This is a genomic window from Salegentibacter chungangensis (assembly GCF_042678405.1).
Classification (GTDB): domain Bacteria; phylum Bacteroidota; class Bacteroidia; order Flavobacteriales; family Flavobacteriaceae; genus Salegentibacter_A; species Salegentibacter_A chungangensis.
Genome location: NZ_JBHTLI010000002.1, coordinates 115,343 through 173,013 on the forward strand (window position 1 = coordinate 115,343; position 57,671 = coordinate 173,013).

At 35.3% G+C, this 57,671-nt stretch carries 51 protein-coding genes (2 of these 51 running past the window's edge); 8 read left to right on the forward strand and 43 right to left on the reverse strand.

Annotation, left to right across the window (positions count from 1 at the left end):
• From ACFQ3Q_RS11195 to ACFQ3Q_RS11235, 9 genes are all read right to left on the reverse strand, one after another.
• Window positions 1–309, reverse strand: partial view of an exopolysaccharide transport family protein gene (locus ACFQ3Q_RS11195; RefSeq protein WP_380745848.1) — the 5' portion only. Its footprint begins 2,100 nt before the window's first position; 309 of the gene's 2,409 nt are visible here — the first part of the coding sequence; its start codon is at window positions 307–309; the stop codon falls past the left edge of the window.
• Window positions 310–312: 3 nt separating this feature from the next.
• Entirely contained in the window at window positions 313–1,110 is a 798-nt protein-coding gene (locus ACFQ3Q_RS11200) for a polysaccharide biosynthesis/export family protein (protein ID WP_380745850.1), read from the reverse strand.
• On the reverse strand, window positions 1,107–3,074 hold the full coding sequence (locus tag ACFQ3Q_RS11205; RefSeq protein ID WP_380745852.1) for a polysaccharide biosynthesis protein: 1,968 nt from the start codon (window positions 3,072–3,074) through the stop codon (window positions 1,107–1,109). The genes ACFQ3Q_RS11200 and ACFQ3Q_RS11205 overlap by 4 nt, the downstream gene beginning before the upstream one ends.
• 17 nt (window positions 3,075–3,091) lie before the next feature.
• Window positions 3,092–4,246, reverse strand: a complete 1,155-nt coding sequence (locus ACFQ3Q_RS11210; protein ID WP_380745854.1) for a DegT/DnrJ/EryC1/StrS family aminotransferase — start codon at window positions 4,244–4,246, stop codon at window positions 3,092–3,094.
• Window positions 4,239–4,871 carry an acetyltransferase gene (locus tag ACFQ3Q_RS11215; protein ID WP_380745856.1) on the reverse strand — a complete coding sequence of 211 codons (633 nt, stop codon included), beginning with the start codon at window positions 4,869–4,871 and terminating at the stop codon, window positions 4,239–4,241. The genes ACFQ3Q_RS11210 and ACFQ3Q_RS11215 overlap by 8 nt, the downstream gene beginning before the upstream one ends.
• Window positions 4,858–5,463 (reverse strand): sugar transferase, encoded by a 606-nt coding sequence (locus ACFQ3Q_RS11220; protein ID WP_380745858.1) that lies wholly within the window; start codon window positions 5,461–5,463, stop codon window positions 4,858–4,860. The genes ACFQ3Q_RS11215 and ACFQ3Q_RS11220 overlap by 14 nt, the downstream gene beginning before the upstream one ends.
• Before the next feature lie 58 nt (window positions 5,464–5,521).
• Window positions 5,522–6,685, reverse strand: coding sequence for a glycosyltransferase family 4 protein (locus tag ACFQ3Q_RS11225; RefSeq protein ID WP_380745860.1), 1,164 nt, complete (start codon window positions 6,683–6,685; stop codon window positions 5,522–5,524).
• A gap of 118 nt (window positions 6,686–6,803) precedes the next feature.
• Entirely contained in the window at window positions 6,804–7,775 is a 972-nt protein-coding gene (locus ACFQ3Q_RS11230; RefSeq protein WP_380745862.1) for a hypothetical protein, read from the reverse strand.
• A 162-nt stretch (window positions 7,776–7,937) separates the two neighbouring features.
• Window positions 7,938–8,711 carry a hypothetical protein gene (locus tag ACFQ3Q_RS11235; RefSeq protein ID WP_380745864.1) on the reverse strand — a complete coding sequence of 258 codons (774 nt, stop codon included), beginning with the start codon at window positions 8,709–8,711 and terminating at the stop codon, window positions 7,938–7,940.
• Window positions 8,712–8,923: 212 nt separating this feature from the next.
• On the opposite strand from ACFQ3Q_RS11235, the gene ACFQ3Q_RS11240 reads away from it, so the two are divergent.
• Window positions 8,924–9,583 carry an acetyltransferase gene (locus ACFQ3Q_RS11240; RefSeq protein ID WP_380745866.1) on the forward strand — a complete coding sequence of 220 codons (660 nt, stop codon included), beginning with the start codon at window positions 8,924–8,926 and terminating at the stop codon, window positions 9,581–9,583.
• Window positions 9,583–10,524, forward strand: a complete 942-nt coding sequence (locus tag ACFQ3Q_RS11245) for a glycosyltransferase family 2 protein (protein ID WP_380745868.1) — start codon at window positions 9,583–9,585, stop codon at window positions 10,522–10,524. The genes ACFQ3Q_RS11240 and ACFQ3Q_RS11245 overlap by 1 nt, the downstream gene beginning before the upstream one ends.
• Here ACFQ3Q_RS11245 and ACFQ3Q_RS11250 read toward each other — a convergent pair whose 3' ends face one another.
• The 29 genes from ACFQ3Q_RS11250 to ACFQ3Q_RS11390 all read right to left on the reverse strand — a co-directional run bounded on the left by ACFQ3Q_RS11250 (window position 10,525) and on the right by ACFQ3Q_RS11390 (window position 42,742).
• Window positions 10,525–11,382: a glycosyltransferase family 2 protein gene (locus tag ACFQ3Q_RS11250; protein ID WP_380745870.1), complete on the reverse strand. Its 858-nt coding sequence runs from the start codon at window positions 11,380–11,382 to the stop codon at window positions 10,525–10,527.
• A gap of 9 nt (window positions 11,383–11,391) precedes the next feature.
• Window positions 11,392–12,354 carry a polysaccharide deacetylase family protein gene (locus ACFQ3Q_RS11255; RefSeq protein WP_380745872.1) on the reverse strand — a complete coding sequence of 321 codons (963 nt, stop codon included), beginning with the start codon at window positions 12,352–12,354 and terminating at the stop codon, window positions 11,392–11,394.
• A 56-nt stretch (window positions 12,355–12,410) separates the two neighbouring features.
• Entirely contained in the window at window positions 12,411–13,622 is a 1,212-nt protein-coding gene (locus tag ACFQ3Q_RS11260) for a hypothetical protein (RefSeq protein WP_380745874.1), read from the reverse strand.
• Entirely contained in the window at window positions 13,623–14,564 is a 942-nt protein-coding gene (locus ACFQ3Q_RS11265) for a GNAT family N-acetyltransferase (protein ID WP_380745876.1), read from the reverse strand. It lies immediately after the preceding gene.
• A gap of 99 nt (window positions 14,565–14,663) precedes the next feature.
• Window positions 14,664–15,782, reverse strand: a complete 1,119-nt coding sequence (locus ACFQ3Q_RS11270) for a glycosyltransferase (protein WP_380745878.1) — start codon at window positions 15,780–15,782, stop codon at window positions 14,664–14,666.
• A gap of 80 nt (window positions 15,783–15,862) precedes the next feature.
• Window positions 15,863–18,091 carry a glycosyltransferase gene (locus ACFQ3Q_RS11275; protein ID WP_380745880.1) on the reverse strand — a complete coding sequence of 743 codons (2,229 nt, stop codon included), beginning with the start codon at window positions 18,089–18,091 and terminating at the stop codon, window positions 15,863–15,865.
• 120 nt (window positions 18,092–18,211) lie between these two features.
• Window positions 18,212–19,105 (reverse strand): GNAT family N-acetyltransferase, encoded by an 894-nt coding sequence (locus ACFQ3Q_RS11280; protein ID WP_380745882.1) that lies wholly within the window; start codon window positions 19,103–19,105, stop codon window positions 18,212–18,214.
• A complete protein-coding gene (locus ACFQ3Q_RS11285; protein WP_380745884.1) occupies window positions 19,099–20,214 on the reverse strand; it encodes a glycosyltransferase family 4 protein in 1,116 nt (371 codons plus the stop codon). Before ACFQ3Q_RS11285 ends, ACFQ3Q_RS11280 begins: the two co-directional genes overlap by 7 nt.
• A 4-nt stretch (window positions 20,215–20,218) precedes the next feature.
• The gene (locus tag ACFQ3Q_RS11290) at window positions 20,219–21,052 is read right to left on the reverse strand and encodes a polysaccharide deacetylase family protein (protein ID WP_380745886.1); all 834 of its coding nucleotides are present in this window, start codon (window positions 21,050–21,052) and stop codon (window positions 20,219–20,221) included.
• 43 nt (window positions 21,053–21,095) lie between these two features.
• Window positions 21,096–21,680, reverse strand: a complete 585-nt coding sequence (locus ACFQ3Q_RS11295) for a serine O-acetyltransferase (RefSeq protein ID WP_380745888.1) — start codon at window positions 21,678–21,680, stop codon at window positions 21,096–21,098.
• Between the two features lie 126 nt (window positions 21,681–21,806).
• Entirely contained in the window at window positions 21,807–22,799 is a 993-nt protein-coding gene (locus tag ACFQ3Q_RS11300; protein ID WP_380745890.1) for a hypothetical protein, read from the reverse strand.
• Between the two features lie 14 nt (window positions 22,800–22,813).
• On the reverse strand, window positions 22,814–23,965 hold the full coding sequence (locus tag ACFQ3Q_RS11305) for a hypothetical protein (RefSeq protein ID WP_380745892.1): 1,152 nt from the start codon (window positions 23,963–23,965) through the stop codon (window positions 22,814–22,816).
• A 27-nt stretch (window positions 23,966–23,992) separates the two neighbouring features.
• Window positions 23,993–25,069, reverse strand: a complete 1,077-nt coding sequence (locus tag ACFQ3Q_RS11310; protein WP_380745894.1) for an acyltransferase family protein — start codon at window positions 25,067–25,069, stop codon at window positions 23,993–23,995.
• Window positions 25,070–25,080: 11 nt separating this feature from the next.
• Window positions 25,081–25,827, reverse strand: coding sequence for an SDR family oxidoreductase (locus tag ACFQ3Q_RS11315; RefSeq protein ID WP_380745896.1), 747 nt, complete (start codon window positions 25,825–25,827; stop codon window positions 25,081–25,083).
• Window positions 25,812–26,720: a Gfo/Idh/MocA family protein gene (locus ACFQ3Q_RS11320; protein ID WP_380745898.1), complete on the reverse strand. Its 909-nt coding sequence runs from the start codon at window positions 26,718–26,720 to the stop codon at window positions 25,812–25,814. Before ACFQ3Q_RS11320 ends, ACFQ3Q_RS11315 begins: the two co-directional genes overlap by 16 nt.
• Window positions 26,717–27,448, reverse strand: a complete 732-nt coding sequence (locus tag ACFQ3Q_RS11325; RefSeq protein WP_380745900.1) for an acylneuraminate cytidylyltransferase family protein — start codon at window positions 27,446–27,448, stop codon at window positions 26,717–26,719. The genes ACFQ3Q_RS11320 and ACFQ3Q_RS11325 overlap by 4 nt, the downstream gene beginning before the upstream one ends.
• A gap of 6 nt (window positions 27,449–27,454) precedes the next feature.
• The gene (locus tag ACFQ3Q_RS11330; RefSeq protein ID WP_380745902.1) at window positions 27,455–28,495 is read right to left on the reverse strand and encodes a nucleotidyltransferase family protein; all 1,041 of its coding nucleotides are present in this window, start codon (window positions 28,493–28,495) and stop codon (window positions 27,455–27,457) included.
• A gap of 3 nt (window positions 28,496–28,498) precedes the next feature.
• Window positions 28,499–29,656 (reverse strand): UDP-N-acetylglucosamine 2-epimerase, encoded by a 1,158-nt coding sequence (neuC, locus tag ACFQ3Q_RS11335; protein WP_380745904.1) that lies wholly within the window; start codon window positions 29,654–29,656, stop codon window positions 28,499–28,501.
• Window position 29,657: 1 nt separating this feature from the next.
• Complete coding sequence (gene neuB / locus ACFQ3Q_RS11340) at window positions 29,658–30,671, reverse strand: N-acetylneuraminate synthase (protein WP_380745906.1); 1,014 nt, start codon at window positions 30,669–30,671, stop codon at window positions 29,658–29,660.
• The gene (locus ACFQ3Q_RS11345; protein WP_380745907.1) at window positions 30,668–31,291 is read right to left on the reverse strand and encodes an acetyltransferase; all 624 of its coding nucleotides are present in this window, start codon (window positions 31,289–31,291) and stop codon (window positions 30,668–30,670) included. The genes neuB and ACFQ3Q_RS11345 overlap by 4 nt, the downstream gene beginning before the upstream one ends.
• Window positions 31,281–32,423: a LegC family aminotransferase gene (locus ACFQ3Q_RS11350; RefSeq protein WP_380745909.1), complete on the reverse strand. Its 1,143-nt coding sequence runs from the start codon at window positions 32,421–32,423 to the stop codon at window positions 31,281–31,283. Before ACFQ3Q_RS11350 ends, ACFQ3Q_RS11345 begins: the two co-directional genes overlap by 11 nt.
• Window positions 32,423–33,607, reverse strand: a complete 1,185-nt coding sequence (locus tag ACFQ3Q_RS11355) for a UDP-N-acetylglucosamine 4,6-dehydratase (RefSeq protein WP_380745910.1) — start codon at window positions 33,605–33,607, stop codon at window positions 32,423–32,425. The genes ACFQ3Q_RS11350 and ACFQ3Q_RS11355 overlap by 1 nt, the downstream gene beginning before the upstream one ends.
• A gap of 9 nt (window positions 33,608–33,616) precedes the next feature.
• Window positions 33,617–35,410: an ABC transporter ATP-binding protein gene (locus ACFQ3Q_RS11360; RefSeq protein WP_380745912.1), complete on the reverse strand. Its 1,794-nt coding sequence runs from the start codon at window positions 35,408–35,410 to the stop codon at window positions 33,617–33,619.
• A 25-nt stretch (window positions 35,411–35,435) separates the two neighbouring features.
• Complete coding sequence (locus tag ACFQ3Q_RS11365; protein WP_380745914.1) at window positions 35,436–36,830, reverse strand: nucleotide sugar dehydrogenase; 1,395 nt, start codon at window positions 36,828–36,830, stop codon at window positions 35,436–35,438.
• 31 nt (window positions 36,831–36,861) lie between these two features.
• Window positions 36,862–38,145: a nucleotide sugar dehydrogenase gene (locus ACFQ3Q_RS11370; RefSeq protein ID WP_380745916.1), complete on the reverse strand. Its 1,284-nt coding sequence runs from the start codon at window positions 38,143–38,145 to the stop codon at window positions 36,862–36,864.
• A gap of 33 nt (window positions 38,146–38,178) precedes the next feature.
• On the reverse strand, window positions 38,179–39,177 hold the full coding sequence (locus tag ACFQ3Q_RS11375) for an SDR family oxidoreductase (protein WP_380745918.1): 999 nt from the start codon (window positions 39,175–39,177) through the stop codon (window positions 38,179–38,181).
• Between the two features lie 143 nt (window positions 39,178–39,320).
• On the reverse strand, window positions 39,321–40,190 hold the full coding sequence (gene rfbA, locus ACFQ3Q_RS11380; protein ID WP_380745920.1) for a glucose-1-phosphate thymidylyltransferase RfbA: 870 nt from the start codon (window positions 40,188–40,190) through the stop codon (window positions 39,321–39,323).
• Window positions 40,191–40,230: 40 nt separating this feature from the next.
• Window positions 40,231–41,310 carry a DegT/DnrJ/EryC1/StrS family aminotransferase gene (locus ACFQ3Q_RS11385; RefSeq protein ID WP_380745922.1) on the reverse strand — a complete coding sequence of 360 codons (1,080 nt, stop codon included), beginning with the start codon at window positions 41,308–41,310 and terminating at the stop codon, window positions 40,231–40,233.
• Window positions 41,294–42,742, reverse strand: a complete 1,449-nt coding sequence (locus tag ACFQ3Q_RS11390) for a lipopolysaccharide biosynthesis protein (RefSeq protein WP_380745924.1) — start codon at window positions 42,740–42,742, stop codon at window positions 41,294–41,296. The genes ACFQ3Q_RS11385 and ACFQ3Q_RS11390 overlap by 17 nt, the downstream gene beginning before the upstream one ends.
• 261 nt (window positions 42,743–43,003) lie before the next feature.
• Between ACFQ3Q_RS11390 and ACFQ3Q_RS11395 the strand changes: the two genes are divergently transcribed.
• The gene (locus ACFQ3Q_RS11395; protein ID WP_380745926.1) at window positions 43,004–43,993 is read left to right on the forward strand and encodes a glycosyltransferase family 10 domain-containing protein; all 990 of its coding nucleotides are present in this window, start codon (window positions 43,004–43,006) and stop codon (window positions 43,991–43,993) included.
• Window positions 43,994–44,001: 8 nt separating this feature from the next.
• On the opposite strand, the gene rfbB is transcribed toward ACFQ3Q_RS11395, so the two are convergent.
• Window positions 44,002–45,060, reverse strand: a complete 1,059-nt coding sequence (gene rfbB / locus ACFQ3Q_RS11400) for a dTDP-glucose 4,6-dehydratase (RefSeq protein ID WP_380745928.1) — start codon at window positions 45,058–45,060, stop codon at window positions 44,002–44,004.
• Between the two features lie 26 nt (window positions 45,061–45,086).
• The gene (locus ACFQ3Q_RS11405; RefSeq protein ID WP_380745930.1) at window positions 45,087–46,091 is read right to left on the reverse strand and encodes a LacI family DNA-binding transcriptional regulator; all 1,005 of its coding nucleotides are present in this window, start codon (window positions 46,089–46,091) and stop codon (window positions 45,087–45,089) included.
• A 451-nt stretch (window positions 46,092–46,542) separates the two neighbouring features.
• On the opposite strand from ACFQ3Q_RS11405, the gene ACFQ3Q_RS11410 reads away from it, so the two are divergent.
• From ACFQ3Q_RS11410 to ACFQ3Q_RS11420, 3 genes are all read left to right on the forward strand, one after another.
• Entirely contained in the window at window positions 46,543–46,866 is a 324-nt protein-coding gene (locus ACFQ3Q_RS11410; protein WP_380745932.1) for a phosphoribosylpyrophosphate synthetase, read from the forward strand.
• 97 nt (window positions 46,867–46,963) lie between these two features.
• On the forward strand, window positions 46,964–47,455 hold the full coding sequence (locus tag ACFQ3Q_RS11415; RefSeq protein WP_380745934.1) for a Dps family protein: 492 nt from the start codon (window positions 46,964–46,966) through the stop codon (window positions 47,453–47,455).
• 17 nt (window positions 47,456–47,472) lie between these two features.
• Complete coding sequence (locus ACFQ3Q_RS11420) at window positions 47,473–48,369, forward strand: mechanosensitive ion channel family protein (RefSeq protein WP_380745936.1); 897 nt, start codon at window positions 47,473–47,475, stop codon at window positions 48,367–48,369.
• Between the two features lie 153 nt (window positions 48,370–48,522).
• On the opposite strand, the gene ACFQ3Q_RS11425 is transcribed toward ACFQ3Q_RS11420, so the two are convergent.
• Window positions 48,523–52,242, reverse strand: coding sequence for a metallophosphoesterase (locus ACFQ3Q_RS11425; RefSeq protein WP_380745938.1), 3,720 nt, complete (start codon window positions 52,240–52,242; stop codon window positions 48,523–48,525).
• Between the two features lie 55 nt (window positions 52,243–52,297).
• Here ACFQ3Q_RS11425 and ACFQ3Q_RS11430 point away from each other — a divergent pair, with 55 nt between their 5' ends.
• Window positions 52,298–53,482: a Pycsar system effector family protein gene (locus ACFQ3Q_RS11430; protein WP_380745940.1), complete on the forward strand. Its 1,185-nt coding sequence runs from the start codon at window positions 52,298–52,300 to the stop codon at window positions 53,480–53,482.
• Here the strand turns inward: ACFQ3Q_RS11430 and ACFQ3Q_RS11435 are convergent.
• Window positions 53,474–55,843 carry a GAF domain-containing protein gene (locus ACFQ3Q_RS11435; RefSeq protein WP_380745942.1) on the reverse strand — a complete coding sequence of 790 codons (2,370 nt, stop codon included), beginning with the start codon at window positions 55,841–55,843 and terminating at the stop codon, window positions 53,474–53,476. The genes ACFQ3Q_RS11430 and ACFQ3Q_RS11435 overlap by 9 nt on opposite strands.
• A gap of 136 nt (window positions 55,844–55,979) precedes the next feature.
• On the opposite strand from ACFQ3Q_RS11435, the gene ACFQ3Q_RS11440 reads away from it, so the two are divergent.
• Entirely contained in the window at window positions 55,980–57,098 is a 1,119-nt protein-coding gene (locus ACFQ3Q_RS11440; RefSeq protein ID WP_380745944.1) for a redoxin domain-containing protein, read from the forward strand.
• A 68-nt stretch (window positions 57,099–57,166) separates the two neighbouring features.
• Here ACFQ3Q_RS11440 and ACFQ3Q_RS11445 read toward each other — a convergent pair whose 3' ends face one another.
• Window positions 57,167–57,671, reverse strand: partial view of an SIMPL domain-containing protein gene (locus ACFQ3Q_RS11445; RefSeq protein ID WP_380745946.1) — the 3' portion only. Its footprint extends 182 nt past the window's final position; only the last 505 of its 687 coding nucleotides appear in the window; the start codon falls outside the window, past its right edge; the stop codon is at window positions 57,167–57,169.

Genomic DNA, 57,671 nt, shown 5'->3' on the forward strand with positions numbered 1-57,671 from the left:
CTCTACAAGCTGTTTAGACTTCAGTTTTTCTATATCACTCTGAAGCCCTTCTTCTGATAAAGAAAATATTGCTCCCCCCCCGGAAGGCAAAGCGCTCATAGCATTATTCTTCTGGTCATCCACTATCAGCATCGTAGCCTGGGTATTGAACTTTGGAATTGTATAGCGGTTATATAAATAGGCGATAAGCCCACCTAATAAAAGTCCAAGAACTAACCATTTCCAATGAGCTAAATATTTATAAATTTCAGCTTTAAGATCAAATGTAGATTCTTCCTTTTCCTCATTAAAGTCATTAAGTTCTTCCATACATTAGAGGCTATTTATAAGTAGATACAGACTTATAATTGTTGTTCCTATCGAAATTATCCCTTGATAACTAGTGAAAAATCCAGCTGATTTTACAGCCCTGTAACTTGGTTCCACATATACCAAATCATTTTGTTTCAGGTAAAAGTAAGGACTATCGAATAAATCGGTTTCAGTCATATCTATGGAACCTACACTTTTCACTCCATTTACTTCCCTAATAACAGTTATATTTTGTCTTCGCCCATCATAAGTTACATCACCGACCATTGCTAATAGTTCGGGCATTGTTACTCTCCCATCTGTAATTTGCACCCTGCCAGGGCTGCCAACCTCTCCCAGTACCGTAACACTGAAATTTACAATTCTCACGTCCACCACAGGATCCTTAACATATTCCGAAATTTGTTTTTGAAATTTGTTTTGGATTTCACCACGAGTCATCCCGCCTACCTGAACAGTACCTAAAACTGGAAATTGAATAGCTCCCTCAGGACTCACCAGATATCCGGTAAGTGACAAATTTTGTCCTCCGCCTCCACCTGAGCCTTGTTGGCCAGTTTTCATTTGGAAAGGAGCTACAATCTCTTCATTAACGGAAGATGAAGAAACGTTTATTCGAAGCACATCATTCGGCTGAATAACCGGTTCATAATCTAGTAAGTTTTCTTTCCCTTCGAGGGATTTTGAATTCTCAAAATAAACTATTTCTTCTTTAGTAGCACAACTAAAAACACTGAATACAAAAATTACAAGTAGGCTTAGTTTTATTGTCTTTCTTAACATATTGATTCCTATCAAACCACCTCTTCTTTATTATCGAGGCTTTCAAATAATGAGTTATTACTCTTAAATTCAGGGATTAAAACTTTTAATTTGGCAACGACCCTATCCGCCTTTAATTTATTAGCAGATTTAATAATATTTTCTATCTGATCACTTACGTGCGCATAATCTCTTACAACATCTTGCCCTATCATTATCTTTTTATGATGTGTCGGAAGGGTTTTACATTCATCATTGAGAAGCTCCTCATATAGCTTCTCTCCGGGTCTCAATCCGGTAATCCTTACTTTTATATGTTTATCTGGCTCATATCCGGCAAGTTTAATCATTTTTATGGCTAAATCCATAATTTTTACTGGCTCGCCCATATCAAAAACGAATATTTCACCACCTTTCCCCATAGCTCCAGCTTCCAATACAAGTTGACAAGCTTCAGGGATAGTCATAAAATACCGAATAATATCCGGGTGGGTTATTGTGACCGGGCCTCCTTTTTCAATTTGTTTTTTAAATAAAGGCACTACAGAACCATTAGAACCAAGTACATTCCCAAACCTGGTGGTGATAAACCTTGTCACTTCATTGCCTGATTTGGCTTGATTGTGATATAAGGATTGCACATACATTTCGGCAGCCCTCTTAGATGCTCCCATCACATTGGTAGGATTGACGGCTTTATCTGTGGAAACCATTACAAAATGAGCTGCATTATATTTAAGTGCTAAATCTGCAAGATTCTTTGTTCCCTGAATATTCACAAAAATTGCCTCGTGAGGGTTCTCTTCCATCATAGGAACGTGTTTATAGGCAGCTGCATGATAAATTACGTCTATGTTATGGTTTTGGAACATCAATTCAAGACGCTTCTGATTGCCTACATCACATATAATACATTTATAAGGTAGGTCAGGGAACTTGGTCTCTATTTCCAGTCTCAAATTATGTAAAGGTGTTTCCGCCTGATCGAGAATTATAAGTTTTTTGGGATTATAATCGGCTACCTGTCTTACGATTTCACTCCCGATAGACCCTGCCGCACCGGTAACCAAAATAGTCTTTCCGGTAAGCTGATCAATTTTATTCTGCACATCCAGCTTAATCGGTTCTCTCTCTAACAGATCCTCTATCTGTAAAGTCTTAATTTTTGGAGCAATATCTTCCTTTTCTCCATAGGTAGAGACGATCGGGGCATTATAAACCTTAATATTATTTTCAAGACAATCTTCTACGATACCGAACTTTTCTTCTGCAGTAAAGTTATTTTCAGATAGTATCAAGGCATCCGCACCTAATGATTTTAACTGTTTATGAACTTTATTCCTATAACTTCTTACAGGCTTGTCTAACAAACGTATACTTTTATTATGCTGCTGTTGTGTAAGAAAACCAACAATCTTAAAACGTTTAGGATGTTCAATATCCAAAGCTCCGGCAATAGAAATAGCATTTTCGTCTGCTCCCAAAATAGCAGCACTTATAAGACCTTCGTTTCTTTGAACCAATTTAAAGTATTCATATACCTGCTTAACTCCAAGTCTGAATAAAAACAGTAAAGAGAAAGATATCCACAAATTTATAAGAAGTCCACCTGCCAAAAATATCTTCTGCCCTATAACAAAATAGGTGATATAATTGATAAGCATCAGGGTGAAAAATGAACTTGAAGTAGCCAATAAAAGTTTTAAGGCATCAATATTTGATGAATACCTAATAATTCCAGCATAAGTTTTAAAAATATAGAAGTAAAAAACATTTACTGCAAGAATTATAAAAGCTTTATCATAAAACGTAAGAAGTGTATAATATTCAGGAGTAAGATCAGTAATTATCAGGATGGTCAGTAATGTTGATATTGCAACCAAGCTAATATCAATCAAAAACACAGCCCACCTTGGCAAATACTTTATATTCCTTAAATCCAAAGCATTTTCGGGGCCGGTCAATATATTCCTAAGAATATTTTGTAATTTACTCCTCATAACTAAGGCATTAAATTCTATTTGTTAAAGCAGGCCTTAATAGCGTTTTCAATTCTCCTCTTGTCTTCCTCTGATAAATTAGAACCAGAAGGCATACACAATCCGTTTTCGAATGCTCTCTCTGCCACTCCGGTCCCGTAGTAGGGAGCGTCTTTAAACACCGGTTGCATATGCATTGGCTTCCACAAAGGTCGGCATTCAATATTCTCTTTCTCTAATTCCTCCCTCAAGTATTCACGGGAAATTCCTTCTGTTTCCTTTTCATCTACCTGAATAACACTTAACCAATGGTTACTAAAATACCTTTCATCAGGTTCTGTTTGCACATTAACTCCCGTAATATCGGCAAATAAATTTAAATAAAATTGATTCATTTCCCTTCTGGCCGATACTCTATCATCTAAAACTTCCATTTGGCCTCTTCCAATCCCTGCACAAATATTACTCAATCTGTAATTGTAACCTATATGGCTATGCTGGTAATGTGGTGCCGCATCACGTGCCTGGGTAGCTAGAAAAACTGCTTTTTCCTTATGTCTAAGGTCTTTGGCAACCAATGCTCCACCTCCCGAAGTTGTAATGATCTTATTCCCGTTAAATGATAGAACAGCCAGTTCTCCAAATGTACCACAATTTAATCCATTGTAGGTACTTCCTAAAGATTCAGCACTATCTTCAACCACCGGAATTCCATATTTTTTGGCTACCTGGTGAACCTCTTCAACTTTATAGGGCATTCCGTACAAATGGACTGCAATAATCGCTTTAGGTTTATTCCCTTTTTCAATCCTGTCCTTGATCGCTATCTCTAACTGAACAGGACAAATATTTAATGTATCCTCCTCACTGTCCACAAAGACTGGTGTGGCCCCAACATATTTAATTGGATTTGCAGATGCAGCAAAGGTCATAGATTGACAAATAACCTCATCTCCACTTTTCACCCCTAATATAACCAGTGCAAGATGTAATGCTGCGGTACCTGAGCTTAAAGCTGCAACTTCAGACTCTTCATTGGCCTTTGAATTAAGAAATCTTTTAATATCCTCTTCAAAACCGGTAACATTAGGACCTAATGGTGCGATCCAGTTTTCCTTAAAGGCATCCCTGATATATTTCTGTTCATTCCCGCCCATGTGAGGAGAGGAAAGCCAAATTTTGTTTTTATGCATTCTCAAACTCTTTAAACTTTATTATTCTTCCCGGATTACCAACTACTACAGCTCCATCAGGAATATTTTCAATAATTACCGCTCCGGCTCCAATAGTAACCCATTTACCAATTTCTATACCCGGAATTATTGTGGCTCCGGCTCCGACCTGAGTTCCTTCACCTACCCTTACATTTCCGGTGATTACTGCACCCGGGGAAACATGTACAAAATCATCCAGAACCACATCGTGCTCTATAACACTTGCTGTATTCACAATACTGTGTTTACCAATACTTGCCGCCGCATTTACAGTAGCATTAGGCATTATAACGCTTCCTTCTGAAATAATAGCTGAAGAGGAAACAACCGCAGAATTGTGGCCCAAAAAAGACGCATAGGTTCCTTTAAAATTATTTGCTACTTTTTTCCTGATAGTGTTATTCCCAATAGCAAGAACTGTATCATAATTCAACACATCCCTGCTTAGGTTGTGGATTACCTGATGCCCTTCGAACTCTTTAAGGTTCTCGTTATCATCTAAAATGTACCCAAGTGTTGTATTATCAATAGAATTAATAATATCTGCAACCACTTTTCCGTGACCGCTGGCACCATAAATATTTATTCTCTTAATTCTTTCCATTAAATGGTTCTGTTGTTGCCATATTAGCAGTATTTATTCCTTCAGATAAAATTACTTTTTTTATGGTTAGAAAAAGTATTTTCAGATCCAGCATAAAAGATAAATTCTCCACGTACCAAACGTCAAATTCAAATTTTTGAGTCCAGCTTATAGCGTTTCTTCCATTTACCTGGGCCCATCCCGTAATACCGGGTTTTACTAGATGTCGCTTATATTGGCGTTCAGTATAAATCGGCAAATATTCGGGTAGTAGAGGTCTTGGGCCTATAAGACTCATCTCCCCCTTCAGAACATTGAATAATTGAGGGATTTCATCAATGGAGGTTTTTCTTACAAATTTGCCTATTGTGGTCAACCGTTCTGCATCCGGTAAGAGATTTCCTTTCGAATCCTTTTCATCAGTCATAGTTTTAAACTTCACTATTCTGAATATTTTGCCGTTTTTCCCGGGTCGTTGCTGAAAGAAAAACGGGTTCCCTTTATTCGCCAAAGCTAATAATATAACGATGATGAGTAATAACGGACTTAAAACTAAAAGTGCCGTAAATGCAATGAAAAAGTCGATTAATGGCTTAAATATTCTCTTATACATAAATACTGTTCCTGCTGCTATCTTAAGCAGCTTGAGCTGAAAAATTCAGCGCGCGAAGTTAGGATTTCATAATTTCAGATTCTAATTTTTTGTATTCTCTTAACAAAACTTCCCAGAATTCATTTCTATCATAGAACTTACAGATTTGTTCCCGGGAATTTTCTGATAATCGTTCCAGGTAATTCTTATTCTTTACAAATAATTCCATCGCTTCATAAAGTGCCTGCTCATTTTTAACAGGTACTATCACCCCATTCATTCCTTCTACAATAATTTCATTGCAGCCGTTGATATCGCTCACAATACTTGGCAAATTCATAGCTCCTGCCTGCATAACCACATTTGGAAAGCCTTCCCTGTAACTTGGAAAAGCTAATGCATCTGAAACAGAGAAATATGGCCTTACATCCTGTTGATATCCTGTTGTTACTATTTTCGGGTGACTTTTAATAGTTTCCATAGTATCCGGCATTAATGGATCCAGATTTTCCTCAAAAGGACCTACTAACAGTAAAGTTATATTTTTCTTTTCTCGCTGAAGTTTCGAAAATGATGCAACTAGCTCATTTATACCCTTTTCAGATACCAATCTCCCTATAAATATAAAAACAAAATCCTTCTCCGGAATATTCAACTCTTGTTTCAAAAGTGCTTTTTCCTGGTCACTATACTTATACGGATTAAAATACTCCGTATCAATACCATTAGAACTACCCTTCCCCAGCACTTTCAATTTTTCTTCAGAAGCAAACCCTTCATCCAATATCACTTCTTTTAGCCCTCTTGAATTAGGATAAACCTTTGTAGCCAGAGAATAGGTTATTCTCTCAACTTCATCGAGAACCTTCCTCTTTAAGCCTGTGGTTTCCATTAGAGGCAAACCGGCAACGGTATGTAGTCTGATAGGAACCCCTGCCATTTTTGAAGCAAGCATACCGATAATTCCGGCCTTTGGAGTATGGGTATGTACTATTAAAGGTTTTTCCCTTTTAAAAAAGGAATAAAGTCTAAACAGGGCCTTCAAATCTGTAACGGGGGTTATTTCACGGGTAAGATTAACCCAAAATGTATTTACTCTATTATCCTTTCCATACTGCTCCAGTCTTTCCTTCTCTGCGGCTATGGCAGTTACCTCATAATACTGGCTCATATAGGTAAGTTGCCCCTCCAGAAGTTTTTCAAGCGAAAGAGGAATAGTAGTTATTCGAACTAGTTTCGACATTTGTTAAATTTACTTTGACAAAACTAAACTTTTTGAATAGGATTTATCTGAAAGTATTGTTAATGAAAAAGGGCATATGATCATATGCCCTTTTTCATTATTTTTCTCTTATTATGTTTTAATCAGGAACAACTCTAATTGTTAACTCTACTGAATCGGTACAATCTCCATCTGATATTGTATAGGTAGTTGTATAATCTCCCGTAGGGTCATCAGTTTCATTGAATGCATTTATAAGATCCCAGATGGAGGGGTCAAAAGTTCCATTTCTTGGAACTCCTTCCGCTAAAAGGCTCAAATAAAGTTTTCTCACCTCATCCCAGCTAGGTAAGGCAGCAGCTTCAGACTGAGTCATAATTTTCATATTATCAGGCCCTGCATTTACTCCTGTACAAATTGGGTCCTGCTGCTTATCGGGAATAACATTTACTGTCAGTTGAACTGAATCTGTACAATCTCCGTCTGATATTGTATAAGTAGTGGCATACTCACCTACAGGATTTTCTAAAGCATTAAATGCATTTATTAAATCCCAAATGGAGGGATCAAAAGCACCATCTCTGGGAACACCTTTTGCCAACAAGCTCAGGTAAAGCTTTCTGACTTCATCCCAGCTTTCAATAGCTCTGGCAACAGATACTTCAAGACTCATTGAATTGTCAGGACCGGCATCTACATTATCACATACAGGTTCCTGTTGTTGATCTGGAACTACAATAATTGTTAATTCTACAGAATCAGAACATTGATCTCCTGTTAAAGAATAAGTGGTTGTATATTCTCCTAAAGGATTATCAGCCTCATTAAAAGCATCTATAAGGTTCCAAATTGATGGATCAAAGGTACCACCCCTGGAGACTCCGGCTGGCAAAAGGCTTAAGTAAAGTTTCCTAACCTCATCCCAGCTCTCTATAGCTGATGCTTCCGAAAGAGTCAAAGTTTTAGAATTATCTGGGCCCGCACACCCGTCATTTATTGACGAATTTATCTCTTGGGCGTCCTTTAAAGAAATTTCTTCATCAACAGGATCTACGGAACAGGATGTAATTAGTGTCCCAATTATTAACGCGTAAAGTAATTTTGATTTCATAGCAATCCGGATTTAAAATGGTTATACATAAATTTACCATTTAAAAACCCTTGAATTATCGCTATTCGTTATGTGGTACAAATACTTGTTAAAGCAATTGATTATTAGTACTTTAAACTTTCTTTTGGAGGAATTAGTAAAAATTTAGTACTATCAATTAATCTAATCTGCAATAACTCTCAAAGTTAATTCTGCTGAGTCTGAACAGTCCCCGCTTCCCAAGCTGTAAGTTGTAGTATAGTCTCCTAATTGAGACGACCTGCTTTCATCATAAAACATATCTATTAGATCCCAAATACTCGGCTCATAAGTCCCAGAGTTTCGGTCTACCCCCTCATCCAACATCCCGGCATATACTTTTCTTACTTCGTCCCAACTAGGTAAAGCTGTGACTTCTGAAAGGGTCATTTCCCTTATCTGATCCTTTCCTGCATAAAATGAAAACTCTGTAACGCCGTACTCAAAATATGTCCAATTCCCATCCCCGGAAATTATATCTCCGGCCCAACCTTCATAGCTGTCATCTGACGATTCAAACTCAACATAAGCCGCTATAAAAAAGTTTTCAGGAAGTTCAGCCAGTGAAAATTTTGCTTTGTTTTCATTTACGCCTTCCTTAAATTTTTTCTTATAATCAGCTCTTCCGGGTATTAATCCCTTTTTGTTTTTTGGAAACTCCGCCCCAGAATTGGCGATGTAAATCTTCACCTCTTTAAGCAGAAAATCGTTTGCACTGCTTATCCTTACTACTAACTCATCATTATAGTTCCTAACTTGAGCGAAACCGGCTTGATCATATTCAAAAGAATGAATCACACATCCGTCCTTTTCAAATGTAAGGTTTAGCTCTTCAGGCTCTAACATATCTAACTCTTCTTCTGTACTACAAGAAATCATTGAAATCAATATAAATCCTAAGATTAAAAATCTTTTCATCGGAACACTTTTTAAGGTTAATTGATTGAAATATAGAAGAATACACACACCATTAAAAGAGCCGACACGTATTTTCGTTGAAAATCAAAATTGATCTGTTAAAATGCAGGGCTCCTTCTTTTTTCTTACAAAGAGGAATATTAAAATAATATTTACCTAACGAGTGTCTCAAAACCGGTATATTTGAGAATACTTTATTATTTCAATTTAGAATGAAAAAGAAATTAATCATTTATGGTGTCGGAAAGCTGGCCCAATATGTTCGATATGTTTTTGAAAATGACACTGATTATGATGTGATAGCATATTGCATAGAAGAAAAGCTTTTAGAATCAAATACATTTGACAATAAACCTTTAATTAATTTTGAACAACTGGGTGAATTATACGAAACTAAATCTGTTAATGTATTTATTGCAGTGGGTAACAATAAAATTAGAAAGCGTCTTTTTAAAGAAACTAAAGAAAAAGGGTATTCTTTGGCTAGCTATATTTCCTCAAAAGCTCAGTTCTGGCCGGATCTAATCACGGGTGAAAATGTGTTTATTGGAGAAGGTTCTGTAATACAGCCATTTGTTGAAATCGGTGATAACTCATATCTCATCTGTGCCAATATTGGACATCATTCTAAAATAGGAAACCACGCTCTTTTAAGCGTAACCACATTAGGAGGGAACACTCTTATTGGTGATCACTGTTTTTTAGGAATGAATTCTACCGTTAGACACAACATTCAAGTAGGAGAGTATTCGATAATAGGAATGAATGTAAATATAGAAAAAGACGCCAACCCATATTCCGTTTATTCTAATGGTGGCACAACCTTAAGAAAAATTGACTCGTCGAAACTTTTAGATCGAATCTTACTTTAATGAACTTTGAAGAATTTCAAAATATTTACCAACACACTCTTCCAGAGCATTTTAAAAACAGTGTTAGTTCAAAACCTTTAGTAAGCATCTGTGTTCAAACCTTTCAACATGCAAATTATATCTCTACCTGCCTGGATTCTTTACTTAATCAACAAGTAAATTTTGAATATGAAATATTGCTTGGGGAGGATAACTCTAATGATTCGACAAGAGATATTTGCATCACTTATGCAAAAAAATATCCAGATAAGATAAGATTATTTCTTCATCATAATGAGAATAAAATAAGAATAAACAATATACCTACAGGTAACTTTAATGCCCTTTATAACTTCTTTCAGGCACGGGGGAAATATATAGCATTTTGTGAAGGGGATGATTATTGGACAGATAAAAAGAAACTTCAAAAACAAGTAGATTTTCTAGAAAGTAATAGGGAGTACATTCTTACATTTCACCAGTATGAGGTTAATCTCTCTAAAAACCTAACAGAAAACCAAGAACAAAAATTAGATCAACAATTGTCTGATATAGAATCAAGGGATCTACAGTGTTTAATTTACCAACCTCTTCTTTCTACTGTTTGCTTCAGAAAACAATTCCAAGAACTTCCCTATCAATTAGGCGAAGTTATTAATGTAGATAGTTTTTTATTGAGTGTGTTAGGAGGGTTTGGAAAAGCTAAATTTATTAATAATATAAACCCTTCTGTGTATAGAAAACATAAAGGCGGTATCTGGACAAGCAAGGAAAGGGTGCAAAAACTTGAAATTAAGACATATACCTATAAGAAACTGATAGAGTACCATAAACAGCAAAAACAAAAAAGTACCGCAAAATGTTTAGAAAAGGAATTGAAGAATATTTATAGAATGCTTTTTATGCATTTTATGAAAAAGACCCGCATTATTTCAGCCCTTAAATTAACACATAAGATTTAATTAACCTCCGATCAAAAACTTTAAACGGAACCAAAACACTTTAACAATTGGTTTTACATAAATAGGATCTATAGCTAGGGCCTTTAAGTAATAATCTTTTGCTTTTAGTCTATTGCCATTTTTTTCATTCAGATACCCCATTAAATAATTAAATCGGCTATTTGAAAACTTATCCTCCAAATATTTTTCCTGATGCTTATTATATAAATATTTATTGGATATCAATTTATTCTTAATTTTACTGCTAGGCCGATCCTTAAACTTCATATAATAATCAAGAAAAACCTCATCAAGGATTTTAACCTTTAAATTTTTTAAATGAGAAACCCGAATACCTAGCTCGTAATTCTCCCCAAACAGCATGTTTTCGTCATAGCCTCCGGCTTCAAGAAAAATCTCCTTTCTATAGCATATACTACCGGCTAAAAAACTCGCCGTAATACAGTTATAAAGCTTTTCAAGCTTTTTGGGTTTCCAAATAGTATCTCCTGTAGGGGTTAACTTTAGCACTCCCCAAGATATAAGGTCATAATCGGAATAACCCGACTCTTTCAACCTGAAAAACAGATTGGTTCTTAAACTATCATCAGAATCAAGAAAAAGCAAATAGTTCCCCTTCGATAATTCAGCTCCCTTATTCCTGGCCGCTGAAACTCCTGAATTAGCCTGTCGGTGATAAGTAATCCTATCATCTTCCAAATAATCACGGACCAAAGAGGCAGTATCATCAGTGGAACCGTCATCTATAATAATTAATTCCCAATTTCCAGAAGTCTGATGAATTACGCTTTCTATAGCCCGCCACACGGTATGGGACCGATTATAAGTTGGTATTATAACAGAAATCTCACAAGCCATATATCGTTTTTATGCTTTTCTATGGATTTCATCCATAGTATAAGATTGAAATCCAAATCTTTCATTACAAAATTTGTAATGTTCTAATATTAATTCCAGTTCTCTTAAACTTTCTTCAGGGTCAGCACCAAAATTATGTGGATGCCACCATAGATGATAAATTTTACCCTCTTTTGCAGCTGTGGTAATTTCACTAAATATTCTTTTTATCCTACGTTTATCTAAAATTGACTTGCCTGAATAAGGTCTTAATAATCTACTCGCTGGTTGAACACTAAGATTATGGGTTTTACGTATTTCTGAGAAATGGTATGGTTTATCTTTTTTTCCAATATAGGCATCTCCGGTTCTAAAGATCTTTTGCATTAAGGTGTCTTTCTCAGTATCCTTCCAATACCAGATATTAGGGTTGGAACGGACACTAGTAATTCCTAAGTCACTACAAACCTTCAGGTAGTTTTCATTTAACTGATTCCGCGGAAAAACTAAAGAGCGTAGATTAGCTCCAAAACTATTAGCTTTTTCGATCGAAAGCTTAAGATCTTCCCTGAAACTTTCTAAATTTTGTCCTTCTTCTCGGCAATAATAATGTGAATAAGTATGGGTAGCTAACTCCTGATTTTCAGTTTCAATGATTTTTCCAATCAAATCCGGGGCAAAACACAGGTGTCCTGTATTCTGATTTTGAATAGAATCACCATATTTATAGGCTGATAGAAGGGTGTTTGTATAATTTGGTTTAATCTCAGGCTTACTAACATTCCATTCATCCCAATCTTTATTGAAAAGCATTCCTACTGTAGCCCATGTCGCATGTATACCATATCTTTCAAAATATCGAAGAATTTCCGGAATAACCTTTCTTGTATTGTTAAAGTAGTTTTCATATTGACTAAACTCTACTTTATCGAACACACCCCATAAAAGTTCAAAATCTAATGAAATAACTAAATCTCCGGATTTTTGTTGCATATAAAAATTTTAAAATTTTGAATAATCCCTTCAAGCTAATATGACGTAAGCAATCATCAATTGCCTATTACCAGTTCATCCTTAAGCTTTTGTTGTTTAATCTTTCTTCTTTTCCACATAATTTTATCATATTTCTTTTGGGCGAGGAAATAATAAATTACAAAAAATAGAAAATACATCACCATAGACTTTTGACGCATGATAATACCCAGATTCGACATCACAAAGGTCATAGCCAAAGAGGATAAGAAGAATACAGTCAAGCTCATTTTGACACTAATCGGAGATTTTTTTATAAATTTTAAAAACTTTTTATTTAAAATCTTTAAAAAGAGTAATAAGTAAATAAGGTTTTCTACAGAAACAATTAACCCCAAAATCCCGGGAGCATCCAAAAAAAGAGGCCGAAACCAAAAAGTGAACAGCTTTAAAGGTAAAGGATAAGCAGCCATGTTTACTCCCGACCCCGCATTATCTAGTTTATTTGAACGAGTTTCGGAAAAATCCTGAAAATCCTCTACAAGATCGTCAGACCCCTCCAAACCAGCAACAGCTAAAATTTGATCCTGAACCAACATTAAGCCACCTATCATCACAACATAAATCAAAAGCTTTTTCCCGAAAGAAATTTTTTCTTTACCAGTCATGTATCCCAGTACAGTCCCGACAGCAATAAAAAGAAAAACATGGGGCCTTATGAAATATATTATTAAAGATCCTATAATTAGGGTTATGAATCTTTTTTTAATATTGGTAATTGAATAAGCAAACATCATTAATCCAAGAAAAATAGGAGCTCCTTTCCCCAAAGAAGCAGTCCAAAAATGCATATTTGGTAAAAACAATATCAGAATTAAAAAATCAAAGTTTTTAAATACCCGGATCTTGATCGGTATATTTTCTCTAAAAAATAAATACGCAAACACAAAACCCAAATAACCGAACCATGCATACAGAACCATCATCATTTCATAATTGAAATTAAGATAGTTTATAAAAGGATAAGATAAAAAGTCAATAAACGTAGTACTGGTTCCAAAAAAGCTACTCCAACTCCGAGAAATCGATTGAGGCCTTAAAAAATACATATGCGAATCTGACCTATTCACTAATGCATAGACATAATAAACTCCGAAAAAAAGCAAGTGGTAAAAGTACAGCCCGTTCATTAATTTTTTTGAGAAAAAGGTATGTCTTTTACCCATAAAGCTAAATAGCCCTTGATTGATAAATAAAAGAGTAATAACTAATGCTAAAGCTCCAAACATTTAAAAAAGTTCTAAATCTCCAAGACTATATTCCCAGTTCTCATTGTTTAAAAAATAACTATCATCTAAATTCTCATCAATCCCTTTAAACGTTAAAATTGGTCCAAATTTCCCGGTAAAACTATAAAAGTTTAGAGATTCTCCTCCAGGGATATTAAAACTCACTAGGTTAACCCCCAATTCTTTAGTCCAATTTTTAACCTTCTTTTTAAGCGATTTCTTATTATAATCTGACGATAGTATTACCTCAGATATCCTTAGTTCCTTAAAATAAGTGTGTTTTTTAACGTATCCTGCAATAAAAAAACCGTTATTAAAGAAAACCTTGTACTTCTGCAATGGATTATTAACATATCTCCAATTCAGGTAAGACTCAGATTTAGGTGTAAATAATTTACCTGTTTTTTCCAGTTTTTCATTCCAATTATCAAAAAAATCCAATTTTATTTCATCATTCCAAACTACACCATACTTTTCTATGTTCTCCTTTTTACTCCAATAAAATGGATTTACAGGAAATACACCCACATTCAGTTTTCCTACTTCTTCCCATCCCATCTTAAGATAACCAGGTTTACTTTGTTTATTTGGCGTATTAAATACAAAATGATCACCATTATTAGCCGCTACTTCCAGTGCTTTTTTAGTCAGTTTTTTAAAAATCCCTTTCCCTTGATAATTTGGATGGGTTGCTGTATCTACTGCCCGGAAAGCTGAAAAAACCTGATTTCCTTCCTGCCATTTCCATCTCATAAAAGCCCTTACTCCAACCACTTCACCTCCTTCCTCGGCTAAAAGAACTAATGACCTCCCGAAAGGATTGTCTACATGCTTAAATCTCCATACTTCTTCAGTCTTTTTCGAAGAAGTCTCTCCCAAACTAGCTTTTAAAACTTTCAGTATTTCAGGTATATCTTTATTAACCGCTTCCCTAATTTCCATTATTTCTTTAATTTGCTTTTCAAATACCGGGTTTAATAATTAAGATAATGTGGTTATAAAAGATATAACCGATCTAGATATTGTTTTCATTTGTAGAACCTAACCTGCTTTGTTATTGAATATATCCTTATAATAATCTTCAAGTTCCTTCACCATCTTTTTTAAACTGAAGTTTTCCACAACCCTTCTCCTAGCAGCTTTTTTCATTTCAAATAACTTATTCTTATCATCTATCAAAACTTCAGTTAATGCCGAAAGTTTTTCCCACTCTTCAACATTGCAAATCAATCCATCTTTTTCGTTACGGATAACCTCCTTAATACCACCCGCATTGGTTGACACTATTGCACACTCCATACTCATAGCTTCCAGTAATGCTATTGGTAATCCTTCGAAGGAAGAACTCATCATAAAAATATCCATAGCTTCAAAATAAGGTCTAACCTCGGTTTTAAGCCCGGGAAAAAAAACCACATCATTCAATTCTAAGTCATCACATTCCTTCTTAATTTCTTGTTCCAAGGGTCCAGCTCCAACAATAATTCCATATACTTCCGGGTTATTATTATAAATTTCTTTAAAAGTCCGAAGCCACTCTACTAGTCTTTTCTGAAAACGAAAAACAGCCACGTTGCCAATTACTATTGCATTTTTTGGGATCCCCAACTTCTTTCTGACTTCTCCATTTTGAGTAATTTTAAAGCTATCCGTATTAACCCCGTTTAATAAAGTTTTCACGGGAATATCTGGTGCAATATTTTTTTGTATTGAATTAGATACATCCTGAGAAACGCCAAAAGCAAGAGTTTGGCTATTAAATGAATACTTATTAATCCTTTTGGTCACTTCATGATATCGCTCCTGCATATTATGCTCACTATATAATACCGGAATCCCTGTGATTTTGTGAACCATTCTTCCTACAAAACCGGCCCAGGGAAGATGACAATGGATAATATCAATATTATTATTCCTGCAATAAGAAATGATCTTGTTAAATTGGAAAAATAGTTTCAGATTATTCTTGGATTCAAAGCAATTTACTATACCTCCGGCATCCTGAATACTTTCTACCATTTGATCTTTCCAGGGTAGAAAATAAATATAATGGAACTCAAATTTTTCCTTATTATGAAGTTTCAATGTTTCAGGCAATAACATCTCTGCTCCTCCTCTGCCCAAAGATTTAATTATATGAAGTACTTTCATTTTTCCCATAAAGGATAAAGTTATTTTAATTGAGTATTAAGACAAGATTTTAAAAAGAATTAAGAATAATATAACAAAAACAGGATAGTCTACCTACTCCGTACTTCTTCGTACACCGCATTAAATTCTTTAACCAGAGTAGAGTTCATATAATTATTATCTACCATATTCTTTGCTCTATCAACCTTTAACCCGTCCTTATTCAGAAATGTGCGTGAAATAGCATTTACAAATTTTTCTACGTCATTTTTAGGTATAAGCTCACCTGTTTCCTTATTAACTATTTCAGAAACTCCTCCAACATTATATGCTATAACCGGGGTTCTACAATACATCGCTTCCAACAAAACGCCCGGAAGACCTTCAATTATGCTGGGTAAAACCAGAACATCTCCTGCTTTAATATAAGACAAAGGGTTATTGACAAAACCATAAAAACTAACCTTTTTGCTTAGATTATTAATTCTAACCAAGTTTTCAACTTCTTTGCGTAAAGGTCCATCCCCAATTAGGTGTAAATGGGCTTGTTCATCAATTTTTAAAAAATTTTCAAAAATCCTGATGAGTCCCTTATGATTTTTTTCAAAACTAAAACCTCCTACATGAATAATGTGTTTAACCCCTTGAGGTTTTAAACAAATTGGGGATATAGAGTCTATTTGTTCTAAACCTATAGGAATAACCCGGATCTTTCCTTTTAAAAATGGAAAATGATTAAGCAGGTCCAATTGTGAGGCTTGGGAAACCGATATAACCTGATCTATTGACTTATACAAAAAAGTATTAAATCCTTTTTGAAAAGTAGAATTTAAATATTGTCCCACTTCACTGGCATTTCTAAATACTATAGGCACATTCCACCTAAACATCAGTTTAGAGAATACAGCATATTTTAAGGTATCACCAGCATTTGCTTGAATAATGTCAGGTTTAAATTGATTTATAATCCTTGACAGTTTTTTCCAGGCTTTATAATCAAAAACCCGTTTATTCAAATTTCCATTTAAAGTTAAGATCTCATCTTCCCAAGACAAATCAGCATTTCCCGAAAAAACTGACACCAAAAGAACTTTTTGACCAATTTTGGTTTGCTTATTAGCTAACTGTGCCGCAAAGGTTTCTGCCCCCCTATTTTGCGGTTTTTGAATTAAATGAAGAACTCTAAGTTTGCTCTTACTTTTTTTTGCAATAAAATCGACATAGCTTTTTTCGTATTCCTGGGAAATATTTTCAATTTCAAATTGTTCAATTGCCCTTTTTCTGGCTTTGATTCCAAGATGTGTAAACTTTTGCGGGTTTTTCAATACCATAATTAATTTTTCACTAAGATCATCCACATCTCCCTTCTTGAAAATTATAGCAGTCTCCTCATTTACACATTCTAAGTTTTCTGGAATATCAGAAGCGAAAATAATTTTCTCTGCCATCATAGCTTCTATAAGAGCACCTGGCAATCCCTCTGAATAAGAAGGATAAACGAAGAAATCGGCCTGCTGCAGTAGCTTATTTATATTCTCTATCCTTCCTAAAAAAGTAATATTATTCTGTAGGTTTAATTTCTTTGTCTCTCTTTCTAATGAATTTCTATAAGGACCACTCCCAGCGAAGAGTAATTTCACATTTGGCACTTCATTTCTAACCTTGGATAATCCCCTAATTAAATCCATTTGCCCTTTCAGGGGGATTAATCTACTTACATTTAGGAGGTTTATTTTATTGGAATCCTTATAATTGACTCCTTTATGACATTCTTTTTCAGGTAAAAAGTCCTTACTGGCTCTTCCTCTGTGAATTACTTTTATTTTCTCATCTCGAATCCCTAAAGCATTACCTGTAACTTTTTTTATATGATGGGAATTCGAAATAAAATAATCTACATGTGGTGCCCATTTTTTATCTAAATTGAAAAAATAATTCAATTTAAGTCTGTCAATTAAATTTTTTTCTTTGTAACGTTCTGAAGAATAGGCATTACTTACGAAACTTCCTACTAAGCAAATTTCTGGGAATTGAATTTTTAGTTTTCTAGCAATTATCTCAGATCGAAATAATGTTGCATGCATTATATCAGGTCTTTCTTGGTTAAGAATAACCCTCAATTTATCAACGGCTTTGCTAAAGGCATATTTTTCAACTAAATCTAAGGAATACACTTTGACCCCTCTTTCTTCCAAAGTTGACTTAAGCATATCTCCCTGATATATATGCACAAAAACGGGCTGAGTATCTTTAAAGTTACTGGCTATTTCTACAAGACTCTTTTCTGCTCCATAGCCCTCCAAAGTATCAATCACGTATAAAACCTTTATTTTTGCCATATTAAATTAAAGTAAATGGAACTTAATCCCATTTTGTTTCTAAACATTCGTGGAATTTTGTCATCTCCACTCCTACAGATAAAAACAATTTTGTATTTTTAAAACACTAACCTTGTATTCTCAAAGTCTTCCTTCCAAATCACCTAAAGAAATTACAATATCTTCATTAAGTTTATAATTATTCTCTTTAAAAACAATTAGGGCTTTTTTGTGTGTGCTAGCGGCCAGAGGCTTTATATTTTCTGTAAAACTATTCAACAAAAAGTAAATAAAAACAGTTCCCTCCTTCCTTAGAATATATTGTAAAGCAGCCTGTATAAGTTTACTCTCGCCATAATAATCACAAAGAACAATTGTTTTAATTCCCTTAATTCTATCTATCCTGTAAACAATAATAGCTACAACGCTCCCCCCAGATAAAAGTTTTTTTATTTTATATATGGGGTCTTTATATCTCCATTGAATAAATTTCAGGGAGTTCCCAACCAAAAACTTACTCCCAGAATCTAGAATTTGACCGGAATTCTCATCCGGTTGGAGGTCCTTGAATAATCCTTTATTTCCTTTAAGACTTGGATTCAAAATTCCAAACTTATAAACATAATTATGCCCAGGCGGCTCTTTCCAACCTAATTTTAGGAACTCAGGATAACTGTTAGCGTTTGGATTCGCCAAAAGTATCTGGTAATCATTCTTATATTTCTCCAGACAAGCTACCATAAGTTTTTTGAAGATACCTTTCCCCCTCATTTCCGGAGAAGTACAAGCATCAAAGGGTCTGATACATTTCACACAATCCCCATTTTTATTGTAGAAATCATACCTCATGTAAAACAACACCCCCACAATTTCTCCCTTAAAAGTCGCAACCATAGAATATGATGTCCCAAATGGGTTTTCCAGATGCTTCCAAATGAGAAATTCTTTGCTATAAGCAGGTTGAAGATATTTTTGAATGAGACTAACAACTTCATCTATATCTTTAGCGTAGTCTATTGGTCTAAACTCTAACATAATCTTTTATATAATTCAAGCATATTTCGATTACTAGTCTCCTGTTTAAATTTGTTCTGATAGTTTTTAAGACTTTCCTTTTCAAAGTTTTTTCGTAATTCCGGAGACTCTCTTAACCTTATTATAGCATCCACCACTTGATCAGTCTCTTTTATATTCACCAATAGCCCATTTAAATCTTTTTGAACAACTTCCCTTAATACTTCTATATCATTTGTAATAATTGGTAATCCCGCAGACTGTGCTTCAATTAATGCACCTCCTAAGCCTTCAAATAGAGAGGAAAAAATAAATACATCTGCAATTGAAAAATATTCAGCTACATTATTTGAAAACCCGGCAAATTCGACAGTCGAATTTAAATTATGGTCTTTTACATATCTATTTAAGTTTGCTGTCTCACTACCCTCAACACCTATATTTATCAACTTAATATCTGTTCTTCCAAGCTCTTTCAATTTTTTCATAGCCTGAAGAAGAAATATTTGCCCTTTTTGATAATCTTGCCTGGCTACATTTAAAAGGACAAACTTATTAGGATCTCTTTTTCCCCTTATGTCAAGATCTAGCTCAAGCTTCTCTCTTCCCCGATATACTACAGTAATATCCTTAGGATTAATTTTTAAATGTTCAACATAATGATTCTTTACTGAGTTAGTGATACTGTGGAAATGATCCACAAAAACTTTGGCAGTATATTTATCTACCATCTTATAAATGGCAAGTAAATTTTGGTTAACCTTATTATCAAACTTCCTTTCTTTAGAATAGGTAGTATTAACTAGACTTTCTAAATGAGTGAACCTGGTAAAAGTTTTAGCAAACCTGGTTCTTAGGTTAGACTTAAATAAGATACTATGGACAAGATCAAATTTTCCTTTAGAAATTATCTCACCTATTTCCATTGATTGACCGAAAAAGGATTTTTTTTCGAGAAATGTGATTTTATACCCTTTGTCAATCATTTCCTGGTGAAACCCATTAGGATAAAAATAAAGACAAACTATTTCGAAAGAAACACCCTTCTTATCCAAATATTCACAAAGCACCTGAGTTGACCTTTCAGCTCCGCCTCCCCCGAGAGAATCAATAACGATTAAAAGTTTCATATTATCATTTTCTTAATTTACCTAAAGCCCTGGTTAAAGGAAGTATTTTACTGTGCCAGCCACTTAAAATAAACTTCAATTTCCAAATTGGTGTGGTATCATTTACTATAAGCCTAGAAATACGCAAAGGATTTAAGTGTCCCCTATTAATTTTGTGATCAAAAAGGAAAGCTAATTTTATGCCATGTTCCTTTAATTTTTTTTCAGCTTTGTCAGAAAAATTGCCATTGGGATAAGCAAAAGCCCGAGATGTGAATTTTAAGTCTTCTAGAATTGAGATAGAAGATTCTAGCTCTTCGTCTAGTTCTTCAAAAGTGCAATTATTAAACATGGGATGTGTATGGGAGTGGTTGGCTATGGTCATTCTATTATTACACATCTCTTCCAAGTCTGAAGTCGTAAGCTGTGAATAAATCATTGGAGGTTTATCAGACTTTTTTCTTAATTCTTCAAGGTATAACTCCCTTTTTTTATTATCCCAATTTTTAACTTCCCATACCTTCTTGTCCCCTGATTCTTTTCCTTGGTAGTACTCAATTTCATCCCACCAGAATGGATCATTAGTATTAATCAAATTTGTAATAATAAAGAATACAGCTGATGCTTTATACTTTAAAAGATATGGATAGGCATTCTTATAATTTGATAAATCTCCATCATCAAAGGTTATTAAAACTGGATTTTTAGGCAGACTCTTTTCTTTATAGAGGGCTTCAAAAAGTTCTCTATATTCAATGATATTATAATGTGCCTTAAGATGCTTTAATTGTTTCTCGAATTGAAAGCAATTCTGAACCTTATGATAAGCTAAAACACGTAATGTAACCGATTTTTTCAACAACCTATTTTTTTATTTAACTACACCATTCTCTAAGCCCATATTACCGAAGATTTTCTTCATATATATTTTTAACATAAACTCCACTACCATGATAATTATGAATTTTACAAGGGTTCCCTGAAACAACGGCTTTATCGGGAATATCACAGTTAACGTAACTTAGTGGTGCAATAAGGACATCATTCCCAATTTTTATTTTCCCTACCACTACCGCATTAGGTCCTATCCATACTCTATCTCCAATCTTTGGACAACCTTTAAGTCTTCCTCTACTTACATTTCCAATTGAGACCCCTTGAGCAACATTACAATTATCCCCAATTTCCACACCTTGATTGATTAGAATATTCCCATAATGGTTTAACCTAAACCCTTTTCCAATTCTGGCTCTTAAATAAATCTGTAAACCAAATTTCGATTTTAAGCAGTTAAACCAAATTCGGGCAATTAAGCCCAACAAACTTTTTTTTGTATAATTATTGCTAATCCTAAATAACACCATATATCTAAAACACGGCTGGATTAGAAATAATTTAATGAAATTTCTAAAGTTAAAAACGCCAGGATTATATCTTTGAAAGTCACTATGCAATTCAATCTTGCATTTACTTTTAATAAATTTCATGTCAATTAAATTTTAAATTTCATAAGCAATCTGTTTCTATAATATAAATTAGATTAAACACTTTGTATTCCTTTTATTGAATTTAAATAAAGTCTGGCTTTTAATACCATTCCGAAATAAATGCATTTATTTAATTACAGAAAATTTATCTGATTTAATATTATTAAAATATTTATATATCACATTTATATGTCCACGAAGTTGTTTGTATTTGATTTCTGACTCTGGAATATTTATCGCAATTACTTCCGATTCAGAATTTAAATAAAGAAGATTCAGAAGTACTGAACTATAAAAAGAACAGACTTTCCCAGGAATAACTTTGGCCATAATATATTCTTTCTCGAAGATATCCTTGAATTTTATAACTTCAAATTGGTCTCCTATTATTTCAATAATTTCAGAATCTTCCCTGGGATGAGGTATATAAATCAACTTTTTCTCCGGAAACATTTTACTTAATTGATTTATACTTTTAATATAGAATTCCTTTGAAGTAATCCCTATGTTAGGTAAGGGTTGACCAATAAAATAAATCAATTGGTCATTAATTTCCTTACTTTTCTTTAATTCTGATTCTCTTTTCATTACTACATAGGAATCCATTTCTCCAATTTCGTAAAGAGGCACAGGGGTTATATATTTTATTGATTCTAAAGTTGGTTTTTTAAACCCGAGTAATCGATGAAGCAATGGGTAATTGATTAACTCAAAATTACCAGCATTTCTAGCTTTAGCTACAGATATAATTTGCAACCCATCATATAATAAACACAAATTATTACTTTTCTCAAATTCAGCAACAATACTCAAATGATAAAGATTTAAATAGCTGCCAAAAAAAACATTCTGTATTTTTCTGTATCTCAGTTTAAGCTGTATCAACTTTATTTTAAATGAAATAGCTTTTAAATACTCACTATTAGAATTACCCGATGGAATATACCAAATATGAATTTTTTGCCAGGTAAGCTGACTTAAATATTTCAACATTTCTTTTTCCTCCTCCTGTTTCTTAACAGTAAGTATAAGAATAGAATCTTTAGGCACCAGGTTAGCCGCCAAGCTAACAAAGAAGGCCTGAGAAGGGGTTGATAAGATGAATAAAGATTTTGACATTTATATTCTAGGGTTTACCGACTAACAGAAATATCATTATGGATTTTCTTGATTGCATAATGATACGAGTTTTCGTTAACCATACTATCTTTTAAAAACTTTTTAATGTAGTTGTCATATGATTTATTATCAACGGAAAGGTCAGTGAGTGCTCCAGCCTCTCTTGAATCCATATCTATAACCGGCAAATTCAAAATATCTACGAAAGAAGCCATTGCAAGAGAGATTCTTTCAATGTCTTCAAATTTCCGGTCATTTAGTATTACTATAGGTTTTTTATAAAATGCCGCAAATCCTATTGAAGTACTAAAATGAGCAAATACAACACTTGAACTTTTTATTAATTCGTTAGTTCTGCCCCTTACCCTAGTATACCCTTTAAATTTGTCCGTTAGCTTTTCAGAATAGATTTCACTTTCAGGATGTTCCGCTATTATAATTTCTTCTAAATCCAATACATCCTTAAGTTTATTCAATGAGTTACGCAATTTTTCGTAATAGTGATCAAAATACTCGTCTGGCAACTGATTCTGGTAAGCTATTGGGAGTAACTGGTCAAGAAAAACACCTATTCTTTGCTTAGATTCATCAAAGGATCCTACCTTTAATATTTTATTTACGTCATCTGCATGGGCAATAATTATATTTTGCTTTTTTAAAGTCAAAGCAATTTTAAGGGGTAAGTCATAGTTAGTGCTGCATAAAAAGTAATCCGGAATAAGATAATTTCTTTTAAGTTTATAAATTTTTTGAAATAAAGAATAAAAATTACCATCTCTTCTGAAAGCAGCTCTTAAAACTCGTTTAAAAACATTTAATTTTTTATGCTGGACAGGGATAGTTTTTGTACGAAATCCTAAAACCTTATCCTGATCTCTAACCAATAATTTTAAACTTTCAAAAGCCTTGGTTAAATATTCATCATTACAAACATAAATTACAGGGGCAGAACCAAGATTCCCAACAAAGTCAATAATATCTTCTTTGGTATTACATTGTGTAATTAGATTATTCATGAATTCGTTATCACACGTAGCTTGACCACCATGCAATTTTGTTAGATCCAAAAGAGTAACATCATAACCCTTTTCAACCAGTTTATCCAATTCAAAAATTTCAAGGTGAGAGTTTCTCAATATTTTTGCAAAACAAAAAATCAATTTCATGCTAAATATTATTTCAATAAATTCATATTACCTAAAAGCCAGTATAGATCGATAACTTTTATTTTTTAGTAAAACCTTTATTTTTCTTGTCCATTTTAGTTCAGTATAATATGCCATCATAAAACTTAACAAATTAGATAGCACAACCGCGCCAAAAAATAGAACATATGAATTAACCGTCTGATTAAAAGTATTGAAAAGAAAAATTAGAATGCTATAATGGATTAAATACAAGGTAAAAGAATAATCCGCATTTAATTTAATTATTTGTCCTGCCAGTTTAGTGAAATTTCTATTTTGAAAAGCGTATATTGATATTCCGAAAATCCCTGTGATGCAAAGAGCAAAAATTGGATCGTATTCTTCTTTAACAACATAAAGCCTGAGAAGCGCAACTATTACTAAAAAAGCCGCTATAGAAATTATGTTCTTTTTAGAATGTTTAGATATGTTCCAAGACTTAAGAGAAAAGTAAACAGCAGCCCCAAATATCCAGTACAAAGTCAAACCATTTCCTCGACCTCCTATAAAATTAAATAAAGGTACAATAGAACATTTTATCAATATCAGCCACAAAAAAGCATTATTATTCTTGGAGGCCAGAAAAATATATCCAAAAAACATATAAATCCACCACTCTATAGCCAATGTCCAAAATGGCCTGGCTGATCCAAAACTGGTCACATTAAAACCTTCAAATATTTCGAAAACAGGAAAATCCTGAAGCATCAAAAGGTTACCAAATAAGGTGGTAATATCAAATGCACTTGTATATGCATACAAGTCAGGGTTTAAATAATTATTTAAAGAGTCACAAAGTAAAACAAATATTATTGCTGGAACAAATGCAGTATATATTCTTGAAAATCTGTCAATAAAATAATCTCTAAAACTATAATTATCTTTTCGGAATGTAGAATATGTTATTAAGAACCCCGAAAGCAAGAAAAAAATTAAAACTGCAATATTTTGAATTTTTGGGTAATGAAAATATTCGAATACATCAAATATAATCATCGCGTGACCAACTAAAACAGCCTGAGAACTTACCCCGCGAATTAAGTCTAATAAAATCGAGCTCCCTGGGGATAATTTAAATGCCATAAATCTTTTTGTTAAATGGCTGTCCAGCCACCGTCAACCATCAAATTATGACCTGTTATAAAACTTGCTTCATCAGAAAGAAGAAATGCAATTGGACCAGCCATTTCTTCCGGTTTGCCCAATCTTCTTAATAAGGACTTTTCACTGTATTTTTTTATGAAAGAAGGATGCTGTTTAGATTCATCTAAAACTCCTCCTGGAGAAACACAATTCACCCTCACAGTATAAGGGCCATAATAAGAAGCTAAATATCTCGTTAAGTTCACAATACCTCCTTTAACTGCAGCATATGCTGCAGGTGAAGTCCCTCCAAAATCTTCATACAATGAAAAATCATTTCCAACTACTCCATAAATTGACCCTATATTAACTATTGAGCCCGATTTTTGCTCTTTCATTATCTTAAGGGTTTGCTGACATAGATAAAATGTACTATTCAGTTGCATATCTACATTTTCTCTCCAGGAATCCAAAGAAACATTTTCAAAGTGCTCCCCCCAATCTGAAGTTCTGGGGTAGGCTAGGTTCACAAGTCCATCAATTCTTCCATAATTCGATACCATATGTGATATTAATTTATCAATACCATCTTCTTTTGTGATATCGCAACTAAAAAAATTATTTAAAGACAAGTCATCATTAATATCTACTGGGATTATAATAGCATTTTTAGAAACCAATTTCTTTACTACCTCTTTACCAATTAAACCATTAGAGCCCGTTACAATAATGATTTTATCATTTAATTCTTTAGACATAATTCTAATATTTTATAAGCAGTTAGAGAATTGTTTGTACTTGACTCTCCTTTAATTAAAATTTCATCAGTAAAATATTTCATTTGATCAAAATAGGTTTCGCCAATATCATAATCTGAGGCAAAAATCACCTCCCCATTCTTAGTTATTCTGTTAGCCAGCAGATCTACAAGGTAAGTTCCTTCTTGAGCCACAATTTCAAAAGTTCTTTTTGGATCTCTTCTGTAGTAGTTTAATATGATATTTGCACAAAACCCGTCATATTCCCATATGTAATTAGCATAATCAATTGCATCAATTGACAAGGATGAATTACTTTTAAACACAGCCCTTGAATTAACAGGTTCCCCTGCTATCCAATATAAATAATCTAACTCGTGTATAAGGTCTTTGTTTACTCCACCTCCCTGTTTTCTATTCGCACTATAAACTTTTCTATAATCTGTACCCGGCCTCCAATCCGGTAAATAAGATCCGCAATAAATGTTTATCTCATTTACTATTAAACTTGAGAAAAGTTCTTTCATCTTCTGGAGAGATTTTAAAAACCTCAAGTTACAGCCTATATAGCTGGGAATATCAGATTCCTCAATCTCCTGTACTATTTTTTGATATTCAGCACCAGTATCAGAAAAAAGAGGTTTTTCAATAAACAATGGCTTTTTATATTTCAACAAAGATTTAATTGTTCCTAAATGTTTAGAAGTAGGATTGGAAATCAAAAAGAAGTCATATTTATCAAAACCCTTTTCTTCATAAACATTTTTTACTCCATTGTAATTTTGGGAGTCATGAGACGAGCGGTAGGCATGGATATCAAAGTTTCCAATTTCATTTAATGCTGAAATATGTTTTTTTGCAATTGAGCCTAACCCAATGATTAATACTTTCATACCACAAATTCAAAGTCAAGATGGTTATTCTGAATCAAGAATTCCATAAAATAAAAATCTAAAGGATGGTCTAAGTCAAAACAAACATGAGACATCTTATAAATCAATGACTTATCCGTAATGGCTGTTGAATAGCCCTCCTTAAAAAAGTTTGAGCGATAAATATAAAATGAAGCATTCATATCGTAAACTTCAGGTGCAGATTGGCGTGTGAGAAACTCTCCTTTTTTAGATAATTCTACAAACTCACTATTTTTTTTTGCTTCGACCATATTGAAGTAAGGATTCCGGTTTGCAGGGCTCACGGAAAAAATATTCAAAGCATCCATATTACCTTTAAGTTTACTTTTTGCCTTTTCTAAATCCTCTACAGTTCTTAAAGGAGAAGTGACATCCAGGTCGATTATAAAATCATATTCTTTTTTTGTGAATTTTTCTGCAAAATTTAAAACATCTTTAATTGCATCTATTTTACCCGAAGAATCTGTGGCTAAATAATCAGGCCTTTTATAATTGGTATAGACCTTTTTGGAAATAGCGTTAACCTTATCTTCAATTTCCGAAGAATCGGTCGATAAAAAAATATCTGTATCTGGATTTCTTTCTGCGAACAACTCTGCTACTCTAATTGTATAATATATAAGAGGCTTCTTATTTAATTCTTTAATATTTTTACCAGGTATACCTTTTGAACCTCCACGGGCACAAATAGTAATTAAATTTTTCATAATTCTCTATATATGTTTTACAAATTCCTGGGCTTGTTTATAGTCCACAGGTTTTCCAATATCAATCCAATAGCCAAGTATTGGGTTATGGATAAGTTTACCTCCTTCTTTCACGAGGTTTTCCATCAATTCGGTGATATCATAAAACTCATTTTTAGGGATCTTGTCTATCAGTTTCTTTTTCAAGATATAAATACCCGCATTGGAATGATAAACATATGATGGTTTTTCCTTAAAGTCGATTACTTTATCTTCCTCAGTTTCAAATACGGCATAAGGAACATCTATCTTATATTCCATTGAAGCTACAGCCATATCTGCATCATTATTTACCAAATCAAGAAATAAGTCTTCAAAATCTACATCAGTAAATAAATCACTATTCATTAGAAGTACCTTATCAGTTTTAAATTCATCTACTAAAGATAAAGCTCCGGCAGTTCCAAGAGGTTCATCTTCCCAAATATACTCTATGCTTATTCCTTTACTGCTTCCGTCGCCAAAATATTCCTGAATTTGCTCCCCAAGATATTTAACTGATATATATATTTTTTTGATCCCAAAGGAAATCAATCTGTCAATATTATGCTCTATAATTGGTTTGTCCCCAAGAGGTAACATAGGTTTTGGAACCTTGTCGGTTAAAGGACTTAATCTTTTCCCTCTTCCTCCAGCCATTATCATACATTCTAATGGCAATATAGATTTGGTTCTATCCAGATCTATTATTCTTAGTAATTTCATTTCAGAATCAACAATAGGCAAGATCTTAATATCTTTTTTACGAAATAATTTCAAATCCAGAAAACCATCCTTTTCATATTCAAAAACAAAATTTTTATTACAAATGTCCCCAACAGTTTTCTGCAGATCTCCATCTTTAGCTAACGATCTTCTTATATCCCCATCTGTCAATGAGCCTAATAATTTTTTATTTCCATCTTCAACAAATAAAATTAGCCGACTCACATCTCTTATAGAGTTTAGCTTTATTAAAGCCTCCTTTATCGTTTTCTTTTCGTTAATAAGTATATTCTTTTGATTCATCTCCTAAAAATTAATATCATAAAATGGCTTTTTCAAATCTTCAATCTTGGCTTGCAAAATTACTTCCAGAATTTTATCAGAGGAATTCCCGTCACCATAGATCTGTTCCTGCTTCTGAATAGATTGCCGGAAATTAGGATTAAAAGCCTTTTCTATTGCTTTCGAAATTGCTTTTGAGTCTACTTCACTATGGATTACACTTTCTGAAGCAATCCTTCCCTTTTGCCGGTCTCCGATATCTATAGTAGGAATATTAAAAAAAGGAACTTCTAATATTCCACTAGAAGAATTCCCCAAAACAATATCTACATGTTTTAAAGCAGAAAGGTATTTAAGCTGTCCCATAGATTTAAAAGCAATTGCCTTAGGACTATGGTTAGAAACATACTCCTCTATCATTCTATTTATAACACGGCCTTCCTTATCTGAATTTGCATGTGTAAATATAAAACTAGTGTCTTCTAATTCATCCAAAGCTGTTAAGATACTTTCGAACTGAGAACTTGCTGTTTTGGTTTCCAGTGTTACAGGATGGTATGTAATAAGTATATTCCTTTTGTTTAAATCAAACCCTATTGCACTCTGAAACTCTTTTTTATTTAAAAGCTCTAACTCTTTAACGGAATCTAACCCTAGTGCTCCTACATTATATACTCGGTCTGGTGATTCTCCCAATTGAATTATCCGTTTTTTATACTTATTTGTAGAAGCAAAGTGTAAATAACTCATTTTGGTTATTGCATGCCGTAAACTTTCATCATAGGCTCCTTCAGTGGTTTCTCCCCCATGAATATGAGCAATAGGAATATTTGCTATGGTTGCCCCTGTTGCCGCAGCTAACATCTCAGATCTATCTCCTAAAATAATTATGAGGTCTGGAGAAATTTCTTCAAAGACCTCTGCAAAACTTATAAGGGCTAAACCTATAGATTTTGAAACTCCTACAGCACTGTCTGAAGATAATAAGCATTCTATTTTTTTATCAACTGTAAATCCTGAAGTTTCGATATCCTTTATGGTGTATCCAAACTCAGGTGACAAGTGCATTGCACAGGCTACAATCTGTAATTCTAATTCTGAATGATTTTTTATCTTCTCAAGCAATGGAGTTAATATTCCAAACTCAGCTCTTGTCCCAGTTATAACGGCTATTTTTCTCAAATTAATCTAATTCTATCAATTCGTCTTCCTTAAAGTCTCTATTAGCAGTTCGGCCTAACACACTGTCCCATTTCATAGGACTTATTCCATTTCCCGGGCGTTTTACGGTTAAGTTATTCTCATTAAATTTATCCCCCTTTTTAATCTCCTTCGAGGCAATAATACTCTTCCTTGCTATATCCTTATTCTTCATTTCAGATCTGGAGGGTTCTTTTTTACCACTTCCGGAAATGGCTTTTTCTATATTTCTTATAGACTCAACCATCAACTTTAATTCCTCGGGTTCCAATGACGCTCTATGGTCCGGCCCTGGTAAATTTCTATCCAACGTAAAATGTTTTTCTATCACTTTTGCTCCCAAAGCAACAGCAGCAATTGGAACTTCAATGCCTAAGGTGTGATCTGAATAGCCAATTCTAACACCCAGTTCCTTTCCTATTGTATTCATCGCCTTTAAATTTACATCATCCATAGGAGTTGGATACTCCGTATTACAATGCACAATTATGATGTTTTCCTTTTTCAATCCTTCATTCACAAGTACATTAAAAGCTTCAGTTACCTCCTGCATACTAGCCATTCCTGTTGACATAACTACAGGTTTGTTGAAACTGGCAATCTTTCTTAAATAAGGTAGGTTAGTGATTTCTCCGGAAGGTATTTTAAATAACTCGATGTTCAGTTTATTAAGAAACTCAAGAGTATTTAAATCGAATCCGGTCGAAAGAAACTTGATTCCCTTAGACTTACAATATTCAATTAGAATATTATGAGCATCCTCCGAAAGTTCCAGCTTCTTCAACATTTCATATTGAGAATCGTTATTTTCAGTATTACTATTTTGATATTCTGCTCTTTCCGCACTTTTAGTGACAAGCCCACTGGCTTTAAAAGTTTGAAATTTTACAAAGTCTGCACCTGCACTAGATGCCTTATCAATTAATTCTTTAGCAGTTTCTATATTACCATTATGGTTCACTCCTGCCTCTGCGATAATCAAAACTTTATTTTTCATATTTCTTTACCTGGATTACCTACAATTTTTTTATTATCGGGAATATCATTAAGAACCACAGATCCCGCACCCACAATTACATTCTTCCCTATTTCAACCCCTTGTTTTATTACAGAGTTTGCTCCAATAAAACTATTCTCTCCAACTTGTATCTTACCGGCTAATACCGCTCCGGGAGCAATATGCACATTAGCTGATATTTTACATTCATGTTCAATTATAGCTCCCGTATTAATTATACAATTTTCGCTCACAGACACAAGTGAATTTATAATAGCATTAGCCGATATGAAAGTTCCCCTTCCAATAGTTGCTGTTTTTGAAATACAGACACTAGGGTGAAAAATGCTTATTAACTGCCCTCCTTGCTTACATATCATCGAAGCTAATTTACTTCTCAGTGCATTATCCCCAATACCAATAATGAACTTAAATGGTTCTTTCCAGTATATATCGGACAGATTATTTTCTGTACCTAAATATCTTAATCCAAAAGGATTCTTTTCTTTTTTCTCCAAATCTGTATACCCCTGTAATGGCAGGTCAGATTCGTTAATTGCATCTGCCACAACTAGCCCATGTCCTGAATAACCACATAATATGATTCTATTATTTAACACTGCTAGGTATATTTACAATTCGGTCCTCAAGAAATTCAGCATTTTTTTGATGGTCTCTAAGGCAGTTTTCATACATAGGTAATTTGTACATTAGTTTCCAAATAGGGCGTGTCATTACCTTAGCCTCATTGGTGTATTTCAAAAATGCATCTCTTTCTTTTCTGTCATTTAATTGAACACACATCAACCAATAGTTTGCTTCTGCTTCTTTGGCCTCTGTTCTGAACTGGACATCCGAGTTCTTAAAGAACTCCTGGTAATTCTCAGCCAATTTCCTTTTAGCTTCTATAAACTTATCAAGACTTTCCAATTGTGCACAGGCTAAAGCAGCATTTAAATTAGGCATTCTATAATTATATCCTAATTCGTCATGTACATACTCATAAGTATGAGGTTTTTTTGCTGTGGTTGTAAGGTACTTAGCCTTTTCTCCATAATCAAGATTATTAGAGACAATTGCTCCACCACCCCCACTTGTCACAATTTTATTCCCATTAAAAGAGAAAACTCCTAGTTTTCCAAAACTACCCGTTGGCTTACCTTTATATAGACTCCCTAAGGATTCAGCAGCATCTTCTACAACCGGAATGCACCACTTTTCACATATTTCAGATAATTGGTCAATTCTAACCGGAAAGCCGAATGTATGCATAGGTAAACAGGCACTAATTCTTTTCCCTGTCATTTTATTAAAGCATATACCATCTCTAATAACTCCAAACTCTTCTAAAAAGTCAGCTACTGCAGTTGGTGATAAACCCATTGTATCTCTATCAACATCTAAAAAAACCGGTGAAGCCTGATTATAGGCTATGGCATTAGCAGTTGCTACAAAAGTAAGTGCCTGAGTTAACACCTCGTCTCCAGGTTGAACCCCGACAAGTCTTAAAGAGACTTGTATTCCAGCAGTCCCATTGACTACAGCAACTGCACGTTTAGTGCTTGTTAAACCTTGCATCATTACTTCAAACTTGTCTACATATGCCCCAACAGATGATACAAAAGTTGAATCGATCGTTTCCATAAGATACTTTCTCTCATTCCCCCTAAACCGTGGTTCATGTAAAGGAATGAAACCCTTCGTATCATAGAATTCTCTTACAAACGCTATAGTCTCTTTTGCACTCTCCATTACATTTTAGAATCTAAATATTTGCCAGTTTCCTTATGACCAAAATTGGGAATCATTTTAAAAAACAGATCAACTATTTCTTCCTTCTGCCAAGATTTTTTAGAGCGAAAGTCATTGATTGATTTTTCAAAAAACTCCAATTTATCCTGCTCTATAAATTTATTTTTTATAATTCCTAAATTTTTAAATCTTTCTGTATCCAAGATTTCTTTTTCGGTAAAAAACTCCTCAAAGTCTTTTTCTCCGGTAGTATCACTTTCTGTAAAAAGACATGGCCATTTATTTTCGTCAGGAAGAGTTTTAACCAATTCCCTGGCTTCTTCTTCATTTTCACAAATATATGGTTCGTAACCTCTTTGATTAAGATACTTTACAGCAACGTCTGCAAAAGAAATAAGATGTAATTTTTCGCTCAATTTTGGAAAGAAAATATCGCGATTTTCACCAAATATACAGGACATCAAGCAGAGTTCTCCACTCTCCTGGGGAGTAACAAAATACCTTTTTACATCATTAGGGGCTACTATAGGTTGCTTTTTCAGTATTCTTTGATTGAATCCATGTAATAACGAGCCGTCAGAGAAAGCCACATTCGCAAAACGGGCAGTAGATATTTCTATTTCTTTACTCCTACGCATTAAAAACATTTCCATAATACGTTTGGAAGCTCCCATCATATTAACAGGATTGGCCGCTTTATCTGTAGAAACACAAAAATATTTTTTTGTTCCATTTTTTATACTCTGTTGAATAGTCTTGTCCGTATTAAAAATATTGACATCAATCATTCGCATCAGAGTAAATGGATCCTTTTCACTTCTTACGTGTTTAAGTGCAGAAAGATTTAAAACATAATCATATTTCCCATCAGCCTTTATAAATGCATCATACTCGACGGAGCCGATATCCAATGCAAAAGTTTGAAAATCTCCTTCAATGTAACCGTGAGAGCTACGGATATCCCGAACAAGCTCCACCATGTTGTTTTCACTTATATCAACCACATGAAGTTTTTTGGGGTTTCTTTTAAATATTTCTTTAGTCACGGCTTGTCCTATTGAACCTGCCCCACCTAGTACTAAAAATGCAGATTCAGAAACCTTATTTTTTAAATCTTCTGACCATTGAGTAATATCCGAATCAAATAACGGCTGACTTCTTCCAATTAAACTTAAAATATCCATTTTACTTAATTATAATTCCTGTAATTCTACCAATTTTCTAAAATACCCAGACCCTTTCAAAAGTTCCTGATAATTTCCTTTTTCTTTGATCTGACCCTTGTTCATAATTACAATACTATCTGCATTTTTAATAGTAGATATTCTATGAGCTACCACCACAACTGTATATTTCCCCTTAAGGTCATCAATGCTTTTCTGAATTGCTTTCTCGGTTTCCGAATCTAAAGCAGAAGTAGCCTCATCTAAAATCAAGATATCAATCTCTTTGAATAATTCTCGAGCTATTGATATTCTTTGTCTCTGGCCTCCACTTAAATTTGCTCCGTTATTCTCTAGAACTGTATCCTCCTTTTGAGGAAGGTTTTCAACGAAATCTAATAATGCCGCCTCTTTAATCACCTGCCAAAATCGATCTAATGATTTTTGATCCTTTTTAGACCAGAATGTGACATTATTAAAAATAGTTTCATTAAAAATTACCGGATCCTGAGTAATATATCCTATGTTTTCCTGAAGCTTTTCAATATTTAATAGATTCACATTTGTTCTATTAACTAAATATTCTCCGGAAGTTACCGGTAACAAACCAGCGAGAATATTAACTAAAGTAGTTTTACCACTCCCACTTTCTCCAACAAAAGCAATCGACTTATTTTTTTCTATTTTCAAATTTAGATCTCTTAAGACTCGATTTTCTTCGTAATAGAAATTAATATCTTTAAATTCTAATTCAGATATCTCTCCTTTGATTTCTAATTCTCCCTTTTCTTCCTTATTTCTTCTAAGTTCTTTTCCAAACTCCTGCATATTTTCCAGAGATCCAGAAACTCCTAAAAATTTATTCCAACGAACCTGCATTTGCATTAAGTAATTAAGAGCACGGTAAAAAAACAATAAACTAATAAGAATAGGCCCTAAGTCAGATCCTAAAAAAGAAGTCTGAATTACAATAACAGTTGCTACAACAATAATTAAAATCGGCTCTCTCCCGGCGGTTAATAAAGAGTCAAGTTCACCTATCTTAACATTATTTTCTTTAATCTTCAGAATTGAACTTTTCAGTTTTTCACCATATTTTTTTAAGGTTCCGGTTGCTTTTAAATATTTATAATTTGCAACATTTTGAATCACCAAGCTCTGAAAAACATTGTTTTCACCTGTAAGTTCTCTTGATAAGCCTTTTGTATTTTGATAGAGCTTTTTATAAAGAAAATTAGTTAATCCCCCTCCAATTGTCACTAAAACAGCAAATTGAGAATTCATTGAAAATGCAAATGCCATATAAACCGTAACTAATACGGCATATTCAAAAGCTTTGAAGTAATTAAAATAGGCTCCGGCTACCCTTTCCACTTCTCCCGTCATAGTGTTTTGGATCCTTCCAACATCAGACTTTGCAAAGTATTTATAGGAAAGGTTATTCAAGCCTTTAACATTCTGAACTCTAATTTTCTCAATAAACCATTGCTGAACCTTTACCTTATAGACTCCGGAAATGTATTGCATTACCCCCTTAAAAAGGAAGAAAAACACCATAAAGGAGAGGACCGTCACTAAATCCAAATCGAAACCTATACTTTCAATAAAATTAACTATAAACTGTAACTTTCCTAGGCTGCTCCCATCTACGCCATCTCCACTGCTATTAACCATCTCCAACAAAGGCAAGAACATGGATAATCCGAATCCATCTAATACCCCTATAAGAATACTGAAAAATACTACTACAAAAACTCTGTGTCTTAAATAAGAATAGAAATAGACAAAGCTTTCGAAGTATTTTGAAACAATTCTTTTAATCAATGAGTTAAATTTTATAGTTATTTTTTCAGCTTCCTACTGCATAAAACTCAAACCCGATATCTTCTTTAGTCTTACGATCAAGAAGCCTTCTTCCATCAAAAAGAAATGCAGGTTTCAACATGCTCTCATGTATTTTTTGCCAATCCAGTTTTAGAAACTCATCCCATTCAGTAAGAACAGCCACTGCATGAGAATCTCTCGAAGCTTCATAAGGCGAATTTACAACCGTGACTCTTTTGCGGTTTTCTTCTGAAGACCTTGTATTCAGATAATCCAGATCGGCATAAATTTGTTCTGTTTTCACTTTAGGATCATACACCACGATTTCAGCTTGTTCGTTGAGCAAATAGTCTGCCACATATATAGCAGCTGACTCCCGTGTATCATTTGTATCCTTTTTGAAGGCCCAGCCTAAAAGAGCAATTTTCTTTCCTGAAACTGTATTGAATAAGGTTCTCACCATATTGGCTGCGAATCGGCGCTTCTGATGATCGTTCATTATAATCACCTGTTCCCAATAGTCCGCAACTTCATTTAAACCCATAGATTTGGATATATAAACCAGGTTTAAAATATCTTTTTGAAAACAAGATCCGCCAAAACCTACAGATGATTTGAGGAATTTTGACCCAATTCTGGTATCCATACCCACAGCTTTTGCTACTTCGTTCACATCAGCTCCAGTTTTTTCACAGAGCTCAGACATTGCATTAATACTGGAAACACGCTGGGCTAAAAAAGCATTTGCCGTCAACTTGGATAATTCAGAAGACCAAACGTTTGTAGTCAAAATATGATCTTTTTCTACCCAGTGGGCATATACATCTACTAAAGCATTAACAGCCTCTTTTCCTTCATCACTATCAATATCGCCCCCAATAAGCACTCTATCCGGGTAGAGCAAATCATCTATCGCTGTTCCTTCTGCGAGAAATTCGGGGTTAGAGAGAATCTGAAAATTCACCCCATTACCGGTATGGTCTAAAATGTTTTTAAGCGCCTGAGCTGTTCTCACGGGTAGGGTAGACTTTTCAACTACTATCTTATCATCTTTAGCTACTCTAGCTATCTGGCGTGCACATAATTCTATATATTTCAAATCGGCTGCCATTCCTTTCCCTATACCATAAGTTTTAGTAGGAGTATTAACCGAGATAAAGATCATATCAGCCTGATCTATAGCTGAATCCACATCTGTTGAAAAGAAAAGATTTCTTCCTCTAGCCTCCCGAACTATTTCAGAGAGACCAGGTTCATAAATTGGAATATTCTCAACATCCTTATCGTTCCAGGCGGAGATTCTTTGTTCATTTATATCGACTACCGTAACATTTACTTCGGGACATTTCTGTGCAATAACTGCCATTGTTGGTCCCCCAACATAACCAGCACCTATACAACAAATATTTTTAATCTTCATTAGAGAAATTTTCTAATTGGTTAAGCTAAAATTATAATTTTTTGTCACAACGATCTCCAAGGACTCCTTTTACATCGTAAACAACAGTATTGCCATTTTTAAGAGTATCTAGATCTATTTCTAAAAATTCCTTATGAGCTACGGCCAAAACTAACGCATCAAACTTTTCTTTAGGAAGGCTATTAACTGTTTCCAAACCATACTCATGCAAAACTTCAGAAGGCTTAGCTAGAGGGTCATAAATTGTGACATTTGTGCCATATTCCTTCAAATTCTTGATTACATCAACGACCTTAGTGTTTCTAACATCCGGACAGTTTTCCTTAAAGGTAATTCCTAAAACAAGTATGTTTGAATTCTTAACCTTCTGATCATTTTGAAGCATTAGTTTCACGACTTCCCCTGCTACATATTGCCCCATACTGTCATTCATTCTCCTACCTGCTAGAATAATTTCCGGATGATAACCAATCTCCTGAGCCTTTTGAGCTAAATAATACGGGTCCACACCTATACAATGTCCACCTACTAAACCGGGCTTAAATGGCAGGAAATTCCATTTGGTGCCGGCAGCCTCTAATACGGCCTGAGTATCGATCTTCATCATATTAAAGATCTTCGCCAGTTCATTCACAAAAGCAATATTGATATCCCGCTGCGAGTTTTCTATTACCTTAGCTGCTTCGGCCACCTTTATGCTTGGTGCCAGGTGAGTTCCTGCCGTGATTATATTAGCGTAAAGCTCATTAACTTTCCTCCCTATTTCTGGTGTGGATCCGGCTGTTACCTTTAAAATCTTATCTACCGTATGCTCCTTGTCTCCCGGGTTAATCCGTTCTGGTGAATACCCTACAAAAAAGTCTTCATTAAACTTTAATCCACTAAACTTCTCAAGAACAGGCACACATTCTTCTTCGGTAACACCAGGGTACACTGTAGATTCATAAATAACAATATCTCCTTTTTTCAGAACTTTACCGACAGTCTCACTACTCTTATATAATGGAGTGAGATCAGGACGATTATTCTTATCCACCGGAGTAGGTACGGTAATCACAAAGTGATTGCTGTCTGTAATATCTTCCAAGTCAGCAGAACAAAACAACCCGTTTTCATTGTTATTCTCCTGCTTTAATACCGATTGAAGCACATCATCCTCTACTTCCAACGTGGAATCTGTCCCACCCATCAATTCATTTACCCTGGCCTGATTGATATCAAAACCTACTACGGCATATTTTGTCGCAAATAAACGGGCCAAAGGCAGGCCAACATATCCAAGGCCGATTACGGCTATTTTAGTATCAGTAGACATTCTAATTCCGTTGCTTATTATATGTTCTTTACTCTATTTTAAATTATCCCAATACCATTTAACCGCTTCTTCCAGGCCTCCGGCTATTTTATGAGTTGGTTCATAACCAAGGAGCGTTTTGGCTTTTTCAACCGAGGCCAAGGAATGCGGTATATCTCCCGGTCTATTTGGACCGTGCTTAACCTCCACTTCACCAATACTGGAATCATATTTTGATAAATATTTTTTTAGAAGCTGAGTTAACTCCACCAAATTTGTTCTGTCACCTACCGCAGTATTATAGACCTGATTTAAAGCTTTTTCATTATCAGTAGTCAAAGCCAAAATATTCATTTGAACCACATTATCTATATAAGTGAAGTCACGGGAATATGTTCCGTCTCCATTAATAACAGGGCTCTGATGCTCCATAAACTGCATTACGAATTTTGGAATTACCGCAGCGTAGGCTCCATTGGGATCCTGTTTTCGACCAAAAACATTGAAATACCTCAACCCAATTGTGTCAAGATCATAAGTTTTGTGGAAAATATCGGCATACAATTCATTTACATACTTTGTGATCGCATAAGGAGAAAGCGGTTTTCCAATCTCTTCCTCTACTTTTGGCAGTTTTTCAGAATCCCCATAAGTTGATGAACTTGCAGCATATACAAATCTTTTAACATCGGCATCTCTTGCGGCAACCAGCATATTCAGGAATCCAGAAATATTCACCTCATTACTGGTTATCGGATCATTTATGGAACGTGGCACCGATCCCAAAGCTGCTTCATGCAAAATATAATCAACCCCTTTACAGGCTTCCTTACACGTATCCAGATCACGAATGTCACCTTCGATCAACGTGAAATTCTCATTTCCCTCAAAAGCCTCCAGGTTTTTCTTTTTACCTGTAGAAAAGTTATCGAGGCATACCACCTGAGCATTCAATTCTAGCAATTTATCACACAAATTAGATCCGATAAATCCGGCTCCACCTGTTACGAGGATAGTCTTTGAAGCTAGCTTTTCTTCCTGAATATTATTCATTTACAGTGAAATGTTTTTATTTTCAAAATAATTCGCGTCAAAGATAGAATTTCTCAACTAAGAAGAATCAGGCATAATCTTAAAGAAATACTAAAACGTTAAGATCTATGTCTAATTGAACAAAATCATCCTTCAGTTATTACCTAAAGCAAATTTTGAATATAAACCCCATAATCACTCTTCAGTAAATGATTAGCTAAAGCCTTTAACTTATCTTTATCTATATACCCCATCCTATAGGCTATTTCTTCTATGCAGGCGATTTTTAATCCTTGTCGTTTCTCTATTGTTTGGATAAAATTTGAAGCTTCTAGTAATGAATCGTGTGTACCGGTATCTAACCACGCATACCCCCTCCCCATTAACTCAACATTTAAAAGGCCTTGTTTCAAATAGCTTTGATTGATTTCGGAAATTTCCAGCTCCCCCCTTTTACTTGGTGTAGATCTCTTAGCAGTTTCAATTACTGAATTAGGGTAAAAGTATAGTCCCGTAACTGCAAAATGACTCTTTGGATTTTTTGGCTTTTCTTCAATACTTTTAGCTTTTCCATCTTCATCGAAGTCTACAACACCATATCTCTCCGGATCATTTACATAATATCCGAATACCGTAGCTTTCCTATCAATCTCACAGTTTTTAACAGCCTTGTTTAACAATTCGCTAAATCCCTGACCGTAAAAAATATTATCTCCCAATACAAGACAAACATCATCACTTCCAATAAATTCCTCTCCAATTATAAAGGCTTCCGCAAGACCGTTTGGCTCAGCCTGCTCCTTATAACGAAAACTTATTCCGAGGTCACTTCCATCTCCTAATAACTTTTCAAAATTAGGAAGGTCCTCTGGTGTTGAAATAATTAAAATCTCCTTTATCCCTGCCAACATTAATACTGAAAGAGGATAGTAGATCATAGGTTTATCATAAACCGATAAGAGTTGCTTTGAAACTCCCTTTGTAATCGGGTATAAACGAGAGCCGGTTCCCCCGGCAAGAATAATTCCTTTCATTTAAAAATAAGTTTAAACTAATAAAGCTGGTTAAAGCCCTTTATTTATCTATAATATCATTAATGATTCCTGAAATCATTGCTACTTCCTTCATTTTAAGCCCAGAATACAAGGGCAGGCACATAATTCTATTAGAAATATCCTGAGAAATTTTCATTGCAGAATATTCAACATAATTAAGGGTGTTCAGGGAAGGGTAGAAATATCTCCTTGGAAAAACATTTTCCTTATTTAAAGCTGACTTAACCTCTAGCAAAGTTTTTTCATCTTTAAAAATAACAGGATAGTAACTATAGTTCCATTCTGTACCTTCCCGAATGATCAATTTGTTCAATTTTTCAAAATCTAAACTTTTATCATATGTATTTACTACCTGCTTTCTTGCTTCCATAATCCGACTCACATAAGGCAATACTGCCAACCCCATACCTGCCTGCAACTCATTCATTTTCGCATTAATTCCAAGCCCCTGAAAATCAACTGCAGTCCGGTGCCCAAAATTATGTGAATAAAACAATTCATTATTTAAGATTTCATCCTTACAGAACATAGCTCCTCCTTCACCAGTGTGAAATAATTTAGTAGCATGAAAACTACACGTACTAACATCTCCATAATTAAATATTGACTCCCCCTTATAATTCACCCCAAAAGCATGTGCTGCATCATAAATAACTTTCAAATTATGTTTCTCGGCAATTTTTGCGATCGCTTCTACATTACAAGGATTCCCAAAAACATGAGTAACAAGAATAGCAGTTGTATTCCGGGTTATAACAGCCTCAATTTTCTCTTCATTAATGGTCAAATATTCTGGATGAATATCTACAAAAACCGGCGTGCAGTTTTCCCAGACTATAGATGAAGTAGTAGCCACATAGCTAAAAGGAGTTGTAATCACTTTTCCTCCCTTTGCAAGAGATTTAAGTGAAATTTGTAAAGGTAAGGTTCCGTTTGCTGTAAGAATTATATTAGGAATATTCAGTAACTTTTTTAGCTCTTGTTGAAGTCTTGAATGAAGAAGTCCTCCATTGGCAATCTGGTTACTTTCCCATATTTCCTGGATTATCCTATGATATTCCTCCTTGGGAGGCAAAAAAGTCTTAGTAACCTGAATCATTTTTTCTTAGTAATTGAGATAGTTCTAAAAAGCTATTAAATTTTAAGACGTAAGCCATCAAGATGTAAAATAACAACCCAGACAAACCACTTATTATTATCCTTAATATATCGGCTTGCTCCATTAATCCAAATGAATCTACTGAATAAACAATGCTACCCGCAACAAGAGCAAGTAAGATACTTGGCAAAACATCAACTAACTGTTGTAAGGCTGTATACTTAATATATCTCCCAGTATAATGCGCGTTTATAAAAAAAGCTATGACCGAGATAGCAACCTGACCATATAATAAAGCAATAATACCAAAAGGTATAGTTATGACAAGTGTTATAAGAATTACCACCTTTTTAACTACTTCCAGTTTCAAAAACAGGTCACTTCTTCCCTTCACATTCAATACATCTAAGTTATATGAATGAAGTGGATATAGTATTCCGGTTACACAAAGAATTTGGAAGTAAGGTACAGCAGGCAACCATTTTTCAGTAAAAAGAAACCTAAATACAGGTTCTGCCAATATCGCTAAAAAAACAAGAATGGGTGTCACCAGAAAAACTACCATCTGCATTATTTTCTTATAAACCCGTTTAAGCCTCTCATCATCATTTTGAATAGAAACGAACAATGGAAAAGTAACCTTATCTAATGCCCTGGATATATTTTTCACAGGAAGCTGATTCATTGTTTCGGCTCTGGTATATAACCCTACCTGAGTGGCCGAAAAATATTTTCCGATTGCTATAAGAAAGATATTTTTAAAAACCCGATCAAGCAATTCAGATAAGGTTAATTTATACCCGTAATTGAAGTGTGTCCTAAATTTTTTCCTGTCAAAACAGAAAGCGGGGTACCAACTTGAATATATCCAAAGCTGAATACTACTGGCAGCAGCTGTAACCAAACTACTCCAAACCAAACTCCATACTCCAAATCCGTATATCGCCAAAACAACCCCCACAATTCCGCCAATAATTGCTGCAGGAATAGCTATTATGGTTTGGGTTTTAAAGTCCATTTTTTTAGTTAGCCTAGCCAATTGAACGGCGGATAAACCTGAAATAATGAAGGTCAAACAGTAAACCCGAACTATTTCTGTTAACACCGAATGGCCATAAAAATCAGCGATGAAAGGAGCTAGAAAATATATAAAAGTATAAACCAGAATACTTGCCAATAGATTAAAATAAAAGACCGTTGAATAATCTCTATTATCCAAATTCTCCCCGCGAATAAGAGATTTAGTAAGCCCGCCATGTAATAATGCATTGCCTACAGCAACGAACACCGCAATCATTCCAATTAAACCAAATTCCTTTGGCATTAGAATTCTTGCCAAAACAACTGAAATGATAAATCCAATCAATTGGTTCCCAAATTGCTGAGCAAAAGTCCATACCAAACCGATTGCAGCCTGTTTCTTTAAAGACATTTATAGGATTGTTCCATTAACTATAGGGCAAACTCATATTTCTATTTAATAAGAAAATAAGATTCAAACCAAATTTAACATATCCAAATATCCTAAATTAAAAACGGAGTTTAGTAAGAAAAGGATGAAAAAGCCCAAAAATTAATTATATCCTTGACAATTAACCCCTAAATAGTATCTTAGACATCAGTTATTGGCTTTTAAACCATAGCTCAATTTCCATAGAAGCTTAACCAAAAAAGAACTTTCAATCTACCGAAAATGCAAAAAATAAAACTCTGGTTTACTGACTTTTATGAAGGGTTTGAAATTGAGAATAATTACTTCTTTAATCTTTTAAAAAAAACGTATAATGTAGAATTAGATCAAAGAAGCCCAGATTACTTAATTTACTCTTGCTATGGGAGTGAATTCCTAAAATATAATTGTATTAGAATTTATTACACAGGAGAAAACCTGGTACCCGATTTTAATCTATGTGACTATGCCATTGGTTTTCATTATTTAGAGTTTCATGATCGATACTTAAGATTTCCTAATTTTGCACTATTTAAAGATCAGTTCAAAAAGCTAATCAAGCCTCTAAACTCTGTACATTCAGAAAGTATTTCTAAAGAGCATTTCTGCAATTTCATTTATGCTAATTCAGAAGCTGATCCTGCTCGTGATGATTTTTTCAATCTTCTAAACAAGTACAAGAAAGTTTCATCTCCCGGGAGGCATCTAAACAACCTTAGGATAAATGTAGGTGAGAGATTTTCAAAAGACTGGATGTATACTAAAATTCAATTTCAATCCTCTTGTAAATTTAGCATTGCATTTGAAAACAGTTCTTCTCCAGGATATACAACAGAAAAATTATTACACGCGTTCATTTCCAATACTATCCCGATTTATTGGGGTAACCCCGAAGTCACCAAAGACTTTAACCCAAAGGCTTTTATTATTTGTCATGAATACCCCAACTTTGAAGAGGTTGTGAAGAAGATAAAGGAAATTGACAACGATGATGAATTATTTATCTCCATTTTAAATGAACCTCCTTTTAGAAATAATTCAGTTCCGGATAATTTAAAAACAGATAATCTAAATAAATTCTTAGCAAATATTTTTGATCAAGAATTAAGTGACGCATTCAGAAGACCTAATTATGGCACTACTCGGAAATATGAAAATAATTTAAAGGGATTAGTGAAATTAAAAAATAAAATGAAACCGGTTATTAATCTGATATCCAAGTTGAAAAATTAGAATCCAGTTTACCTGTAATGACTGGCATAATAATTTTTATACTCCCCCGAGGTCACATGATTTAACCACTTCTCATTCTTAAGATACCAGTCAATTGTTTTACTTAAACCTTCTTCAAAAGTTACTGAAGGTTTCCATTTTAACTCTTTACTAAGCTTTGTTGCATCAATTGCATAACGCTTATCGTGACCAGGACGGTCCTTAATAAAGGTGATCAATTTTTCAGAATTGCCTTTCTCCCTCCCCAATTTTTCATCCATCTGTTTACACAACAGCTTTACCAAGGAGATATTCTCCCATTCATTAAAGCCCCCAACATTATAGGTTTCTTTTTTTTCAGCATGATGAAAAATAACATCTATTGCTTTTGCGTGATCTTCAACATAAAGCCAGTCTCGGGTATATTTTCCATCGCCATAGACCGGAAGAGGCTGTCTATTAACTATATTATTAATAAACAGAGGAATGAGCTTTTCCGGGAACTGATTTGGCCCATAATTGTTGGAACAATTTGAAATAACATATGGTAAGTCATAAGTTTCACCATAGGCTCTAACAAAATGGTCTGCTCCGGCTTTCGATGCCGAATATGGTGAGTTGGGAGCATAAGCCGTTGTTTCTGTAAAATAGCCTTCCTTCCCGAGAGTTCCATATACTTCATCTGTGCTTATATGATAGAACAACTTCCCCTGAAAATCACCCTTCCAGATATATTTTGCCGCATTAAGCAAATTTAAAGTTCCCAAAATATTTGTCTTTGCAAAAGCAAGAGGATCTTTAATGGACCTGTCCACATGAGATTCAGCGGCTAAATGAATTACCGAATCAAATTTATACTTCTCGAAAAGATTAAAAATCCCTTTTTCATCAGTTATATCTGCCTTAATAAAAGTGTAATTAGAAGCCTTCTCCGTATCCCTAAGATTTTCAAGATTTCCGGCATAAGTAAGGGAGTCCAGATTATAAACATGATAATCCGGATAATTATTTACAAAAAGTCTAACGACATGGGATCCAATAAAGCCCGCGCCTCCTGTAACCAGAACTCTTCTTCTAACCTGTTTCATTAATTTTAAATTTAAGAGGTATCTTCCTAAAAATCTGTAGACTCCAAATGCACCAGTTTTGTATCTATGATTTCCTGATTGTATTTCTCTGAAGACAACCCATTAATTCGCTTAACCAACAAATCCATAGCCTTCACCCCTATTTTATTAGGGAACTGGTCAATGTAACTGATAGAAGGACTTAGATATCCTGCAATGTTTTCGCTTAAGAAGCCTATTATCTTGAGGTCCCGTGGAATCCTGATATTATTTTCATAGGCAAGCCGTGAAGCCATCATCGTACTTTCAAAATCGGTACACAATAAAGCGTCTACTTTCTTGTCGAGTAGCAGGCTTAATAATTTCTCTTTCAGACTGGCTTTCCTTGCTGAATTAGCGATAAAAAAATCTTCTTTGCTTTTAAGAGCATCTTTATATCCGGTAATCCGAAGTTTCCCTACCCCCATATGATGAATGGAAGTTGCGATCCCGATCTTTTTCAAACCTTTGGCCTGGAGGATTTTTGTTGCATCATAAAATATCTTTTTATCATCCACCCCTACCTTATCCACCGGCATTTCAAAATCTATACGATCATACAGTACCACAGGTATATTATAATCTATCATATTAAAAATATGGTCGTACTCCCCTTGACGCTGAGTTTCCTCTGAAATTGCCATTAAAACGCCATCAACAAAGCCGGAAGTGAGCATATCTACAATTTGCTTTTCTCTGTCTAAAGATTCATTGGAAATATAAGTGATTACCTGCAAGCCATCTCTCTGAGCCTGCGCTTCTATTCCCGACAGGACTTCAGCGAAAAAGGCGTTTGAAATATTTGGAATTATCACCCCTATGGTCCCGCTTTTACTGCTTTTAAGGTTTACGGCAACCGGGTTTGGCCTGTAATTATGCAATGCAGCAAGTTCTTTTACCCGCTCAACGGTTTTAGGACTTATCTCGGGACTATCGTGTAAAGCTTTGGAAACCGTTGATACCGAAACATTCAGAAGCTTAGCTAATTCTTTTAGGGTGATTTTACTTTTCATAATTTACATAATTAGCGAAAAATTTCGATTAAGTTATTATGCTAATATTAATTTTTCAAAGATGTGGATTTTCTATTATCTAATTCTATCTATTCGAACAAAATATTATATTTCCCTTATTTCGCAAATAGCATTATTTAAAAATCAAGTAATTAATATAAGGAGGAAAGAGTATCCTATTGATAACCAAACCTATGAAATTTATAAAATCGTACTGGATTTATATCATTGCCGCAATAATCACCGTAATCGGTTTGATTACGGGCTGGTATTTTTTTATTCTGCTTGTACTGCCTTTAAATCTGTTTACCAAAAGCAACAGGAACAAAGACGAATAAACTAAAAAGCTCTTGAAAGCCCCGTAGTTAAACTTATCCTAAAGCAAAGTCCCGATTTGTTATTCACTTAGCTTCGCCGTAATTTACTCATATAATCAATCAAAAATTACAAAATGAAAGATTACGGAACATTATCTCAGGCACTAAATAAATTAAAACTTGAAGAAGGCTACGAGCACGATTTCAATCTTCAGGATGAAGAAAACATCGAAATCAAAGGCAAAGATGAAAGTTTTGGAGTAGATGAATTTGAGGTGGATAAAGTATTAAGATTCGAAGGGATGAGCAATCCAGACGATAATGCCATTCTTTATGCTATTACCACTACCAATGGTACAAAAGGAGTTCTTGTAGATGGCTACGGAATATCAAGCGGTCAGGTATCCAAAGAAATGTTCGAGAAGCTGGACCTAAAGGGCCACAGACCTATCAATTGAATTAGTTAAACTTGTATTAAACCACAGACTATGATTGGGTTTTAGCCACAATCATTGTATTTTTGAATAGAATTTAAAAAAACAATAAAAAAAAACTATGAGCTATTTAGGACTAGATACCAAGAAGACCGCTAAAACTGTTGAAGAGTTAAACGTCTTATTGGCAGATTATCACTTATATTATCAGAAACTTAGAAATTTCCATTGGAACGTTATTGGTAAAAATTTCTTTGATCTTCACGAAAAATTTGAAGAGCTGTATGATGACGCCAAATTAAAGGTAGATGAAATTGCTGAAAGAATACTCACTTTAAGGCATCAGCCAACCAGTAATCTTAGTGACTATCTTAAAGCCTCTAACCTGAAAGAATCTAAGTCTGACCTTACCGACCTTGATATGATCAAGACGCTACTGGACGACCACGGGGTTCTTTTAAAGCAAATGAGACAAGTGGTGGAAGTGGCAGATAAGGCTGGCGATGAAGGTACTATAGACCTTATAGGGGCATACATAAGAGAACTTGAAAAAACCAGCTGGATGCTTGATGCCTGGAAGATGAAGACCAGTGAAAAGCATAAGTCTATCTAATTCGGTATATTAGATAAATGTTCGATGATTTCAGCATAAACGAATCCTTAAGTGGAATAGGCAATAAACTTGCCGAATGGCTGGATACCTTAATAGTCAATCTTCCAAATTTTATATTGGCTGTACTGGTATTCAGTTTCTTTATATTGGCCGCAAAATATATTGGCAGGCTTATGAATAATATCCTGCGCCGTAAGGTTAGCCAGGATAGCATAAGGCAAATCACTGTTAAGGTATTAAAAACAGTTATAATCCTCCTCGGGTTTTTCATTGCCTTAGGCCTTCTCAATCTTGACAAAGTATTAACCTCGGTTCTTGCAGGTGCCGGGGTTGTTGGTTTAGCCATAGGTTTGGCCCTGCAGGGCACCCTTAACAACACCTTTTCTGGGGTTATCCTAAGCTTTCTCCCTGAAATTCAAATTGGGGATTGGGTTGAGACCAACGGTTTTGCGGGAGAGGTTGTAGAGATCAATCTAAGAAACATCGTTATTAAGGAAACAGACAATAATTACGTGGTCATTCCGAACTCCAAAATTATTGAAGAACCTTTTAAGAATTTTTCCAGAACTCCACGCTCAAGAGTAAGTCTGGATTGTGGCGTAGCCTACAGTTCTAATCTTGAAACGGTACAAAATCTCACCTTAGAAACCATAGAAGAGCTATTTCCGCAAAGAGGAAATGAGGAGGTTGAATTTATGTACAAGGAATTTGGTGACAGCTCTATCAATTTTATGGTAAGATTCTGGACAGATGTATCTAGGAACAGAGATATCCTTATTGCCAGAAACAAGGCTATTATGGCCGTTAAGAAAGCATTTGACAATAACGGCATTACCATTCCATTCCCAATCAGGACTATAGATTTCAGCAATAATCTTTCCCTTAATAAGGGTAAAGAAGATACAGAATCATAAGGTTTACTTTAGGTTTATAACAGCCTTTAAAGTTAGCTTTCTGTTCTAATTGGACAGATAATATCGCTGTGCAGTTCTTAAACTGAAAGACCAGATAAAAAAAGCTTCATCGGTGGATGAAGCTTTTTTTATGAAGTTATCTTTTGAAGGTTCCTAGAATTTAAATCCGAAGCCGAATGAGAAACGCCAGCCCTCAGACCCTTTAAACATACTGAATGTACCATTAACGGCTTCAGCACTATTTACCCAAAGACCTCCTCCGTAGCTGTCGTGCCACAGCTTGCTATTCTCATTATCATTATAAACACGTCCCAGGTCATACCCCCCGAAGATCCCGATTTGTAAAGGCAGAAAGCTGGTCTTTAACCTATCAAAACTGTACCTAAGGTCGGCGCCGGTAGCAAAAGAACTTTCTCCCGTATACCTTTGCTGCCTGTATCCTCTCAAGCCATTGCTCCCCCCAAGTTGGGCAGCCTGGTAAAATTCAAAATCATCTCCCATATTTATATGTGCCTGGGCCTTTGTTTTCAAAACAAGTTTTCTGTTTCTCGTTAAAGCATTATAGAAACCTAAATAAGGTTTAAAATAACCGTAATGCTGATCCACATCTGCCGTATTAATTTTACCACCCAAATTTAGTTCGAACTTCATTCCCCGGGTTGGGTTGAGATTGTTGTCATAACTTTCATAGCGATAAAGTGCGTCAAGACCTGCGAAATATTTTCGGTTAAAAAAGTCCGGATCATCGGTCACGAAATCTTCGGTGATAAACCTGGCTTCAGATTCGTCTATTTTATTGGCTTCAAAAGAAGCTTCATACCTGAAAAGACTACCAAAAGGAGTCGCATTTTCAAGCCCGAAGTTAACTCCTACACTGCCTATTTTAACCCTGTTATAATCAAAGTCCAGTTCATCATCATAATTCGGGGTTTCATTTCCGTAGCCGAAAAAATTAACCGCAAAATTCGGACTGGAATAATGGACTCCGGTGATCAGATTGTATTTACCTACTATATGGGCGTATTCTCCAGTATAAGTAAGATCGAAGCCTCCTGTTGCAAAATAGACCTGAGCCGCCAGACTATGCTGTGTGGTAAACGGGTTCCTCTTAAACCTGTTAACCGTGTATACGCTCTTTAAGGCTAATTTGAAACCATCATCAGGATTATAACCTATTCCCGGTAAAAGCGCTCCCGAGTTAAAGTTCTTCTTATCCTTATCATAGGTATTGATGTCATAATAGTCCGAAAACCTGAATCTTGCATTTCCTCTTTCTTTAACCGTATTAGGTTTAGATTTATGATCATAGATCTTCAGGTTATCGCCGGTTTTAATGGTATAGATGTCATTGTTCTGGCCTCCGATAATCCTTACATAGATCTTTTTATCTCCATCTCCATCAACAAATATTTGATCGTCGTCATCCAGGGCATAAATCCAGATATCATCGGTATATTTTTTATCATAAACCTTATCGCTTACTATTTCGGCTCTTTGACCATCCTTATTCCTGGAAATCGTCACCCTGGTTTTACCCTCAGGCATCCTTAAAACATCAATAAAATCATCCTTGTCTGTTCCGGTAACAATGGCCAACTTCGCAAGGTATTTGTAATAACGCATTGAAATATCAACGATATTATCTCTTCTGCCCTTTAATTTTTCTACCAACTCGGCGGTGGTTTCATTCTGGGTTTCCAGTGGCAAGGTGGCAAAGGCTTCTTCTATCACTTCATCGGTAATATTCTCCTGAACGAATTTAGCCTGTTCCAGCCAGGTTTCCCTTCCCACATTCTGAAGCAAAGACCTGTCAAGCCCAACAGCTGCCACATTGAACCATTCTACATTCTTGATGTCTTTATCATAAACCGCAAACTGATTCGCAAAACCGGCTATAGATCTTAAAGTTCCGAAAAAGGCTCCGTCGAAATTTGAAAAAACCTGATCACGGTCTCTTGGGATAGGTTCAAAAACACGATTCCCCTCTGCATCTTCAATTTCTGCCCAACGCCACTGATCCTGGTGCCTGTCCCAGTCTCCCACCAGCATATCGAAAATCCTGGCTTTCACATAACCCGACTCGTCAAGCGTATATTTCTCGTCTCGCCTTAGGCGTTCAAACATATCTGCAGTACTCACAATATCGTGATTAGGGTTCCCAAAAGAATCATACCCCAGCCAGTGCTCCTCCGGCCTTTCTACCAGCATATAAATATCATCTCCGTGCTCATTGTTATACTCTCCTAGTTTTATCTGTTTTGGGAGGTAGAATAATTTAGGATTTGTATGATGAAGATCTATCGCTTCAGATAGCTTCGGAATGGTCAAAAACGCGTATGGATGTGCTGCCGTATAGAAATCATTGATCATACTTTCGGCTACCGTATTTTCCATCTGGTTTTCTATAGGAGTATCCTTGAAAGCCACAGATTGCAGAAACTGGACGGCATTTTTTCTGATCCGGCGCAGATTATACTCCCGGTTAAGGCTGTCTTTTACACGAACAGAGATCGTTTGATGCCCCCCGCCTCTTCTTATTGGCTCAAGACCACCATATAAGGTATCGAGGTCAGCGACCGGCAGACTAATCTTCTTCCCATACAGTTCCCGGTAGCGTTCCCCCCAAACCGTTCGGTGAATCACTCCTTTATCGGTATCATCTTCTTCGTAGACCGAAGCGGTTTTAGTTTCAGGAAAGTTCTGCACATAACTGGAAAGGTCGTAAGTTTCCGGAGAAGCGAACACTTCTTTTTGAAACAAGAGTTTTGGTTTGTTTTCTTCGTTCCCGTAAAAACTCACCCAGGCTGAGCCGTCTTTAAAAACATCGAATACGGCAAATCCCTGGCCGGCATAAGAAAACAGGCCATCATTGCTGAGTGTAGCATAGGTGGCTTTTGAACCTGAACCCGATACGATCTGCTTAATTCCATCGTGATTAATATACTGAAGGGAATGTTCATGCCCCGACACAAAGATCAATCGATCAGAATCCTTCGCAATGGTTTCTAGACGTTTAACCATAGATTTATATCGCTCATTCTGCCTGTCCTGAATCGATACACCTCCAGTGGTCCTGATCAATGAAGCCAGAGACCCCAGAATTGGCAGAGGTATCTTCTTTTGAGATGGATATAAATGCCGGTCAAAATTATATTGCCCACCGTGAATTCCATTAGTATAAACAGGATGGTGTAAAGCTATAATGATCGTTTTATTCTGATTTTTCTTTATCTCCGACTGCACTTCCAAAAACATGGCCTCCCTTGTCTTGATCTCTGCACAATCATCGTTAATCGTAGGATGCCTGTCCCAGTCTTCAAGATACCATTGAGAATCGATCACAATCATCGCAATGTTTTCACTAACATCAAGGGTTTGGAGCCCACAGCCGGTATCTGGCGCCCAGATAAGATTTTTTTTGAATTTCTCCTTTAGATATTCCGACTGGCGCTCAAGACCATTTATTCCTTCGCTATACCAGTCGTGATTTCCGGGAATAAAAAGCACCTTCCCGTTATAATGTTCTATGGCATCAAGTTGTGCATCCAGACGATACTCAGCTTTTTCCCGGTCTGGATCTTCTTTTTCCGGCAATCCATCAGGGTAAATATTATCTCCCAGGAAGATGGTGTAATTTTCAGTTTTCTTAACCGAATCCAAATAGCTTTTCAGAGCCAGAAGCCCTTTTGAGGTTCCTCCCTGTGGGGAATAGCCTCCATCTCCAATTAAATAAAAAGACTTCTCTATCTCTTTATCTATGGGGTATTGTGACTTGGTTTGGGACTTGTCTTCTCTGTATTTTGGGCCGTAGGAGGCACAACCATAAAGTATTGTTAATATTAAGGCAGAGAGGAAGATGTTGGTGGTTTTCATAAGGGATTTTGAACTATTTTTGTAATTTGGCAACATATAAACAAGTAATTCTTACATGAACCATCTCACAGAGAAAGCCGATAATTTTGTATTAGATCTTTTTAATGAAAAGTTACCAAATACGTATATCTATCATAACTATAAGCATACTCAGCGCGTGGTTAAAAGTACTAAAGAATTAATTGACAAATCTGAAATTAATGTTAAAGAAGAAGAGGCGTTAATACTGGCCGCGTGGCTGCATGACACGGGATATACCAAGACATTTAACGGGCACGAGGAAGAGAGTGTGAAGATCGCAAAAGACTTCCTTGAAGAGAATAATGCCACCCCCGAATTAATAGAAAAGGTTTCCAATTATATAATGGCCACCAAGTTCTCTAATGAGCCGAAAACACTTCCGGAAAAGATCATCAGGGATGCCGATTCCTCTCATTTTGCAAAGGAGTATTTTGATGAAACCAGCGAACTTCTAAGACAGGAACTGGAACTTCTGAATATCAAAAATTTCAGCACTACAGAGTGGATCCAGGAAAACATCAGAGTTTTCACCGAAAAACATAAGTTCTATACTCCTTATGCCATTGAGAACTGGGAGCCTGAAAAGGATAAGAATCTTCTGGAACTCATCGAAAAACAGAACAAAAGAGAGAAAAAATTAAAAAAAGAAGAACATAAGGCCAGAATGAAGGCCAAATTTAAGAATGATAATCCCGAAAGGAGTATTCAGACTCTTTTCAGGACCAGTTTAAGGAACCACATCAAGTTAAGTGATATTGCCGACACGAAAGCCAATATACTGCTGTCAGTAAACGCGATCATTATCTCACTTGCGCTTAGTAACCTCATTCCTAAGCTGGATGCAGCTACCAACAAGCACCTCTTAATACCAAGTTTAATATTGGTGCTTTTTAGTGTGGCGTCTATAATCCTATCTATTATGTCTACCCGCCCGAATGTTACCAGTGGCGAGTTTACCAAAAAACAGGTGGAAGACCGCAAAGTAAACCTCCTATTCTTCGGAAACTTTCATAAGATGCCTTTTGACAGGTTTAAATGGGCAATGCAGGAGATCATCGAAGATAAAGATTACGTCTACGAACTTTTAATGCTGGACCTGCACTTGTTAGGAAAAGTACTTCACAGAAAATATTACCTGCTAAGACTTACCTATACCGTATTTATGGTAGGAATCATCATATCGGTAATAAGTTTTGTGCTGGCGTTCTACCTAATGTAGTTCTTCCATAAGATCTTCATAAGTAATAGTCTTTTCACGGGAGTTATCTTCCGGGCTATATAGAATATTTACCCTAATAGCCTTAAGCCCTATCACTCCCTGAACATCTTCAAGCTCCAACAACTCTACCTCATCTCCAAGATATTTTTTAGCCTGAAGGTATTTGATATAACGAAGATATTCACGCTCATCACTCCGTTGAGAATAGATAATGGCGATCTTTCCTTTTTGAGTAATTCTTTCCTCGGTCCCTTTAATGAAGGCTTTGTCTATACGCTTTTTAATAACTTCATACCTGGCATTATAAGTACCGTCTACATCAAATTTCTTTTCATCCATTCGGTACCTGATGGAAAGTGTTGTGTTATAGACAAGGATCAATGAAGCTGCATCAAGCTTAATAGGCGTGGTTTCCTGCAGCTGGTAGAAACGGTTCTCCATTTCACACATAGTGCTTAGCTGCCAAAGCCTTAGATTATAAAGGTAAACCTTATTAAAGGGTTTGTTCTGCACCATAGAAGCGCCAATATAGATATTGTGCTCTACCCCATCGGTCTTATACCTTTCAAAATAATGCGGATATATCTTCTGGGCCTGAATCTGCTTTTTATCGATATAACGGGACATCGTACGATTTACCTGCTGAACGGTTTCATCATAATGTTTCCTATGGTTGTAAACAATTCCGGTTTCAGGGTTAAGCTGATTTTGATATTCTTCCACCATCTTCTTAAGATCAGAAGACTGCTTCTTTAGATGAACCATAAGCGGGTTCACTTCTTTCTGAAGTAAATTGAAGACCTTCTGCTCACTGGAAGCATTCAGATTTTCTTCAATATCTTCCATAAAGTCTTCTATCCTGAACTTCACTTGCTCGTAAATTGGCAATTCCTCCGTTTTATAGGCTTTCTCGATAAGCTTTAGGATTAATTCCAGCTGATGAAGCAGATCTTTTTGTATGGCTTCGTTCCTGGCTTCCGAAGAAGCAACAATATCTATCTGCCCGTATAACGGATGAATATCTTTAAAGGCTATGTCTTTAAAAGAAGCTAACCCATCTTCATCAAGATCTTTGATAAACTTTTTCGCCTCCTTCTCGAAAACCCACAGCACACTGGGGTGAATTGAAGTACATTCACTCTGGATCACCGCTTTTATCCTGTTCTCAAAATCGGTTCTGTTTCGCTCAACAGCCGTAACGATATAAGGAAGAATATCATCGAGCTTTATCGCATTTATACTGTTAAGCTCATTCTTTCTTTTTGAAACCAGTTCAAGTACCCCCAGAAGCTTATTATTTTTAGCCACCGGTGCCAAAATGCAGCTCTTTACATCATTTTCCTGCAGATTCCTGGACAGCAGGTTATTGCTATTCTTTTTGGCATAAGCTTCAAGATTGGCGATGGTAAAATAGGCATTCTCATTAATAAGTTTATTGAAGGCTTCCTCACACACTCCCGTTTCACAGTCGCTTACAAGCTCTTTATTCAAGATAAAGCTCTGGGCGTCCTTATAATCCATCCTCTCAAAGATGTTTTCCTGTGGTTTATAAACGGTAAAACCAACCCGTAGGTCCGGGATCTTATATATTGACCTGAAGATCTCCTGTAATTTCTCAAGCTCCTCTTTTTCTGAAGTATCCTTATAAAGCAGGGTGGTTTTTAGTTCAGAAATAGCATCATCTATGGTAACATCGGTAAGGTTCAGGATGGTAAACCCTTTAAAAGTCCAGCTTTTTGGCGGGAACATTTCCTTCCATAGATCGATATTCTCTACATTCTGTATTAGCCTGTCTACATCTTCCTGGGTGATCTTTTTTGCTTTATCGGTAGGCTGAATTTCAACAAAATCACCATTCAGAGCTATTCTGTAATGCCTGGAGATTCCGTGCTCATCTGGAATATCATAATACAATGGCCGTGAAAAATCTATATCATATCCATAGTAATCATTTAGAATATTGATACAGGCGTGAATGTAGTACATATCCTCATCCATATTCCGCAGTTTCAGCTCAAAATCATCCCCGGCTACATCAAGGATCTTTTTCAGCCGCCTGGAAGCATTGAAAATGGTACTGTGATAAGGAATGGAAACAGCTTTAATCTCATTATTGGTAAGCACATTCGGAAAAAGATCATCCAGCAGGATCTCAATGGGCTCCTTGTATTTTTCAAGCGCATCGGCATCCTCTATCCCTTCGGTTAAGGCATCAAATTCAGAAACATAATCCAGAACATCCTGCATATAGTCTCTGGCAATTTTGCTCTTTTCCTGCTCAAGTTGCTTTTTATATTGCTCAATAACCTTATGGAAGCTAATCTTAATATCTAAAGGAAAATCTTCTATCTGCTGCTTCATATAATTCTAATATATCATAAAATTAATGTTTCTTACAAGTTCAGGATTCTGCCATACTTAAATTAACAATATTTTATAAAATTACCCCCTCTATAAATCTGCAGATGCTTATTTTTGCTGAAAACATAAATAAATTATGCGCAAAATATTAGCAATTTTTACTCTGGCTTTGCTTAGTTTCTCCTGTCAGGACGACAAAGGATATGCAATTACCGGAAGTGCCGAAAACATAAAAGACGGTACTAAAATTTTTGTTTCAGAAATCAGCAATTCTAACCGTCCGCAACGAGTGGACACCACTGAGGTGAAAGACGGACAATTCGAACTTGACCTTGAAGATAACGACAACCCTAAGTTAAGTTTCCTTGAGGTTGAAGGTCAAAACGGAAATGTGATCTTTATTTCTGAAAACAAAGAGATCAATTTTGAACTTTTTAAAGACAGCCTTAGAGCATCCCGGGTAACCGGCGGGAAAGAAAATAAGGTTTTGGAAAAGTATCTGGACCACCTGAAGGCGGTAAACAAAAAGATGACCGAAGTTAGAACTGAGGTGAAAGCAGCTTTCCAAAACCAGGATACTGCAAAGATCAACAAACTGCGTAAAACTGAAGAGGAGATCCTTGACAATGATAAGGTATTCAAACAAAAGCTTGTTAAAGAGAACAAAGACTCTTTTGTAGCAATTATGGCTCTAACAGACCTGTTAAGAATGAAGTCTCTTCCAAGCAGCGAGATCAGAAAGATGTATGAATCACTTCCTGAAAACGTGAAGCAGAATGCAATTGCAAGAGACCTTGGCAAACAGCTTGAAAATGCAAGTGCTACCGAGATTGGGGCTAAAGCTCCTGGTTTTACCGCACCAACTCCAGAAGGTGAAGAACTTTCTCTTAAAGATGCTATGGGCAAAGTGACCGTAATAGACTTCTGGGCTGCCTGGTGTAAGCCTTGTCGTGTAGAAAATCCTAAAGTTGTTAAGATCTACAACAAATACCACGATAAAGGGCTTAACATTATTGGAGTTTCTCTTGACCGCCCTGGTCAAAAAGAACGTTGGCTAAAAGCCATTGAAGACGACGGATTGGAGTGGCATCATGTTTCTAACCTTCAGTTCTGGAATGACCCTGTAGCTCAAAAATATGGTGTAAAAGCCATCCCTGCTACTTTCATTCTGGATGAGGAAGGAACTATTGTAGCAAGAAACCTTCGTGGAGATGATCTTGAGGAGAAGATCAAGGAACTGCTTGGTGAAGAATAGTGGTTTAAACAAAATCATAATAAAAAAAGCGCCTGATCAGGCGCTTTTTTTATTTATACACAAAGTTTCTAATTGAGTTGAAATCCAACATTCACTTTTACTTTGATTTCCATCTCTCCCGGGGCTATTGTCTCCTGGGAACCATTTTTATCACTCATCTCAACGGCTTCAGCCATACGGTACATAGGCTGGTAGTTATTCCCGTCCATTTCGCTTATACTTATTGCTTTACCCAAGCTTTGATTAAGTGGCTCTACAAAATCCTCAGCCTTCTTCTTGGCATCGAGTACTGCCTTTTTTCTGGCTTCAGCTTCAAAAGAAGCCATTTTTGAAGACTTGAACTGAACCCCGTCTATCCTGTTCAATCCATTTTCTAAAAGCCCTTTCATTATAGACTCATAATCCTTTATGTCGTCAAGCCTGATAGATATTGCCTGGTTCGCAACATAGCTATATGTCTTATCATTATAGTCATAACGCTTATTCAGGTTCACATAATCTGTTTGTATATTCTTTTCTTTAATGCCTTTACTTTTAAGGAACTTAATGACCTTATCTACAGCCACGTCATTT

Coding starts and splice junctions, on each gene's coding strand:
- ACFQ3Q_RS11250 (WP_380745870.1), bottom strand. CDS start 11,382: ATGGCTTGTGAGATTTCTGTTATAATACCAACTTATAATCGGTCCCAT.
- ACFQ3Q_RS11375 (WP_380745918.1), bottom strand. CDS start 39,177: ATGAATAATATTCAGGAAGAAAAGCTAGCTTCAAAGACTATCCTCGTA.
- ACFQ3Q_RS11415 (WP_380745934.1), top strand. CDS start 46,964: ATGAGCTATTTAGGACTAGATACCAAGAAGACCGCTAAAACTGTTGAA.
- ACFQ3Q_RS11325 (WP_380745900.1), bottom strand. CDS start 27,448: ATGAAAAATTTAATTACTATTTGTGCCCGTGGAGGTTCAAAAGGTATA.
- ACFQ3Q_RS11355 (WP_380745910.1), bottom strand. CDS start 33,607: ATGGATATTTTAAGTTTAATTGGAAGAAGTCAGCCGTTATTTGATTCG.
- ACFQ3Q_RS11285 (WP_380745884.1), bottom strand. CDS start 20,214: ATGAAACTTTTAATCGTTATTGATTCTCTCGGGGGAGGCGGAGCTGAA.
- ACFQ3Q_RS11220 (WP_380745858.1), bottom strand. CDS start 5,463: ATGTATAAGAGAATATTTAAGCCATTAATCGACTTTTTCATTGCATTT.
- ACFQ3Q_RS11255 (WP_380745872.1), bottom strand. CDS start 12,354: ATGCAACAAAAATCCGGAGATTTAGTTATTTCATTAGATTTTGAACTT.
- ACFQ3Q_RS11280 (WP_380745882.1), bottom strand. CDS start 19,105: ATGTTAGAGTTTAGACCAATAGACTACGCTAAAGATATAGATGAAGTT.
- ACFQ3Q_RS11350 (WP_380745909.1), bottom strand. CDS start 32,423: ATGGAGAGTGCAAAAGAGACTATAGCGTTTGTAAGAGAATTCTATGAT.
- ACFQ3Q_RS11205 (WP_380745852.1), bottom strand. CDS start 3,074: ATGAGGAGTAAATTACAAAATATTCTTAGGAATATATTGACCGGCCCC.
- neuB (WP_380745906.1), bottom strand. CDS start 30,671: ATGAAAAATAAAGTTTTGATTATCGCAGAGGCAGGAGTGAACCATAAT.
- ACFQ3Q_RS11245 (WP_380745868.1), top strand. CDS start 9,583: ATGAACTTTGAAGAATTTCAAAATATTTACCAACACACTCTTCCAGAG.
- ACFQ3Q_RS11410 (WP_380745932.1), top strand. CDS start 46,543: ATGAAAGATTACGGAACATTATCTCAGGCACTAAATAAATTAAAACTT.
- ACFQ3Q_RS11405 (WP_380745930.1), bottom strand. CDS start 46,091: ATGAAAAGTAAAATCACCCTAAAAGAATTAGCTAAGCTTCTGAATGTT.
- ACFQ3Q_RS11370 (WP_380745916.1), bottom strand. CDS start 38,145: ATGTCTACTGATACTAAAATAGCCGTAATCGGCCTTGGATATGTTGGC.
- ACFQ3Q_RS11425 (WP_380745938.1), bottom strand. CDS start 52,242: ATGAAAACCACCAACATCTTCCTCTCTGCCTTAATATTAACAATACTT.
- rfbB (WP_380745928.1), bottom strand. CDS start 45,060: ATGAAACAGGTTAGAAGAAGAGTTCTGGTTACAGGAGGCGCGGGCTTT.
- ACFQ3Q_RS11215 (WP_380745856.1), bottom strand. CDS start 4,871: ATGGAAAGAATTAAGAGAATAAATATTTATGGTGCCAGCGGTCACGGA.
- ACFQ3Q_RS11210 (WP_380745854.1), bottom strand. CDS start 4,246: ATGCATAAAAACAAAATTTGGCTTTCCTCTCCTCACATGGGCGGGAAT.
- ACFQ3Q_RS11440 (WP_380745944.1), top strand. CDS start 55,980: ATGCGCAAAATATTAGCAATTTTTACTCTGGCTTTGCTTAGTTTCTCC.
- ACFQ3Q_RS11270 (WP_380745878.1), bottom strand. CDS start 15,782: ATGGGAAAAATGAAAGTACTTCATATAATTAAATCTTTGGGCAGAGGA.
- ACFQ3Q_RS11310 (WP_380745894.1), bottom strand. CDS start 25,069: ATGGCATTTAAATTATCCCCAGGGAGCTCGATTTTATTAGACTTAATT.
- ACFQ3Q_RS11435 (WP_380745942.1), bottom strand. CDS start 55,843: ATGAAGCAGCAGATAGAAGATTTTCCTTTAGATATTAAGATTAGCTTC.
- ACFQ3Q_RS11295 (WP_380745888.1), bottom strand. CDS start 21,680: ATGAAATTTATTAAAAGTAAATGCAAGATTGAATTGCATAGTGACTTT.
- ACFQ3Q_RS11385 (WP_380745922.1), bottom strand. CDS start 41,310: ATGATTCAGGTTACTAAGACTTTTTTGCCTCCCAAGGAGGAATATCAT.
- ACFQ3Q_RS11260 (WP_380745874.1), bottom strand. CDS start 13,622: ATGTTTGGAGCTTTAGCATTAGTTATTACTCTTTTATTTATCAATCAA.
- ACFQ3Q_RS11390 (WP_380745924.1), bottom strand. CDS start 42,742: ATGTCTTTAAAGAAACAGGCTGCAATCGGTTTGGTATGGACTTTTGCT.
- ACFQ3Q_RS11275 (WP_380745880.1), bottom strand. CDS start 18,091: ATGGCAAAAATAAAGGTTTTATACGTGATTGATACTTTGGAGGGCTAT.
- rfbA (WP_380745920.1), bottom strand. CDS start 40,190: ATGAAAGGAATTATTCTTGCCGGGGGAACCGGCTCTCGTTTATACCCG.
- ACFQ3Q_RS11305 (WP_380745892.1), bottom strand. CDS start 23,965: ATGAAATTGATTTTTTGTTTTGCAAAAATATTGAGAAACTCTCACCTT.
- ACFQ3Q_RS11320 (WP_380745898.1), bottom strand. CDS start 26,720: ATGAAAGTATTAATCATTGGGTTAGGCTCAATTGCAAAAAAACATATT.
- ACFQ3Q_RS11330 (WP_380745902.1), bottom strand. CDS start 28,495: ATGAATCAAAAGAATATACTTATTAACGAAAAGAAAACGATAAAGGAG.
- ACFQ3Q_RS11365 (WP_380745914.1), bottom strand. CDS start 36,830: ATGAAGATTAAAAATATTTGTTGTATAGGTGCTGGTTATGTTGGGGGA.
- ACFQ3Q_RS11420 (WP_380745936.1), top strand. CDS start 47,473: ATGTTCGATGATTTCAGCATAAACGAATCCTTAAGTGGAATAGGCAAT.
- ACFQ3Q_RS11300 (WP_380745890.1), bottom strand. CDS start 22,799: ATGTCAAAATCTTTATTCATCTTATCAACCCCTTCTCAGGCCTTCTTT.
- ACFQ3Q_RS11230 (WP_380745862.1), bottom strand. CDS start 7,775: ATGAAATCAAAATTACTTTACGCGTTAATAATTGGGACACTAATTACA.
- ACFQ3Q_RS11225 (WP_380745860.1), bottom strand. CDS start 6,685: ATGTCGAAACTAGTTCGAATAACTACTATTCCTCTTTCGCTTGAAAAA.
- ACFQ3Q_RS11430 (WP_380745940.1), top strand. CDS start 52,298: ATGAACCATCTCACAGAGAAAGCCGATAATTTTGTATTAGATCTTTTT.
- ACFQ3Q_RS11240 (WP_380745866.1), top strand. CDS start 8,924: ATGAAAAAGAAATTAATCATTTATGGTGTCGGAAAGCTGGCCCAATAT.
- ACFQ3Q_RS11265 (WP_380745876.1), bottom strand. CDS start 14,564: ATGGAAATTAGGGAAGCGGTTAATAAAGATATACCTGAAATACTGAAA.
- ACFQ3Q_RS11395 (WP_380745926.1), top strand. CDS start 43,004: ATGCAAAAAATAAAACTCTGGTTTACTGACTTTTATGAAGGGTTTGAA.
- ACFQ3Q_RS11315 (WP_380745896.1), bottom strand. CDS start 25,827: ATGTCTAAAGAATTAAATGATAAAATCATTATTGTAACGGGCTCTAAT.
- ACFQ3Q_RS11235 (WP_380745864.1), bottom strand. CDS start 8,711: ATGAAAAGATTTTTAATCTTAGGATTTATATTGATTTCAATGATTTCT.